Source organism: Chitinasiproducens palmae (genome assembly GCF_900095735.1).
GTDB classification, from domain to species: domain Bacteria; phylum Pseudomonadota; class Gammaproteobacteria; order Burkholderiales; family Burkholderiaceae; genus Chitinasiproducens; species Chitinasiproducens palmae.
This window is the reverse complement of sequence record NZ_FNLO01000002.1, coordinates 244,312-301,982: the sequence shown is the minus strand read 5'-3', so window position 1 is coordinate 301,982 and position 57,671 is coordinate 244,312. Positions and strand designations below refer to the sequence as shown.

The 57,671-nt window shown below is 65.5% G+C and carries 49 protein-coding genes (1 of these 49 running past the window's edge); 19 read left to right on the top strand and 30 right to left on the bottom strand.

Annotated elements, in window-relative coordinates; all coding sequences use genetic code 11:
* A protein-coding gene (locus BLU54_RS04470; RefSeq protein WP_139169487.1) for a hypothetical protein crosses the window boundary here: on the bottom strand, positions 1–242 show its 5' end (the start). 1,261 nt of this gene lie to the left of the window's left edge; only the first 242 of its 1,503 coding nucleotides appear in the window; the start codon lies at positions 240–242; its stop codon lies beyond the left edge, outside the window.
* Positions 243–1,388: 1,146 nt separating this feature from the next.
* Here BLU54_RS04470 and BLU54_RS04465 point away from each other — a divergent pair.
* A complete protein-coding gene (locus tag BLU54_RS04465) occupies positions 1,389–4,994 on the top strand; it encodes a hypothetical protein (protein WP_139169485.1) in 3,606 nt (1,201 codons plus the stop codon).
* 84 nt (positions 4,995–5,078) lie between these two features.
* Here the strand turns inward: BLU54_RS04465 and BLU54_RS04460 are convergent, their stop codons facing one another.
* Genes BLU54_RS04460 through BLU54_RS23600 form a run of 7 tightly spaced genes read right to left on the bottom strand, consistent with a single transcriptional unit; the run spans position 5,079 to position 13,382 of the window.
* On the bottom strand, positions 5,079–5,777 hold the full coding sequence (locus BLU54_RS04460) for a response regulator (protein WP_091905208.1): 699 nt from the start codon (positions 5,775–5,777) through the stop codon (positions 5,079–5,081).
* Positions 5,774–8,572, bottom strand: a complete 2,799-nt coding sequence (locus BLU54_RS04455; RefSeq protein WP_091905205.1) for a sensor histidine kinase — start codon at positions 8,570–8,572, stop codon at positions 5,774–5,776. The genes BLU54_RS04460 and BLU54_RS04455 overlap by 4 nt, the downstream gene beginning before the upstream one ends.
* Complete coding sequence (gene kdpC, locus BLU54_RS04450) at positions 8,569–9,156, bottom strand: potassium-transporting ATPase subunit KdpC (protein WP_091905202.1); 588 nt, start codon at positions 9,154–9,156, stop codon at positions 8,569–8,571. The genes BLU54_RS04455 and kdpC overlap by 4 nt, the downstream gene beginning before the upstream one ends.
* A gap of 43 nt (positions 9,157–9,199) precedes the next feature.
* Positions 9,200–11,287 carry a potassium-transporting ATPase subunit KdpB gene (gene kdpB / locus BLU54_RS04445; protein ID WP_091905996.1) on the bottom strand — a complete coding sequence of 696 codons (2,088 nt, stop codon included), beginning with the start codon at positions 11,285–11,287 and terminating at the stop codon, positions 9,200–9,202.
* Between the two features lie 48 nt (positions 11,288–11,335).
* Positions 11,336–13,144, bottom strand: a complete 1,809-nt coding sequence (gene kdpA / locus BLU54_RS04440; RefSeq protein WP_091905199.1) for a potassium-transporting ATPase subunit KdpA — start codon at positions 13,142–13,144, stop codon at positions 11,336–11,338.
* Complete coding sequence (locus BLU54_RS04435) at positions 13,141–13,233, bottom strand: potassium-transporting ATPase subunit F (RefSeq protein WP_091905196.1); 93 nt, start codon at positions 13,231–13,233, stop codon at positions 13,141–13,143. The genes kdpA and BLU54_RS04435 overlap by 4 nt, the downstream gene beginning before the upstream one ends.
* On the bottom strand, positions 13,230–13,382 hold the full coding sequence (locus tag BLU54_RS23600; protein ID WP_170845017.1) for a hypothetical protein: 153 nt from the start codon (positions 13,380–13,382) through the stop codon (positions 13,230–13,232). Before BLU54_RS23600 ends, BLU54_RS04435 begins: the two co-directional genes overlap by 4 nt.
* A gap of 498 nt (positions 13,383–13,880) precedes the next feature.
* Between BLU54_RS23600 and BLU54_RS04430 the strand changes: the two genes are divergently transcribed.
* Genes BLU54_RS04430 through BLU54_RS04415 form a run of 4 tightly spaced genes read left to right on the top strand, consistent with a single transcriptional unit; the run spans position 13,881 to position 19,043 of the window.
* Entirely contained in the window at positions 13,881–15,386 is a 1,506-nt protein-coding gene (locus BLU54_RS04430; RefSeq protein ID WP_091905194.1) for a DASS family sodium-coupled anion symporter, read from the top strand.
* A 29-nt stretch (positions 15,387–15,415) separates the two neighbouring features.
* The gene (locus tag BLU54_RS04425) at positions 15,416–16,132 is read left to right on the top strand and encodes a 2Fe-2S iron-sulfur cluster-binding protein (RefSeq protein ID WP_139169483.1); all 717 of its coding nucleotides are present in this window, start codon (positions 15,416–15,418) and stop codon (positions 16,130–16,132) included.
* Complete coding sequence (locus BLU54_RS04420) at positions 16,129–17,751, top strand: FAD-binding protein (protein WP_091905191.1); 1,623 nt, start codon at positions 16,129–16,131, stop codon at positions 17,749–17,751. Before BLU54_RS04425 ends, BLU54_RS04420 begins: the two co-directional genes overlap by 4 nt.
* Positions 17,752–17,801: 50 nt before the next feature.
* Positions 17,802–19,043: a complex I 51 kDa subunit family protein gene (locus BLU54_RS04415; protein WP_091905994.1), complete on the top strand. Its 1,242-nt coding sequence runs from the start codon at positions 17,802–17,804 to the stop codon at positions 19,041–19,043.
* A gap of 358 nt (positions 19,044–19,401) precedes the next feature.
* On the opposite strand, the gene BLU54_RS04410 is transcribed toward BLU54_RS04415, so the two are convergent.
* The gene (locus tag BLU54_RS04410) at positions 19,402–21,579 is read right to left on the bottom strand and encodes a FepA family TonB-dependent siderophore receptor (RefSeq protein ID WP_268874491.1); all 2,178 of its coding nucleotides are present in this window, start codon (positions 21,577–21,579) and stop codon (positions 19,402–19,404) included.
* A 1,002-nt stretch (positions 21,580–22,581) separates the two neighbouring features.
* Between BLU54_RS04410 and BLU54_RS04405 the strand changes: the two genes are divergently transcribed.
* Entirely contained in the window at positions 22,582–22,719 is a 138-nt protein-coding gene (locus BLU54_RS04405) for an integrase core domain-containing protein (RefSeq protein WP_268874504.1), read from the top strand.
* A 261-nt stretch (positions 22,720–22,980) separates the two neighbouring features.
* Here BLU54_RS04405 and BLU54_RS23595 read toward each other — a convergent pair whose 3' ends face one another.
* From BLU54_RS23595 to BLU54_RS04370, 7 genes are all read right to left on the bottom strand, one after another.
* A complete protein-coding gene (locus tag BLU54_RS23595; protein ID WP_170845015.1) occupies positions 22,981–23,148 on the bottom strand; it encodes a hypothetical protein in 168 nt (55 codons plus the stop codon).
* A gap of 5 nt (positions 23,149–23,153) precedes the next feature.
* Positions 23,154–23,477: a helix-turn-helix domain-containing protein gene (locus tag BLU54_RS04400; protein WP_456236524.1), complete on the bottom strand. Its 324-nt coding sequence runs from the start codon at positions 23,475–23,477 to the stop codon at positions 23,154–23,156.
* Positions 23,474–23,836, bottom strand: a complete 363-nt coding sequence (locus BLU54_RS04395; protein ID WP_091905182.1) for a type II toxin-antitoxin system RelE/ParE family toxin — start codon at positions 23,834–23,836, stop codon at positions 23,474–23,476. The genes BLU54_RS04400 and BLU54_RS04395 overlap by 4 nt, the downstream gene beginning before the upstream one ends.
* Positions 23,837–23,917: 81 nt before the next feature.
* Positions 23,918–24,139, bottom strand: coding sequence for a FecR/PupR family sigma factor regulator (locus BLU54_RS24505; protein WP_211435308.1), 222 nt, complete (start codon positions 24,137–24,139; stop codon positions 23,918–23,920).
* Positions 24,140–24,205: 66 nt separating this feature from the next.
* Positions 24,206–24,748: a sigma-70 family RNA polymerase sigma factor gene (locus BLU54_RS04385; protein ID WP_170845041.1), complete on the bottom strand. Its 543-nt coding sequence runs from the start codon at positions 24,746–24,748 to the stop codon at positions 24,206–24,208.
* Positions 24,749–25,190: 442 nt separating this feature from the next.
* The gene (locus tag BLU54_RS04375) at positions 25,191–25,937 is read right to left on the bottom strand and encodes a hypothetical protein (RefSeq protein WP_211435300.1); all 747 of its coding nucleotides are present in this window, start codon (positions 25,935–25,937) and stop codon (positions 25,191–25,193) included.
* A gap of 254 nt (positions 25,938–26,191) precedes the next feature.
* Entirely contained in the window at positions 26,192–27,160 is a 969-nt protein-coding gene (locus tag BLU54_RS04370) for a GlxA family transcriptional regulator (RefSeq protein ID WP_268874503.1), read from the bottom strand.
* A gap of 248 nt (positions 27,161–27,408) precedes the next feature.
* On the opposite strand from BLU54_RS04370, the gene BLU54_RS04365 reads away from it, so the two are divergent.
* The gene (locus BLU54_RS04365; protein ID WP_091905169.1) at positions 27,409–28,110 is read left to right on the top strand and encodes a DJ-1/PfpI family protein; all 702 of its coding nucleotides are present in this window, start codon (positions 27,409–27,411) and stop codon (positions 28,108–28,110) included.
* 113 nt (positions 28,111–28,223) lie between these two features.
* Here the strand turns inward: BLU54_RS04365 and BLU54_RS04360 are convergent, their stop codons facing one another.
* Positions 28,224–28,712: a GlcG/HbpS family heme-binding protein gene (locus BLU54_RS04360; RefSeq protein WP_091905167.1), complete on the bottom strand. Its 489-nt coding sequence runs from the start codon at positions 28,710–28,712 to the stop codon at positions 28,224–28,226.
* Positions 28,713–28,837: 125 nt separating this feature from the next.
* On the opposite strand from BLU54_RS04360, the gene BLU54_RS04355 reads away from it, so the two are divergent.
* Positions 28,838–29,719, top strand: coding sequence for a LysR family transcriptional regulator (locus tag BLU54_RS04355; RefSeq protein WP_091905165.1), 882 nt, complete (start codon positions 28,838–28,840; stop codon positions 29,717–29,719).
* 250 nt (positions 29,720–29,969) lie between these two features.
* Here BLU54_RS04355 and BLU54_RS04350 read toward each other — a convergent pair whose 3' ends face one another.
* A complete protein-coding gene (locus tag BLU54_RS04350) occupies positions 29,970–30,899 on the bottom strand; it encodes a LysR substrate-binding domain-containing protein (protein WP_091905992.1) in 930 nt (309 codons plus the stop codon).
* A gap of 162 nt (positions 30,900–31,061) precedes the next feature.
* Here BLU54_RS04350 and BLU54_RS04345 point away from each other — a divergent pair, with 162 nt between their 5' ends.
* Complete coding sequence (locus BLU54_RS04345; protein ID WP_091905163.1) at positions 31,062–31,772, top strand: SDR family NAD(P)-dependent oxidoreductase; 711 nt, start codon at positions 31,062–31,064, stop codon at positions 31,770–31,772.
* A gap of 936 nt (positions 31,773–32,708) precedes the next feature.
* The gene (locus tag BLU54_RS04340; protein WP_091905161.1) at positions 32,709–33,284 is read left to right on the top strand and encodes a polysaccharide deacetylase family protein; all 576 of its coding nucleotides are present in this window, start codon (positions 32,709–32,711) and stop codon (positions 33,282–33,284) included.
* A gap of 34 nt (positions 33,285–33,318) precedes the next feature.
* Here the strand turns inward: BLU54_RS04340 and BLU54_RS04335 are convergent, their stop codons facing one another.
* Positions 33,319–34,323: a phosphotransferase enzyme family protein gene (locus BLU54_RS04335; RefSeq protein WP_091905159.1), complete on the bottom strand. Its 1,005-nt coding sequence runs from the start codon at positions 34,321–34,323 to the stop codon at positions 33,319–33,321.
* Between the two features lie 9 nt (positions 34,324–34,332).
* Between BLU54_RS04335 and BLU54_RS04330 the strand changes: the two genes are divergently transcribed.
* Entirely contained in the window at positions 34,333–35,031 is a 699-nt protein-coding gene (locus tag BLU54_RS04330; RefSeq protein ID WP_091905157.1) for a cephalosporin hydroxylase family protein, read from the top strand.
* Here BLU54_RS04330 and BLU54_RS04325 read toward each other — a convergent pair.
* From BLU54_RS04325 to BLU54_RS04305, 5 genes are read right to left on the bottom strand one after another with little or no spacing between them, the layout of a single operon-like run.
* Positions 34,988–36,193, bottom strand: a complete 1,206-nt coding sequence (locus BLU54_RS04325) for a glycosyltransferase (RefSeq protein WP_091905155.1) — start codon at positions 36,191–36,193, stop codon at positions 34,988–34,990. The genes BLU54_RS04330 and BLU54_RS04325 overlap by 44 nt on opposite strands.
* A gap of 7 nt (positions 36,194–36,200) precedes the next feature.
* Positions 36,201–37,274, bottom strand: coding sequence for an asparagine synthase-related protein (locus BLU54_RS04320; RefSeq protein WP_091905152.1), 1,074 nt, complete (start codon positions 37,272–37,274; stop codon positions 36,201–36,203).
* Positions 37,271–38,143: a GTP 3',8-cyclase MoaA family protein gene (locus BLU54_RS04315; RefSeq protein ID WP_091905991.1), complete on the bottom strand. Its 873-nt coding sequence runs from the start codon at positions 38,141–38,143 to the stop codon at positions 37,271–37,273. The genes BLU54_RS04320 and BLU54_RS04315 overlap by 4 nt, the downstream gene beginning before the upstream one ends.
* A gap of 7 nt (positions 38,144–38,150) precedes the next feature.
* Positions 38,151–39,143, bottom strand: a complete 993-nt coding sequence (locus BLU54_RS04310) for a phosphotransferase enzyme family protein (protein WP_091905149.1) — start codon at positions 39,141–39,143, stop codon at positions 38,151–38,153.
* Complete coding sequence (locus BLU54_RS04305) at positions 39,144–39,893, bottom strand: class I SAM-dependent methyltransferase (protein WP_091905145.1); 750 nt, start codon at positions 39,891–39,893, stop codon at positions 39,144–39,146.
* A gap of 966 nt (positions 39,894–40,859) precedes the next feature.
* Here BLU54_RS04305 and BLU54_RS04300 point away from each other — a divergent pair.
* Positions 40,860–42,155 carry an MFS transporter gene (locus tag BLU54_RS04300; protein ID WP_091905142.1) on the top strand — a complete coding sequence of 432 codons (1,296 nt, stop codon included), beginning with the start codon at positions 40,860–40,862 and terminating at the stop codon, positions 42,153–42,155.
* Positions 42,156–42,168: 13 nt separating this feature from the next.
* Entirely contained in the window at positions 42,169–43,158 is a 990-nt protein-coding gene (locus tag BLU54_RS04295) for an amidohydrolase family protein (protein ID WP_091905139.1), read from the top strand.
* Positions 43,159–43,432: 274 nt separating this feature from the next.
* On the opposite strand, the gene BLU54_RS04290 is transcribed toward BLU54_RS04295, so the two are convergent.
* The 5 genes from BLU54_RS04290 to BLU54_RS04270 form a co-directional block, all read right to left on the bottom strand.
* On the bottom strand, positions 43,433–45,673 hold the full coding sequence (locus BLU54_RS04290) for a TonB-dependent receptor (protein WP_091905135.1): 2,241 nt from the start codon (positions 45,671–45,673) through the stop codon (positions 43,433–43,435).
* Positions 45,674–46,332: 659 nt separating this feature from the next.
* Positions 46,333–47,355 carry a succinylglutamate desuccinylase/aspartoacylase family protein gene (locus BLU54_RS04285; RefSeq protein WP_091905132.1) on the bottom strand — a complete coding sequence of 341 codons (1,023 nt, stop codon included), beginning with the start codon at positions 47,353–47,355 and terminating at the stop codon, positions 46,333–46,335.
* Between the two features lie 8 nt (positions 47,356–47,363).
* Positions 47,364–48,188 carry a transporter substrate-binding domain-containing protein gene (locus tag BLU54_RS04280; protein ID WP_091905129.1) on the bottom strand — a complete coding sequence of 275 codons (825 nt, stop codon included), beginning with the start codon at positions 48,186–48,188 and terminating at the stop codon, positions 47,364–47,366.
* A gap of 653 nt (positions 48,189–48,841) precedes the next feature.
* A complete protein-coding gene (locus BLU54_RS04275; protein WP_091905990.1) occupies positions 48,842–49,480 on the bottom strand; it encodes a LysE family translocator in 639 nt (212 codons plus the stop codon).
* Positions 49,481–49,548: 68 nt separating this feature from the next.
* Entirely contained in the window at positions 49,549–50,574 is a 1,026-nt protein-coding gene (locus BLU54_RS04270) for a zinc-dependent alcohol dehydrogenase family protein (RefSeq protein ID WP_170845014.1), read from the bottom strand.
* A gap of 115 nt (positions 50,575–50,689) precedes the next feature.
* Between BLU54_RS04270 and BLU54_RS04265 the strand changes: the two genes are divergently transcribed.
* A complete protein-coding gene (locus BLU54_RS04265; protein WP_211435299.1) occupies positions 50,690–51,595 on the top strand; it encodes a LysR family transcriptional regulator in 906 nt (301 codons plus the stop codon).
* A gap of 150 nt (positions 51,596–51,745) precedes the next feature.
* On the opposite strand, the gene BLU54_RS04260 is transcribed toward BLU54_RS04265, so the two are convergent.
* Positions 51,746–52,726: a LysR substrate-binding domain-containing protein gene (locus BLU54_RS04260; RefSeq protein WP_091905126.1), complete on the bottom strand. Its 981-nt coding sequence runs from the start codon at positions 52,724–52,726 to the stop codon at positions 51,746–51,748.
* 339 nt (positions 52,727–53,065) lie between these two features.
* Between BLU54_RS04260 and metC the strand changes: the two genes are divergently transcribed.
* The 5 genes from metC to BLU54_RS04235 all read left to right on the top strand — a co-directional run bounded on the left by metC (position 53,066) and on the right by BLU54_RS04235 (position 57,158).
* On the top strand, positions 53,066–54,229 hold the full coding sequence (gene metC / locus BLU54_RS04255) for a cystathionine beta-lyase (protein ID WP_091905123.1): 1,164 nt from the start codon (positions 53,066–53,068) through the stop codon (positions 54,227–54,229).
* 51 nt (positions 54,230–54,280) lie between these two features.
* Complete coding sequence (locus BLU54_RS04250) at positions 54,281–55,117, top strand: ABC transporter substrate-binding protein (RefSeq protein ID WP_235837786.1); 837 nt, start codon at positions 54,281–54,283, stop codon at positions 55,115–55,117.
* Positions 55,118–55,120: 3 nt separating this feature from the next.
* Positions 55,121–55,771, top strand: a complete 651-nt coding sequence (locus tag BLU54_RS04245; protein WP_091905120.1) for an amino acid ABC transporter permease — start codon at positions 55,121–55,123, stop codon at positions 55,769–55,771.
* Complete coding sequence (locus BLU54_RS04240; protein WP_091905117.1) at positions 55,768–56,529, top strand: amino acid ABC transporter ATP-binding protein; 762 nt, start codon at positions 55,768–55,770, stop codon at positions 56,527–56,529. The genes BLU54_RS04245 and BLU54_RS04240 overlap by 4 nt, the downstream gene beginning before the upstream one ends.
* A gap of 212 nt (positions 56,530–56,741) precedes the next feature.
* Positions 56,742–57,158 (top strand): VOC family protein, encoded by a 417-nt coding sequence (locus BLU54_RS04235; RefSeq protein ID WP_091905984.1) that lies wholly within the window; start codon positions 56,742–56,744, stop codon positions 57,156–57,158.
* Positions 57,159–57,671: the final 513 nt, after the last annotated feature.

Below are 57,671 nucleotides of genomic sequence, written 5' to 3'. Positions count from 1 at the left end.
GACATGGCGACGCGTGCGTGAGGTTGAGTTCGGAACGTTGAAGCGCCTGTCATACCGACCGAGCGGCGACGCTGGTACCGGGTGCAGCGCTGTTCGACAGGCTGGCGTTGCGCGTACCGCTCGGCTGCGCTCGGTTGCAATCGGCTCGGAGGCGCAGCGCTGCGGCGGCTCCGGTGCTTGGGCGTGCCGATAAGCGTGCCCATAAGCGTGCCGATAAGCGTGCCGCTTGCGGTTTCAAGCATTGCCCTGCGTTTCGACCTGCCAGTCCCGGACTGGCGAGCATGAGCCGTGCGGTACGCCACCATCGACGCGCAGCCCATCTGACGGCACGGCTGCGCGGGGCATCGGTTGCGGCTCTGACTGCCGCGGCATGTTGCCAATGATAAGCATCAGCCGACGGAATCGAATACCGTAAATCGGTGACGCTTGGGTGCAATCATTCCTGTCTTGCCGGGGCTGCCAAGGCGCCGATGTCGCCGGTGGTTCGAGCATCAAGGTCGCGGAGCGCGAGCGTGCACGACATGCTCGACTCGGTACTGCGCGTGCCGCACCGCATGTCGAAACAGGTTCCGACAGGCGCACCGGTATGCGGACCGGTGCGCGTGTTCGGGCGAGGGCGATCGCTCGAAGGGCGCTTCCTGACCAACGCGCGGTGCACCTTTCATCGCGGCGGCGCTCTATCGCTTATCGCGCGTTGGTGCCGGCTTGCGATGGGCAGGGCGACCTGATCGTGCGATAGCCATGACTGTTCCGGGAGAATCCGCATGCCCCTCGAATCCACTCGCGAGTTGGCCGATCAACGTCGCCGCGTCGGCAAGTTCGCCGCGTTGCACGACACCGCACCCTGTCCCGGCCGCGGCACACGCCGCAGCCGGCGTGGTACTGACGCAGGCGATCGACCGCCCACGCACGCCAACATGTTGCGTGCGGCGATGTTCGGTATGCTGCTTTTGTCGAATGCGGTTCATTCGCGCCCGTTGCCGCCGGCCAGGGCGACACTGGCGGGCGCCACCGGGCGCTCGCACGATGACGGGCCAGGCGACCGCGCTGGCCAAGATACCGCGCGTGCCGTGGCAGGCGTTCGCAGCGCGATATCCCACCCGCCGCTGGCAGCAGCGTATCTCGGCGCGACGGCCGCCGGCGCCACGCGTGCGGTGGTGGCGCGGCCGGACGGCATGCCGTCGGTCTCGGTCGCTGGCGGCGTCGGTGGCGGGGTAAGCCGTGCGCGGACACGCCGGGACGCAGGCGAGGTCGATCGCGGCAGCGTGTGCGCGGCACAGCCACGCTCGCCGCTGAATGCAACGTTGGTTTCGGAGAGCGATGCCAAGCTTGTGACACAGGCATCGCAGTCGGCCTGCGATCACGAGCTCATCATTCGATACGAATGCATGGCTCGTAGCGAAGAACTCGGCGCGTTGCTTGACGAGGCACGTCACATGCGCCGCAGCCGATTGCTGACCAAGTTGCGCGACGATCCGCTGATGACGAATCTGGTCGATGAGATGATGAAGCGCTTGCGCGGGGCGGGCGACGCCGGGCCCGCGCCGACGCTCGAGGTCAGCGAGCGCGTCGAGTCAGTGGCCGACCAATTGATCGCGCATTCCTGGGCGCGCTTTCTGAGGCACACCTTCCTGAGCGAACCGGCCGCCGCCGAACGGTACACGACGCCGGTTGCCGCGCTCGACGCGGTCGCGCGATGGGCGAACTGCGAGCCGGTCGCATGCGTGCTGGCGCAACTACCGATGGACGACGGGCAGAGCCGGATCGTCTACGCGGCCGCGTTGCTGCAGCAGATCGCCCGCACGGGCAGTCTCTATTGCAGCGATCGAAGGGCCGGTATCGGGGTCGACGACAGCCAACTGGCGCTGGTGCCGTTCGAGAAGTGGGTCGAGCGCTTCCAGGAACGTTACCGGGATTCGTGGCGATACGCCGACCGCGTGCTCGCGCTGGCCGGCAACCCTTTCCCGCGTCTACCGGGTGACGACCGCATCCGTTTCGACGGCACGTGTTTCCGAGGCGCGACCGGTCTGAAGTATGACGAAGACGCGCGCACCCTCGACGAAGCGGCCACGTACTATCCCGGCACAACCTGCAGCGCGCTCAACCCGTCCCGCGAAATCGTCGACCGCAAGCATCACATCGGCACGCTGGCGCATTCCCTTGACAGCGTGCTTGCGCTGCTTGCGTCGAACAACCCTGGCGTGCTGTCGGCGGATACCAACCCGGCGCGCGTGAACGCGCTCCGCGCAGCAATCAGCGGGCGGAGTCCGGATCACGAAGGTCGCGACATCCACCCGGGTTGGCTGGCCGCGCTCCACCTCGCCTATTCGGACGGGCTCGAACCGCTCTCGCTGCCGCAGGTTCGGCAGTTATGGAGCGACACGTTGTTTCCGAAAGTATGGCCACTGCTGCGCCTGCACATGGCCAGTCCGTCGACACGGTCTAGCTGGCTTGACGCGGCGCTCGCCCGGTTGCCACCGATGCGCGAGGCGCTTTCCGACCACGCCCTCGTGCAGTGGGTGACGTTCCTGCGTGACGATGTGCCCGAGCAACTGGCACTGGCACAGGCCGCGCCGGACGGCGAACGCGACCAGGCCGAGATCGACCGGTTGCAGCGCTGGTGCGTGGCAGGAGATCGCCATTCCTTTTCGTTCTACACCACACCGTCGGCGCACTTCGACCTCATTGCGACGAACTTCGATGAACGCCTCCAGGCGTTGTTGCCGCTCGACACGCTGTGGACGCTTCAGGAGGCGATGAATGCGTCGGCGCGCGGCGATGCCGCTGCGTTCCGAAATCTGACGGCATGGCTCGACGTGCCATGGCAGGACGCGGCAGCGGACCTGCGCCTGCGGCGCGCGGAACAGGATGATCGGGCGGACTTGCAGCGGCAAGCCAATCGTTTCCGCGATGCAGTGCTCGCGCAACCCAGCCTGCTAGCCCGCGCGCGCGAAAGCCTGCGCGAGGAGGGCGGCCGCTTCCGCAAGCCTGGCAACGTGGCGACACGCGCGCACATCCTGGCATCCACCGCGAAGCCGCCAGCAACCGCGGGCGGTCCGGTCCTGACGCCTGGCACGCTGCTCGGGCTGTTGCCGATCGTCGGCGCGCTGCCGTCGTTGTACGACGACTACAAGCAGCGCGATCTGGCTGGCGCACTGATTGACGGCGGTTTTTTGCTGCTCTCCGTGGCGGATATGTATGGCGTGACCTTTGAGAAATGTTTCACCAATGAGGTGAAGGCGGCGTTGCGCGGCAGCGGCGCGATCCTGGCCGACAGTGAGATTCGCGAATCGGTCGTCGCTGCGGAGCAGTCCGCGAAACGCCTCCGGCGCGTCGGCGCGGTGTATCGCGAATTGGACGAACAGTCCCCCACCGGCATCAGGCGCGACACCGTTGTTGCGCACGAGCCGGCGACCGATCGCCTGCAGCGCATCGAACTCGAGACGCTGCAAACCTCGCCACCGGCGCTGCACGACCGCTTTACCGTACGCGCGACCAGCGGCTGGCTCAACGGGCTGGCTCATTTCGACGACGCGGCGGCTGTGGCCGAAGCACGCTTCGACGATTTCTTTGCGTTGGAGCAGGGCACGTCGTCCGAACATGCCGAGATGCTGCGCGCGATGTTCGCTGAAGCGCGAGATAGCAGTCCAAGTTTCCGGCGTTTGTTGGCGGCCGCGCACAGGCAGGCCTGGGTCGTCTCCGTCAACGAGAAAAGCCGCTTCCAGGCGATCTTTGCCGAGGACAGTGCGCTGGAGGAAAACCGCATCACGCTGGGCTTGCGCCCGGATCTTGCAAATGTGCAGTACATGAGCGTCGCGGGGCCGCAAGCGATGCGCTATCGCCGTGCGGTGCTGCACGAGTGGGTGCACGGTCTCACCGGACTGCGCGACACGCCAGTGCAGACTGCGTGCGTCCAGCAGGAGGTGGAGGTCCGCCGCATGAGCGCCGAACTCGACGCCACGGCGACGGAGGTCGCCCCAGGCGCGAGCACGCTGCTTCAGCGGCGGGTCGAACAGGGACGACGCAATCTGGAGGCGGCGCAACAGGCGTTGGATGCCACCTACGAGGAAATGGCTGGCCAGCGCGGGCCGGTCGTCTACATCACCGATCGGATTCTGCAGGAGTGTGGCGACGGCTCGCCCGAACGCACCATGTATCTCGCGGGTCCCGTGGGGGACGCGACCCGTCAGGCAGTGATGGCCAGGCGGCGAGACCCGGCGCTTGCGCAACTGCATACCGAAAATGACCGCCTCGACCGCGTCTGGGTAAGCGGCCTCAAAGTCGATGCGCAGACCAGAATGGCACTCGGCAGGAAAGTCGGCGACAGTGCAGTGGTGAAGGCATGGCAGCAGTTGGTGACCGCCAGCACCGCGAACCCACCGGGCGAACATGCGCTGTCGACCTGGCTAAGCCGATTTCCACCGCGTTTCACCACGTCCGCCTTGCTGGAAAGCACGGCGCTGGGGATCCTCGAAGGCGCGACGGAACGATCGCAGACCTTCCGCATGCTCCTCAGTGCGTGGTGCCATTCGACCCGCACCTGTCGCCCTTGGACGTTCGTGAAGCGCACCGAGCTGGTGCCGGGCGAAGGCGCCGGCCTGGCCGACCGGGGCGGACGTCGCATGTCGCTGCCGGTGGACTACGGCCATCGCATGATCGACCTCGGCACGCATCGGTTCATTGCCACCTCGCTGGGCATGCAACGCATCACCAGCGTGCGAGCCGTGATATCCGGCGTGGTCGATCTGATGCTGTACGACCTCAACGTGCTCGGGCCGGCCACTGGCGTGGCGGAAGGCCGCTCGCTCGGTGCCGCGCTCGAGCAGCACATCCTCGATGAAGTGGGACCGTCGGAGCCCCTGCGGATCAATGGCGCGTTGTACGCGGAGGCGGAATGGCCCAGCGACATCGATCAGCGAATCAGCGCAATGCGGCGCGTGGCCTTGCTGGAGGATGCGATGATCCGGCAAGGGGCGCGCGAACCGTCGCGATGAGGCGCGTCATGCCGCTGCGGTGGCCAGGTGGCCGCCCTGGCTTCGTGTGGCTAACGGTGCACCGTCGGTGACGCAGCCGGCGAGTCAAGCGGCGCCGGCCAGCCGATAACCGACCGCGGTCTCCGTGACGATGTGTTCAGGACACGTGGGATCGCGTTCGAGCTTCTGACGTAGACGCGCCGCGTAGATTCGCAGGTAGTGGTGGTCCTCGACATGCGACGGCCCCCATACCTCGCGCATCAGCTGACGGTGCGTCAGCACCCGGCCGCTTTCCCGCGCAAGGACGGCCAGCAGCCGGTACTCGACGGGCGTCAGGTGCACTGCCTCGCCGTTGCGGCTGACCTGCTGCAGCGAGAGGTCGACGATCACTTCGCCGAAGCGCACCAACGGCGATGCACTCTGGCTCGACTGATTGCGCCGCCGCAGATGCGCGCGGACGCGCGCGAGCAGCTCTGGCACGCCGAACGGTTTGGTCAGGTAGTCGTCGGCGCCCGCATCGAGGGCCGCGACCTTCTCCGGCTCTTGGCTGCGCGCGGACAGCACGACAATCGGCAGGCCGGTCCAGGCACGGAGTTCCTTGATGACGGTCAGACCGTCGATATCCGGCAGGCCCAGGTCGACGATGACGAGATCCGGACGACGGGTGCCGGCATTGGTCACCCCCGCCCGCCCTGTGTCGGCAAGGTGCACGGCGAATCCCGCTTGCTCCAGCGAACTGGCGACGAAACGCGCGATGTGTACGTCGTCCTCGACCACGAGAATTCGGTTGCGAGGTTCGCTCATGCCAGTTCTCCTTCGATGGCGGGCGCCATCGGCGGTACCGACGCCACCGGGAGGGTCAGCCAGAACATCGCGCCGGCGACGCTGCCATCGGCGCGTTCGCGATTGCACGCGCCGATCCGGCCGCCATGCGCTTCCACGATCGCCCGGCAGATCGCCAGGCCGAGGCCGATGCCGGGGATGGCCGATTCGGCCTGGCCGCGAGCAAACTTCTCGAAGAGACGCGCGGCGCCGGATGTGTCTCGGTCAGGCGGGCTCATCGTGCTCGCCGTGCCCGGCGCCGACTGCGCGTCGCCAGCGACCGGCAACCCCGGGCCGTCGTCGGCGAGCGTCACCCTGACCTCGTCGCCCGTCGTGGTCTCTTGCCGGGCGGCATTGATTTGGAGCGTGGCGCCGTCCGGCGTGTACTTCGCGAAATTTTCGAACAGATTGGCGAACACGCGTTCCAACAGTACCGCGTCAAGGCGCAATAGTGGCAGATCGTGCGGCAGACTGACCCGGACCGCGCGCTTGCCCAACTGACGACGCCCGGCGCGCAGCGCGGTGCCGATGATCTCATCGAGCAGCACCCACTGCCGGTTGGCGCGCAGGTCGCCCGCTTGCAGGCGGGCCATGTCCAGTAGATTGGTGACGATCCCGTTCATGCGTTCGGCTTCATCCCGAATCGCGTCGGTCAACGCGACGCGCGCGTGTGCGTCCCCGGTCTGCACCGACCCGGCCAACATCGTCGCCAGACCGACGATGGCGGTGAGCGGCGTGCGCAGATCGTGCGAGACGGCCGAGAGCACCGTGTTGCGCAGTCGCTCCGATTCCATGCTGACCAGTGCGTCGCGGGCAATCGCCGAGTAGTGCACGCGTTCCAGCGCGAGCGCGATCTGGGCGGCGAAGGTGTCGAGCATGCGCTTCTGCTCCGGCACCGCGAGCAGATCGCTGGACCGCAATTGCAGCGCGAGCACACCGCGGGTGCGCATGGGGGCCTTCAGCGGGATGTAGCGCATGACGCTGGCCGGCAGCGTGTCGGTGCCCTGGCCGGCCGGCTTTTCCTGGTCATAGACCCATTGCGCGATGTCGACGTCCAGCGCGTCGGGCGGCGGTGCCCACGCCCGCACGCCCGGCTCCGCGAGGTCGAGTGTCTGCCGGATCCGGTCGCTGCCGTCCGGCAGCAGTATCAAGGCGCGCGCCGCGAACACTTCGGCGACGTGCCGGATGCCGACCGCGACGATCTGCTCGGTTTCCAGCGCGGCGCCCAGTTCGCCGGACAACGCGTAGAGCGCCGCGCTGCGCTTCTCTCGCTCGCGCGCGAAACGCGCCTCGGCCTGGAGGTTCGCGGTCAGGTGGCTGATCAACAGCGACGTCGCGAGCAGCACGACGAAAGTCAGCAGGTATTGCGTGTCGGCGATGGTGAACGACAGGCGTGGTGGCACGAAGAAGAAATCGAATGCCGCCACGCCCAGCAGGGATTGCAGGATGCCGGGGCCGCGCCCGAGCCGCGCGGCGCTGAACACCACGCCGAGCAGGTAGAGCATGACCAGGTTGGACAGATCGAAGTGCGCTTCGACGACGCTTGCCAGCGCGGTGACCGCGGCCCAGACGCCGCACGCCCAGAGGTAGGCGCGTACACCGGAGCGCGGTTTCGGCAGTGCAGGGGGCGGCGCGGCGATGCTGGCGCGCGTCATTTCGCGAGGCCGTACGATCGTCACGTCGAGCCCATCGGTCCCACCCGCGAGTCGTTGCTCGAAAGCTCGTCGCCAGGGATGGCGGCGGGATGCCCCCACCACGAGCCGGTTGACATTGCGTGCCTTCGCATAGTCGAGCAGCGTGGCGACGGCGTCTACGCCGGCCAGAGTGACGCTCTCGGCGCCCATTTCGCCGGCGAGCTTGAGCGCGGCAAGCGGCTGAGCGCGTGCTGCATCGGCGCGCCGCTCCTGGCGCGGTGTCTGAACGTGCACGGCGAGCCAGTCGCAGCGCAGGCCCGCGGCCAGCCGTGCCGCCGAACGCACCAGTGCATTGCCGTTGGCGCCTGGGCCGATGCAAACCATCACGCGATCGTGCGCCTGCCAGACACGGTCGATGCCCCGATCCGCTCGATATTCGCGCATTTGCGCGTCGACCCGGTCCGCGGTACGGCGCAGCGCCAGCTCGCGCAGTGCGATCAGATTGCCGGGCCGGAAGAAGTGCTGCATCGCACGTTCGGCCTGCGCCGGCACGTAGACCTTGCCGTGGCGGAACCGCTCGAGCAGCTCTTCGACCGGCAGGTCCACCAGCGCAATCTCGTCGGCCTGCTCGAAGATGCGGTCGGGCACGGTCTCGTTGACGCGAATCTGCGTGATGCCGCCGACGACATCGTTCAGGCTTTCGAGATGCTGGACGTTCAGCGTGGCGTACACGTCGATGCCAGCGTCGAGTAATTCTTCAACGTCCTGCCAGCGCTTGCGATGACGCGAGTTGGCGACATTGCTGTGCGCCAGTTCATCGATCAGGGCCAGAGCCGGGCGTCGCGCGAGGACCGCATCGAGATCGAGCTCGCCGGAGCTGCCGCCGTCCTGCGCGGCAAGCCGGCGCGGCATGCATTCGAGTCCGGCCAGCAGGGCCGCCGTCTCGGCGCGTCCGTGCGTCTCGACGATGCCGGCCACCACGTCGGTGCCTTCCCGCTGCCGCTGTCGGGCGGCCTGCAGCATCGCGTAGGTCTTGCCGACGCCTGCCGACGCGCCAAAGAACAGCTTCAGCTTGCCGCGACGGCGACGTGCTTCATTGCGTTGCAGCAGATCGAGCAGTTGGTCGGGATCCGGACGGTTCATCGCGGGCTGACGGCGGCGTCCAGTTCGAGATTCAGCTTGAGCACGTTGACGCCGGCCTCGCCAAAGAGACCGAGCCACGGCTTGCGCGTGTTTCTTTCTATCATCTCGTCGACGGTCTCGCGCGACAGGTGGCGGGCAGCGGCCACGCGCGCCGTTTGATAGCGGGCGGCGGCCGGCGAAATTTCGGGATCGAGTCCGCTCGCCGACGCGGTGACCAGATCGACCGGGACCGGCGCGGACGCCGCGGCACCGCCGCTGTCTCGCAGCGCCGCGATGCGCGCCTCGGCGACATGGGTCAGTGCCGGATTGGTCGGGCCGAGGTTGGAGCCGCTCGATCCCTGTGCATTGTAGGGCATGGGCGCGGTGGCCGATGGACGGCCCCAGAAATAGCCCGGCGCGTCGAAGGACTGGCCGATCAGGGCCGAGCCGACCGCCTGCCCGTCGGCGCGGCGCAGCAGGCTGCCGTTGGCCTGCGAGGGAAAGGCGAGTTGCGCGATGGCCGTGACCAGCGCCGGGTAGGCGGCGCCGGTGAGCAGCAGGAGCGCGGCGAAGACGACGCACACCGGACGAATGATTGATCGCATGGCGAACCTCTGGAATATCGGGAGACGGCGGATTCGGCGGCCCTTATGCAAGGCCGCACGCACTCAGCAGCAGGTCGATCAACTTGATGCCGGCGAACGGCACGAGCAGACCGCCCAGGCCGTAGATCAGCAGGTTGCGACGCAACAGACCCGCTGCGTCGAGGACCCGGTAAGGGATGCCGCGCAGCGCCAGCGGAATCAACAGCACGATGATCAACGCATTGAAGATCACCGCGGACAGGATGGCCGAAGCCGGCGTGGCCAGGTGCATCACGTTGAGCGCGTTCAGCGCCGGGTAGGTCGTTGCAAAGGCGGCCGGCACGATTGCGAAGTACTTCGCGACGTCATTGGCGATGGAGAACGTGGTGAGCGAGCCGCGCGTCATCAGCATTTGCTTGCCGATCTCGACGATCTCGATGAGCTTGGTCGGATTCGAGTCCAGGTCGACCATGTTGCCCGCCTCCTTCGCGGCCTGCGTGCCGGTGTTCATCGCCACCGCGACATCGGCCTGTGCTAGCGCCGGGGCATCGTTCGTGCCATCGCCGGTCATCGCCACCAGACGTCCCTCGGACTGCTGCGCGCGGATCGTCGCCAGCTTGGTTTCCGGCGTCGCTTCGGCGAGGAAGTCATCGACCCCGGCTTCGGCTGCGATCGCCGCCGCGGTGAGCCGGTTGTCGCCGGTCACCATCACCGTGCGTATGCCCATCCTGCGCAATTCGGCGAAGCGCTCGCGGATCCCGTGTTTGACGACGTCCTTGAGCTCGATCACACCCAGGACGCGCGTCGAGGCGTCGACGGTCTCGGCGACCACCAAGGGTGTGCTGCCGCGCCGTGCCACCTCGTCGACCGTCTGCTGCACCGGTTCCGGAAAGCGTCCGCCGCGCGACAGCACATGCTGTCTCACCGCATCGGCGGCGCCCTTGCGGATCTGACGGTCGGCAAGATCGACACCGCTCATCCGCGTATGCGCGGAAAACGGGATGAACGCGCCCGCGGCGCCGACCGCGCGGGCGGGTTCGAGCGGGCCCTGCGCATTGGCAAGCGTGACGATGCTGCGCCCTTCGGGCGTCTCGTCGGCCAGCGACGCAAGGCGGGCCGCTGCGGCGAGCTGTGCGGCGTCGATGCCGGGTGCGGCAAGCAGGGCGCTGGCCTGCCGGTTGCCGAGCGTGATGGTACCGGTCTTGTCGAGCAGCAGCACGTCGACGTCGCCCGCCGCTTCGATCGCGCGGCCGGAAGTGGCAATCACATTGGCTGCCATCATGCGGCTCATGCCGGCGACGCCAATTGCCGACAGCAGGCCGCCGATGGTGGTGGGAATCAGGCAAACCAGCAGCGCGATCAACGCAGTGATCGACACCACCTCGCCCGGCATGCCGAGCGCGTGGGCGGCGTACACCGAGAATTCGGAGAACGGGCGCAGCGTCGCGGTGGCCAGCAGCATCACGATGGTGAGCGCCACCAGCAGAATCGTCAGCGCGATTTCGTTCGGTGTCTTCTGGCGCTTCGCGCCTTCGACCATCGCGATCATCCGGTCGAGAAAGGCTTCGCCGGGGTTCACCGTGACCTCGACCACGATCCAGTCCGACAGCACGCGCGTACCACCGGTGACCGATGAGAAGTCGCCGCCGGCGGCGCGCACGACCGGGGCGGACTCGCCGGTGATCGCGGATTCGTCGACGGATGCGATGCCGTCGCGCACCTCGCCATCCGCCGGCACCACATCCCCGGCCTCGATCAGCACAAGATGACCGCGCCGCAGCGCCGTGGCCGTCGTGACCTCGATTGCGGGACGACCGGCGGGCGCCGTGCGCCAGTCCGAACCGGTCAGGCGCTTGGCCATCACGTCGCGCTTTGCCTGGCGCAACGAAGCGGCCTGTGCCTTCGCGCGTCCCTCGGCAAGCGCCTCGGCGAAATTCGCGAACAGCACGGTGAACCATAGCCACAGGGCGACCGCGAGGATGAATCCCGCCGGGGCCTCGGCCTGGCCACGCAGCGCCGCGACCCACAGCACCGTGCAGAGGATGCTGCCGACGTAGACGCAGAACATCACTGGATTGCGCAACTGGTGGCGGGGCGCGAGCTTGCGCACGGCCGCGGCGGCAGCCGGTCCGAGCAAGGTGCGATCGAACATGGCGCCGGCCGGCCGGCGCTGCGTTGCAGACATTTTGTTTCCCATGACTCAATGGCTCCGGAACGCTGCCGAAAGATGTTCGACGACGGGGCCGAGCGCGAGCGCCGGTACGTAGGTGAGGGCGCCGACCAGCAACACGGTGCCAAGCAGCAGGACCACGAAGAGCGGTCCGTGCGTGGGCAGCGTGCCGGCGTGCGCGGCAATGCGCTTCTTCGCCGCCAGCGAGCCGGCGATCGCCAGCACCGGCACGATGGTCGCGAAACGCCCGAACCACATTGCGATGCCGAGCAGGATGTTGTAGAACGACGAGCTGACCGTCAGGCCGGCAAATGCACTGCCGTTGTTGTTCGCAGCTGAACTGAATGCGTAGAGGATTTCCGAGAAGCCGTGTGGCCCGGGGTTCAGCACGCCGGCGCGGCCGGCGGCGGCGAGACTGGCCAACGAGGTGCCGACCAGCACGAGCAGGGGCGTGATCAGCACGACCAACGCGACCATCTTCATTTCGAACGACTCGATCTTCTTGCCGAGATATTCCGGGGTGCGCCCGATCATCAGTCCGGCAACGAACACGGCGAGTATTGCGAAGACCAACATGCCGTACAACCCCGAGCCGACGCCGCCGAAGATCACTTCGCCCAGTTGCATCAGGAGCATCGGCACGAGGCCGCCGAGCGGCGTGAGTGAATCGTGCATCGCGTTGACCGCACCGCAGGACGCGGCCGTGGTCGCCACCGAGAACAACCCCGACTGCGCAATGCCGAAGCGCGTCTCCTTACCTTCCATGTTGCCGCCGGCTTGCAGCGGGGTGGCCGACTGATCGACGTGCAGGGCGGCGAGCGCGGGGTTGCCGGCTTGTTCGGCCGCGATCTCGCCGGCGACCGCCACCACGAAAGCCAGGGTCATCGCGGCGAGGATCGCGCGGCCCTGGCGGCGATCGGCGATCACACGCCCGAACACCAGGCAGAGCGCGGCGGGGATCACGAGCATCGCCAGCATTTGCAGCATGTTGCTGAGCGGCGTCGGATTCTCGAACGGATGCGCCGAATTGGCGTTGAAGAAGCCACCGCCGTTGGTGCCCAGCATCTTGATCGCTTCCTGCGAGGCCACCGGGCCCATTGCGATGGTCTGCTCGGTGAGCGATGTGGCGACGGTCAGCGGCTGGCCCGCCGCGTCGTTCAACGGCTGGCCTGCGGCATCCATCTTCGGCGCGTCGTAGCGCGTCGTCTGTAGCGTCGCCACGGTCTGATACGGCTTGAAGTTCTGGATCGTGCCCTGGCTGACGAAGCCGACCGCCAGTACCACCGCCAACGGCGCCAGGACATAGGCGGTGGCGCGCGTGAGATCGACCCAGGCATTGCCGATGGTCGCCGCGCTGCGTCGGGCAAAGCCGCGGCTCAGCGCCATCACGACCGCGATGCCGGTGGCCGCGGACAGGAAGTTCTGCACGCCGAACCCGAGCATCTGTGTCAGATAGCTCATCGTTTGCTCGCCCGCATAGTCCTGCCAGTTCGTGTTCGCGACGAAGCTGATGGCAGTATTGAAGGCCGTATCGGCGCTCGGCGCGCGCAGGCCCTGCGGGTTGCCGGGCAGCCAACCCTGCAGCCGAATCAGCGCATAGAGGAACAGCGTGCCGAGCGCATTGAAGGCGAGGATTGCAACGGCGTACTGCCGCCAGCCCATTTCCCGGTTCGCATCGACGCCGGCCAGGCGGTACAGGCTGCATTCGGGCCATCGGCACCAGCGCACCACCCGTGCGTTGCCGTCCATCACCCTGGCGATGTAACGCGACAGCGGCACGGCGAGAAGCAGCAGCGCCGCGACGAAAAGCGCGGCCTGCAGCGCAGATTGGAGAGTCATTCGAGGTGCTCCGCGTTCAGGAGGGCATAGATCAGGTACGCCAGGATCAGCGCGGTCGTACCGCCCGCCAGCCATAGCATCCAGTTCATGGGCGCCTCGTCTCGGCCGTCACGCGTGGTGTGACGGGCGCCGCGGCGACGCCGACCTGCCGGATTCGGCTCAGGCGCACGCACAGTCGAATCAGTGCGGCGATGAGACCTGTGCAGGCAACAATGCCTGCGACGTACACCACGTCCATGGAAGCTCCTGTGTCGATCGGTGATGGCGCCGAGCTTAGGGGAGCGCGCGTAAAAATCGCGTAAATACTGGTGGCGGGGGCCGGTCGGCAGGTAGGCGATCGGCTGGCGGGTATCGACGGGTACCGACGGGTACTGACAGATACCGACGGATACCGACGGGTACCGACGGGTACGGCGGCGTCGGCCGGCCGTCACGCTCAGTTGCCGGTCCAGGTCGCGACGCGCCGTCGACGGCAGCAAAGGCGGCTTTGCGCACCGATGCGCGCGCTTTGGCCGCGCCACGAAAGCGCATGAGTTTGCGCTTTGTCACGGGCTTGCCAGCGAAGACGCAGTAAGCTTCGCCTTATTCTTTTCAGGAAAACGCGGGTGTCGGCCGCTGTGGCCGCGCGGCGCGGCATCGCTGTCGCCCAGACTTGTCCGCACCGGCCGGCACGCGCCGGCCACGGCGACGCAGCACCGGCAACCCGCCTGCCTGACTCACATCAACGGAAACTGCGATGATCGGACGGCTCAACGCCATCTTCAAATACTTCCAGGACCACGTGCCGTTCCGGCTGCTGCCGGCGGCGGTCACCACGGTGTTCCTGCTGGTCATGCTGCTGCTGCCCGTGCCGGCTGGCCTGACCCCCAAGGCGTGGGCGTTGCTGGCGATCTTCCTGACCACGATCGTGGCGATCATCCTGAAGGTGATGCCGATCGGCGTGATGGCGATGATGGCGATGACCATCGTGGCGCTTTCCCAGGTCACCGCCACGTCGTCCAAGGCGGCGATCGCCGATGCACTGTCAAGTCTCGCCAATCCGCTGATCTGGCTGATCGTGGTCGCGGTGCTGGTCTCGCGCGGGCTGAAGAAAACGGGACTCGGCAAGCGCATCGGCTTGCTCTTCATCTCGTTGCTGGGCCGCAAGACGATCGGCATCGGCTATGGCTTGACCGTCTGCGAACTCGTGCTCGCGCCGTTCACACCGAGCAATACGGCGCGCGGCGGCGGCATCGTACATCCGATCATGCGCTCGATCGCCAGCGCCTTCGGTTCCGATCCGGCGCAGGGCACCGAACGCAAGATGGGCACCTACCTGTCGCTCGTCAACATGCATGCGAACACGATCACGTCGGGCATGTTCATCACCGCGACGGCGCCCAACCCGCTGGTCGTCGACTACGTGGCGCGCGTCACGAAGCAGAGCTTCCATCTTTCGTGGACCACCTGGGCGCTCTGCATGCTGCTGCCAGGACTGGCCTGTCTGCTGCTGATGCCACTGCTGCTTGCCGTGCTGGCGCCGCCCGAAGTGAAGGCCACGCCCGGCGCGATCGACTATGCCCGCGCCGAGTTGAAGGCGATGGGCCCGGTGTCCGGCAGCGAGAAGGTCATGATCGGCACCTTCGCGATCCTGCTGCTGCTGTGGGCCAATGTGCCGGCGATGCTGTTCGGTCCAGCCTTGACGCTCGATCCGACCGTCGTCGCGTTCCTCGGCCTGTTCATTCTGATCATCACCGGCACGATCGACTGGGACGACGTGTTGTCCGAGAAGAGCGCATGGGATACCTTGATCTGGTTCGGCGCGCTGGTCATGATGGCCGAACAATTGAACAAGACCGGCGTGATCAAGTGGTTCTCCGACATGCTGCAGAGCGGCATCGCGTCCGCTGGCATGAGCTGGCAGTGGGCCGCCGCGCTGCTGGTCCTGCTCTTCGTGTTCTCGCATTATTTCTTCGCGAGCACGACCGCGCACATCAGCGCGATGTTGCTGGCCTTCCTGACCGTCGGTGTCGCGCTGGTACCGCCCGAGTATCTGATGCCCTTCCTGCTGATGATGGCGGCGGGCTCCACCATCATGATGACGCTGACGCATTACGCCACCGGCACGTCGCCGATCATCTTCGGCAGCGGCTACGTGCCGTTGGGGACCTGGTGGCGGGTGGGCTTCATCATGTGTGTCATCGAGCTGGCGATTTATGCAACGCTCGGCGTCATGTGGTGGAAGGTGCTGGGGTACTGGTGAGTCCTGCCGGGTCTACAGGAGTCGTTGCCATGATCGATGAGCACACGCGGTCCGACGAGATCGGCTTCACCTTCGACGGGCATGCCGTGCGGACGAAGCCCGGCGTCTCGCTGTTGCAGGCGTGGCTGGGCGCCGGACTGCCGCTGACCGAGAACGTCGGCTGCATGGGGCAGGGCGTGTGCGGCGCGTGCCGAGTGCTGGTGCGGCGCGTCGGCGAGCGTCTGGCGGGCACGGCACTGGCCTGCGAGACGACAGCCGAGGCAGGCATGCAGGTGGCATTCGTCGACCATTTCCCGGCCCGTCGCCCGCACGCGTATGACCTGCATGCGCTGACCGACAGCTGGACGGCCATCGAGCAGATCGACGCGGTGTTCCCCGAAGCCAAGCATTGCCGCCACTGCAGCGGATGCGACCGCGCGTGCCCGAAGGGCATCGAGGTGCAGCGCATGGTCAACCTTGCCGCGGGCGGTCAGGCGGACGCGGCGGCGGCGCTCTTCGATCATTGCGTGCTGTGCAATCTTTGCGTGGCCGCTTGCCCGGAGCATATCGATCCGGCCCATCTCGGGCAGTTCGTGCGGCGGATGACTGCGGCGTCGACGCTGCGGCCGTCGGACCTGGTGACGCGCCTGCATGAGATCGCGGCGGGCACGCAAGTCATCGATTTCGACGCGGCAGGCGCAAATCCGCCGGTGTCTGCTGCCGGAGCCGACGGCGCAGTCGCCGACACGCGCGGAGGCGCCCGATGACAACGCCGGGCATTCCATATCAGCAGGCACTGCGCGCCTGGCACGCGGCCACGCCGGCGACCGCGCGTCCGCTGAACCTGCCGGCGCAGGCACTGCTTGCCGACTTTCACCCGGACCGCCAGCCAGGCGCCATGGTCTCGCTGCGTGTCGGCGCCAGTGCCGGACAGCAGTGCCCGGCTAGCCTGGCGGCGTTGCTCGAAGCCGACTCATTGCTTGAGGATGTCGACATTGCCGGCGCGCCGGTTCAAGATGCCGACGTCCTGATCATCGGCGGGGGCGGGGCGGGATGCGTCGCTGCGTTGACCGCGGCGCGCGCCGGCGCGCGTGTGCTGCTGGCAACCAAGCTGCGCCTGGGCGACAGCAACACGGTGATGGCCGAGGGCGGCATTCAGGCTGCCGTCGGCGCCGACGACAGCCTGCAGCGGCATTTCGAGGATACGCTTCGAAGCGGCCATTTCGTTGGCGACAAGTCGCTGGTCGCCGCGCTGGTCTCCGACGGGCCAGACGCCATCCGGTGGTTGATCCAGGAGGGCATGAGTTTCGATCTGGCTGGCGACGGTCAACGCATGGGGGGCACGCTGCTGCGCAAGAAGCCGGGCGGCGCGACGGCGGCGCGCCTGCTCTCGTATCGTGATTTCACGGGTCTGGAGTTGATGCGCGCATTGCGGGAGGCGGTGCTGCTGCAGCCCGGGATCACCGTGCTGGATCGGCATCCCGCGCTGGAGCTGCTGAGCGATGGTCGCGGGCGATGCGCGGGCGCGGTGCTGCACGATCTGGCACGCGGCCGATCCGTGCTCGCTCGCGCCGGCGCGACCGTGATGGCCACCGGCGGTGCGGGGCGCCTGCATCTGGGCGGGTTCCCGACTTCGAACCACTACGGCGCCACGGCCGACGGGCTGGTGCTGGCCTATCGGCTGGGCGCGCCGCTGCGCGAGATCGACAGTTTCCAGTTCCATCCCACCGGCATCGCGTGGCCTGCGCACATGGAAGGCGCACTGGTCAGCGAAGCGGCCCGTTCGTCGGGCGCTTTCCTGGTGAATGGCCGGGGTGAACGCTTCGTGGACGAACTGCAGCCGCGCGACATCGTCGCTGCTGCCATTCTTCGCGAAATCCGCGAGGGGCGCGGCGTCGAGCGGGATGGCCAGGCCGGGGTCTTTCTCGATACACCGACACTTGAACAAAGCCGACCAGGCGTGCTGCAGAGCGGGCTGGTGACGCTGCGCCATCTGGCCCATCGGGCCGGTTTCGATCCGGCGGTGGTACCGTTCTTGGTACGCCCCACGCTGCATTATCAAAACGGTGGGGTGGTCATGGATGTCGACGGGCGCACGCCGGTGCCAGGTCTACTGTGCGCCGGCGAGGTGGCCGGCGGCATTCATGGACGGAATCGCATGATGGGCAATGCGTTGCTCGAACTCGTCGTATTCGGCCGCCGCGCAGGCGCCACGGCCGCGGCGCACGCACGCGGGTGTGCGCCGCGCATGGTCGGCCTGACGCATCTCGCCGACTGGCGACGTGCGTTGATCGCGGCGGGCTTGCCCGTTGCGCGCAAGGCGCCGATGATCTTTCCCGCCTACGGCAATTTCGATATCGTCAGCGACCGGGAGCGTGCCGCATGAACCGGACGCTTCCGTCTTCGCTCGACGCCACCGACGCCACCGATGCGCCGATGCGCGTGCTCACCAGCGCGGCTGCCCAGGCCGGTCCCGAATTACCGGCCTGGCTGCAAGCCGGCGGTGGTCTCGGTCTGCAACGCGCGCTGCAGGCGCCCGATCGCATCATCGAGGTCTTGCGGGATGCCGGCCTGCGGGGGCTCGGCGGTGCCGGCTTTCCGACTCATCTGAAGTGGCATGCGGTGGCGGCGCTTGCGCCGCTGGCCGGGCAAGGCAAGTGGCTGATCTGCAACGGCAACGAGGACGAGCCAGGCACCTTCAAGGACCGATACCTGCTGAGCCGCACGCCGCATCAGGTGATCGAGGGTGCGCTGATCGGGGCACTGGCCGTGGCGGCGAATCACGTCGTTCTCTATGTGAATCCAGGACAGCCCGAGGCGGTGACGTCGGTCAGCGAGGCCGTGCAGGCGTGGTCCGGTCATCCGCTGCTCGCGCAGGTGGCCGAAGCCGTTGGCACGCCCGTGGAACTGCATGTGATACCAGGTTCGGGCTTGTATGTCGGCGGCGAGGAGACGGCCGCGGTCGCCAGCGTGATGGGCGGTTTTCCGTTTCCGTCGCTCAAGCCGCCGTTTCCGGCCGAGGCGGGCGTGCACGGTGCGCCGACGCTGATCAACAATACCGAGACGTTCGCGCATGTGCCGCACATCCTTCGGCACGGCGCGGCGTGGTATCGCACGCTGGGCCGTGGCGCGGCCGCGGGCACCAAGCTCTATTCCCTGTCAGGCGACGTCATGCGCCCTGGCTTGCACGAGCTGCCGATGGGCGTCACGTTGCGCGAGCTGATCTTCATCCATGGGGGCGGCATGCTGGGTAGCCGCCCGTTCAAGGCGGTGTTCACCGGGGGGCCATCGAACACGCTGTTGACCGCCGCTGATCTGGACGTCGCGCTCGACTTCGACAGCGTGCGCGAACGTGGCTCGCGTCTCGGCACGGGCGCAATGATCGTGGTGGGTGAGGGCACGAGCGTGCTGCGCAAGACGGCCGAGTATGTTGCATTCTTCGCCGACAATTCCTGCGGGCAATGCTCGTCGTGCAAGATCGGCACGCATCAGGTCTCGCGCATTCTCGACCGCATCGATGGCGGCGCCGGCCGGCAGAGCGACTTGAAAGCACTTGAAAACCTTGCACGACTGTTGCCCGGCTCCGGGCGTTGCGGCCTTGTCGACGGCGCGGCGACCGTGCTGGCGAGTTCGCTCAGCACTTTCCGTCACGAGTATGAGCGTGCGTTGAACCGCTGAGCGGGCCCGCGCGTGGCCTCTTGCTTACCGGTTGCCGATTGCCGGCTTGCGTCGGTGCAGGCGGTACAGCCAGGCCCGCCCTCGGATAGCCGGTCGGACCACCGGTGCGCGATCCGACAGCGATCCGGCGCCGGCGGCCTGTCGTGGTCGCCTATCTCGATTGCCCGAGGTGGTTGCTGAGGGTGTTGGCTTGAGGTGGCTGCTCGAGGTGGCTGCTTGAGGTGGCTGCTTGAGGTGGCTGCTTGAGGTGGCTGCTTGAGGTGGCCGCTTGAGGTGGCCGCTTGAGGGGCAGCTTGTGGTGATTGCCGACCGCTTGCTCAGCGCTCCGTCGGCGCTGCCGGCCGGCGGAGCGCGCCGTTCAGAATCCCGCCGACAGCGTCACATAGAAGAAACGGCCGGGCTCATTGTAGGTGTACGCGCCGGCGCTGCTGCTGTTCGACTGTCTATACAGCACCCGGTTGAAAAGGTTGCCGACGCCGATGCCCAACCGATAGTTCTTGCGGAATGCGTAGCTCGCACGCACGCCAAAAATCGCATATGAGCCGATCGACTGCAGTGCGGCTCCGCTGGCCGCCTCGCCCTTCGAGGTCAGCGTGCGGGAGTGCTGGCGTCCGTACAGCGTAGCGGTCGCCAGCAGCGTCAGTTGCTGAATCGGTCGCCATTCGATCGCGCTGTTCAGCGTGTATTTCGGAATGATGCTGAGTGGCTGATTGGTGTTCTTGTTGTTGTTGCTGAACATCCAGGTCACGTTGTTGGTCCATTTGAGCGTCTTTCCTTTGTCGCCCAGAAGCGGCACGTCGAAGTTCCCCTCCAGTCCGTGGATCAAGGCGGGACCGCTGTTGTTCCATTTGAACAGCCGGTACTGGCTTTGATTCGACGCGGTCTGGTCGTACATGTCAGCGGCGATCTTGTTCTGGTAATCGTTTCGGAAGTACGTAAGGCTCGCATCCCAGCCACTGAAATTGTTCCAGGCAATGCCGATTTCCTTGTTCACGCTGATCTCGGGTCGGAGATTCGGATTGCCCTGGATGTAGCAAGGGCCGGAGACGCCGACCGGGCAGCCGTTGCCGCGCGTCACATACCAATAGTAGGGATCGCTCTGGTACAGGTTGGGCGCCTTGAACGCGCGCGCGATGCCCGCACGCAGCGTGAACTGCGGTGAAATATCGTAGGTGGCGTTAAGGCTGGGGCTGAAATTGTTGCCGAATCTGTTTAGGTGATCGAAACGAAGGCCGGGTGTCAAAATCAGCCGACGCGTGAGTTCGATGTTATTTTCCAGATAGAGCGCCGCGTCGGCCGAGCTGGTGCTGGTTTCGACGGCACGGCTGCCATCGGGCTGTGGCTGCGCGACGAGGTTCGGATCGTCGAGGTGCTGGTAGCGGTATTCAAAACCGCTGGTGAGTACCTGGCTGATGCCGCCCAGACGTATCGGCGTGTGCAGTTCTCCATTGACGAAGTAGCTCCGCAGCTGTGACGCCACCGTTGCCATCGGCATCTGGCATGCACCTTCGACGCCGCCTGCCATGCCCTTCTTGCAGTCGGCGTTGGTGGTGCCTTCGTATTGGAACGACAGTCTCGAATCGCCCAGCGCGCCCCAGTCACCGGTGTGCGTCAGGGAGGCGGTCCGCCGATAGGTCCGGCGTACCTCGGCGCCCTGTTGCGGCATGTCAGCGAGCGCTTCACCGTTGGAGCCTGGCCCCACCGGATATTCTCCCGTATAGATGTTGCCTTGACGACCGAAGCCGGCGTCGAACTCCAGCGTCTGATCGGGCGTGAGCTGCCAACGCAACAGTCCGTTGATGTCCTTGTTGCGCATGCCTTCGCGGCCAGCTGCGCCTCGGCCCAGCGCGTGCGCGGCATTGATGTCCGGGGAGTCGGCGTCGGTCTTTGCAACGTTGCCATAGACCCGGAATGACAGCTTGTCGCCGATCGGCCCGGCGAGATTGACGCCGAGGCGCTGCGTGCCACCCTCGGCACTGTCTTCCGGCACGCTGTAGTAGCTGGTAAGCGAGCCGGAAAGACGATCCGTGGTCTTCTTCGTGACGATATTGATCACGCCACCCGCCGCGCCTGACCCATACCGCGCGGCTGCAGGGCCGCGGATGACCTCGATATGATCGACCGCGTCGGCTGGCACCCAGTTGGTGTCGCCGTGCGTGTCGCGCTCACCGCTGCGTCGCATCATTTGCGAATCGCGTGAATTGACCGGTTTGCCATCCACCAGCACCAGGGTGTTTTCAGGCCCCATGCCGCGCAGATCGATCTGTCGCTGGTTGCCGTAGGCGCCGGACGAGCCGGCGCCGGTCAGGTTGACCCCCGGCATCGTGCGGATCAGTTCGGCGAGGTCGTTCGCAGGGGGGCGGTCTTCGATGTCCTGGCGTGTAATCAGGGACGCGCCAAGCGACTGCTTGAGTTCGGTTTCGGCGGTTCCCAGCACGCGAACCTCGGCAAGGCTGCCTTCGTCCACGACGGATGTTTGTTCGATCGTGAAGGAGCCGTCAGCGTTATGCCTGGCGCGCAGACCTTGATCCCGCACCAGCCGCTCCAGCCCGTCTTGAACGGTATAGTCTCCCGATAAGCCGGGGCTTTGGCGGTCACCGACAAGGCTCGGCGGAACGTGCAAGGCCAGGCCTGCAGCGGCCGCGAAGCGTGCCAGGACGCGGTCCAATCGCCCGCCGGGAATTTGGTAGGTTTGCGTCTGTGTAGGCGTGGCGCTCGCTTCGCCCACGCCTTGAGCGTATGCCCCGGGCGGAAGCAAGGCGAGGGACCCGATGAACAACGCACAGGCGAGCCTGGTCGAGCGGATCGGCGGCAGCTTCGGACGTGCCGCGCTTGTCCTCGCTTCCCGACAGCGCGCGTGGGACGAGGCGGTTGCAGCGTCGCTCGTTCGAGCAACGCCTTCAGTGCACAACAAGTGGTTCAACTTCACGGCACAACTCCTTCGGATACGGGGACTTCCACCGTGTATTCCGAACGAGCGCGCAAAACCCGCAATGCGCGGCCCAAGAAAATGTGATTGAACCTTTCGTACGAGTCAGGCGCAGCGTGGCACCGAATGACAGAATGTGCAGTCGCGACCTTCACGCGCCGGTGGTCAGCGCCGGTCGTCAGCGCGGGTCGTCAGCGCGGGTCGCCACAGCTTCGTAAGTAGAACGGAGCAGTGCAAACAGTCAGGGAGCGAAGACGGCCAGTGGGGCAGCGGCGGCGCACATGCACAGTCATTCATGGCCGGAACGCCGCGGCGCGATGCAAGGCTGAGCACGGTTGCGGCTACCGATCTAACACTCACGCCACCCCGGTGTCGACCACCGCAGCGTGCTGGCCCGCCAGGGCTGTGGGCGGACGCGAAGTTCCGCGAAACAGCCCGGGACATTCCGAATCGCGACCCGAGGCTGCCGATGTCGAGCACGGCGCCCCGCGGCGAGAGGACGACACCTGCGGTGGTCGTGCTTTCAGGGATGCGCTGAGCATGACGCCGAAACAGCGGCTCGTGACAGCAGCATAGACTCTACTTCCCACTCGCGCTACAAGCGGGGGTATTACCCGGCATCCCTTCGAGACCATCCAACATGCCAGCCGCGCGATCGGCGGCTGGATACGCTTTTATAACGGCCGGCGCCCGCATCAGGCGCTAGGCATGAAGCCTCCGGCCGAGGCATACGCTTTAGCTGCATAACCTGAGCAGGTTCTGCTGGGTCAATACACCGACGGCGGAACGCCGGGATGCACCATTTGGAGAGGGGAAGATCACGCCGGGAATTGTCGTGACACTGACACGACAGTCGATTTTCACGGCAGAAGAAAAATTCGCCGGGCATTGTCTGCCGAATTGGCCCAGCCACAAGCCAGCTCGGCGCGGGCGAATTTCCGAGACACTGTCTAGGAAATTCAGACGGGCAGCTTGCGAGCCCGCTACTGGTCGCCGGGATGTCTACGATTAAGGGAACTGCCGCTCCGGAATTCTCGTATCAGTGATACGAGAATCAAAAGGCTTCGATAGCGTCAGCATTGCGGTGAACTCCTGCATCGTCTCCTGATCATTCGCGCTGGCTTCATGCAACGCAGCCATATCGTCCAACAAGGATTCTATGATCGGGCTTTTCATGGAAGTCAGACAGCGACAGTGATGCCCGGCGCGTACTCGCGCCGCGCAGGCTGCACTACGATTTCCACATGCTGATCCAGCGACACCAGCGCCTGCATCAAACGCTCCAGCGAAATGTTCCGGAGCTTGTAGCGACGAACCTGAGACACCTTAGGCTGGGTCATGCCCGTGATGTGGGCCGCTTCGGTCTGGCTCAGGTCGCGCTGGTCGATTAGCGCGTTGAGCTTGAGTGCGAGCGCCGCCTTCGCGGACAGTTCTTCCGCATCGTCGAAACCGAGATCCAGCAGCACGTTGTCGGTCCCTTGAGGGGTATCTTTGCGACTCATCATGTTCTCCTGTTCGCCGCGTAGCGGGCCAGCACTGCCTTCAACCGTTTCTCGATCAACTCCACGTCCGGCTGCGGCGTGGCGATGCCGGACTTGGACTTCTTCTGGAACGCATGCAGCACATGCACCGCGTCCCCGACCTTCACTGTGTAAACCGCACGGAAAGTGTCGCCTCGATGGTCTTCCACCAGTTCGTACACCCCAGAACCCAGCCCCTTCCAGGGCTTAGCCGAATCGGGCGTGCCGCCCAACTGGACGACGAATAACGACACGCCCATGTCCTTCTGCACGGGGACGGGGAACGCCTTGAAGTCCTTCTTCGATGAGCCTTCCCAGTACAGGGGCTTGCTTCTCTCTGTCATAATTATATCCGTTCGGATATAGATGGCAACCGCCTGAATTGTCGCGACAGCGTTGCGACAGTTGGGCTGGCGAGATCAGTATCAGGATGCCGCCGCACCAACGGCGCGGCGCCGCGGGACGTGAAAGCTCGCAGGCCGGTCATATCGCCATTTCCTCCGAACGGCGGGCGTCGTCTGAGCCAGCTGCTCACTCAGCCCCTGCAGCCGCCGCCAGGCACGCTCGTGGTCGGCGTGTGCGTCGCGCCAGCGACGGCACGCGGCGCGATCGCGGTCCGTCGTGTCGTCCGACCAGAGACGCGCCATCCAGAGGCTCGCGTGTTCGACAATGTCCGGATCGATCGAGGCTTTCTGTCGCATTGCGTTGGTGAGTCAGCTGCCATGGGTTGCCTGCGTCGAACCGTACCGCGCGTCATAGCAGGCGCGCAGGGCGGTGGCGACGTATTTTTCGACAGACGATACGGAGACCGCCAGTCGCGCTGCGATATCGCGATAACTCAGGCCGTCGAGCCTGCTGAGCAGCAGGGCCGCTCGCGTGCCGGCGGGAAGCTGCTGCAATGCGCGATCGATGGCCACTACGGTCTCGATGATCGCCGCCCGGGTTTCCTCGCAAGGAATCTGTCGCGGCGCGAGTGCGGCTAGCGTATCGAGATAAGCGGATTCGATCTCGCGCCGACGATGTAGATCAACGGCGAGGCACTTGGCGACATGCGCGAGATATGGGCGGGCACTGTCCGTGTCGGGGGTGCGTCCGGTTGCCAGCAATCGTAGATAGGTATCGTGCGCGAGGTCGGCCGCGTCGCACGTATTGCCGAGCCGCTTTCGCAGAAAGTTGATCAGCCAGCCGTGATGGGCGCGATAGAGATGGTCCAGGGCACCGTTGCTTGATGCAGTCCCGCATGCGGTGCTCGGCAGTGTCGCAGTTTCCAAGACAAGCCTTTTTCGTAATGCAAATCATTACCGTTTATAGCATTGGAAGATGTCGCTGCCAACGTTGAGACGTTGTGTCGATGCGGACTTCATTGACAACTGGCGCAAGCCGCGGCATCCGCCGCGCGCTTCTGCGCTGACGGGATTTTTCGACAACAAAGACGCGAGGGCGGGCAACGAAGGGCCTTGGCGCCAACGGTATCGACTCGATTCGACTCACGGTGCGGTCCGCGCGATCCGCAGTCTCAAAGCTCGACTTTAATGGAAAGGCACAAGAGAAACTGTCAACGTTTCTGAAGCCGATAAGCGTGCACGGAAAATTGCGGCTTTCGCCATCGTCAGGCGCTGCGGCATGCATGTGAGGGCTTTACTCGCCACGGATGCTTCCAGGCCGGCTTGATCGAACGATCGGCATGACGCGCTCGATTCAGCCCCGCGTGATGTAAAACCAATGCGGTGCCAGGCGACGTTGCTCGAGTGTCCGTTCGATGGCGGGTGTGTCGTCGGTAGGCAAATAAAGGAAGGCGTTGCCCCACGGCGTGCCGCCCGGCATCCGCTCGTCCAGAGCAATCCCGCCTCTGCCGATGCGATCGAAGCCTGACAGTGAGAGTGCATCGAGCGTCGCGCGCAGCGCGTGATAGCGCGCGACCGGCACTTGCAGCCGGTGCAATAGGTCGTCCTCATATACGGTCGGCTGCGGCGTGTCGGGAGCATCCGGCGCGTCCGGGGCGACGCGCCGACGATAGCGGGTCACCAATTGCTCATTGATGAAGCGGTAGCTGTCGAACCGCTGGATGTCGTTGATGGGCGCCGCCACCGCCTCATCGTGGCCAAGCTGGAGTGACGTGATGGTCGGCACCGCGTCGATCTGGGTGACGAGTGCGTCGAGGCGCGAGCGATTCAACCAGAAGTAGCCAAGCGTGGTCCCGAATGCGAGCCACAGCACAGCGCCCAACGCTGCCGACGCGATGGTGGTGGCCAGCCATCGCCGCCGCGTGGAACCAGCAAACGTCGCGACGGACGCGATCGCTGTGCCGGCCCCGACCACGGCGATTGTCGGCAGGTAAGCCGCAACGCCGCCGACAAAGGCTGCGCTGGCAATGCCGCCGATCGCCAGCGTGAGCCACCGTGTCGTGCCGCTGCGCATCTGTTGCCGGTGCCTTTGTCGTCTCATGTGGATATCGTTCGTTGCGGTCCGCCTGCAAGCTGGATGCGACGGACCGCCGTCAGGGCTGCCGCGAGCGTGTCATGGATTCATCGCCGCCGCCGGGTTGCCATGCCGACGTCTTGTGATGCCGGCTCCTGATTGCAAGGTGTCGCGCCCGCCAGCTTGGTGAGACGCATACTGACGCGACAGTGCGACCATCGGTGCGCCGATTTCGGTATCGATGGCGAGCGCTCGGGTTTTGCCGCACCGGAATCATCTGCTCACGTTGCAGTGCCGAACCGCTCCCTGTAGTCGCTTGGACTGACGCCGTGCAGCTTTGCGAACGCGCGCCGCATCGTTTCCTCCGAACCGAAGCCGCAGCGTGCCGCGATGCGCTTGATGGGCAGACGTGTCTCGGCGAGCATTTGACGCGAGGCTTCCACACGCAAGCGCTCCACCGCGCTCGCCGGTGTCATGCCGGTCGCCTCGCGATAACGCCGCAGGAACGTGCGCTCGCTCATGCCAGCCCGGTCAGCCAGACGCGGCAGCGACAGGTCTTCCGCGAGGTGCTCGGCCAGCCAGTCGTGCAACGACGCGAAGCGCTCGTCCGCCGCTTGCAGCGCCAACAATGCGCTGAACTGCGCTTGTCCGCCAGGACGTTTCAGGAACACCACGAGGCTGCGGGCGACCTCCAGCGCAATGGCGCGGCCGAGGTCTTCCTCGACCATCGCGAGCGCGAGATCAATGCCCGCGGTGACGCCGGCCGAAGTCCAGATGGCACCGTCGCGCACGAAGATCGGGTCGGTCTCTACCCGGACCAGAGGGAAGCGACGCGCCAGCTCATCACAGTGGCGCCAGTGCGTGACCGCCCGTTTTCCATCAAGCAGCCCGGTCGCAGCGAGCAGAAATGCACCGGTACAGACCGAAGCGACGCGCCGCGCGCGGCTCGCCCGAGTGCGCACCCAGTCGCGCAATGTTTCGTCCCGCGCGGCCTCCATGACGCCGCGGCCGCCCGCGACGATCAGCGTATCTGGCGGTCCGACGGTCGTGTCCGCCGCTGCGACGGCGAACGCAATGCCAGATGTCGCGACGACCTGCGCCGCTCCCGGCGCAATGACCTGCACGTCGTAAGCCGTTTGCCCGAGCGCCGCCGCGACCAGTTCGTTAGCGGCGGTGAATACCTGGCCTGGTCCGGCGATGTCCAACATCTGGACGTCCGGGAAGGCCACCAACTCGACGCGCCTGCAGATGGCGGCTGTCGCTGCTTCGGCTGGGCGCGACGTGCGGCTTCGCCCATGCGGCTTTGCGACCGAACGCGCGCGCGGTGTACGTTCGGCCGAATGCGTTGGCGACGGCTGCCGTGGCGGCTCGGGCTGCAAGGTCGGTGCCGGAAGCTGTGGCGGAACTTGTGGCGGAATCCGTGGCTTGAGTGTCGGCATCGCCACACGCTAACGCACTACAGTGTCGATGTCGAGCACACCCACCCGGAGCCATGCCCATGTCACAGAACGCACCGCTCGTCATCGGATCGCTCGCATTCGATGGCATTGACCAGATCGACCTGACAGGCCCGTTCGAAGTTCTGTCGCGCCTGCCCGGCGCGACGCACCGTATCTACGCGCGTTCGACCGATCCGGTTCGAGATGTTCACGGATTGCGCATCGTCCCTGATGCGACGCTGGATGATGCGCCTCGACTGGACGTGCTCCATGTGCCAGGTGGACCCGGACAGGAGGCACTGATGCACGACGAGGTCGTGCTTCAGTGGTTGCGGCAGCAGTCGGCGGGGGCGCGGCGGGTATTGTCGGTCTGTACCGGCGCGCTCGTGCTTGGCGCAGCGGGTCTGCTGCGTGGTCGCCGCGCCACTACCCACTGGAACTCCTTCCACCTGCTGCCGTGCTTTGGTGCGGAGGCGGTGGATCAGCGCGTGGTCGTCGACGGCAAATGGATCTTCGCGGCGGGCGTCACTGCCGGGATCGACGGCGCATTGCGCCTGGCGGCGGATATGCTCGGCGATACCGTCGCGCAATCGATTCAACTCGGCATGGCCTACGCGCCGGAGCCGCCATTCGACAGCGGCACGCCGGCCACCGCACCCGCGTCCGTACTGGCGGCAGCGCGCGCGGCAGCGGCGGAGCTCACCGCCCGCCGCGAGGCAACTGCCCGTACTGTTGCCGCGCGGCTAGGGATCGGCAGCTAAGGGCCTGGCCTCGCGTCCGCGCGTGAGCGGGGCGCAGTGCGGCCGGCGCGTTCACACGGCGCGGCGGCCCGGACGGCGCCGCCGCGCCGTGTACGGCATTGCGCTGCGGATGCCTATTTGAGGGCGGCCGCGCCGGCTTCCGCGATCGCCTCGTCGTGTTGCGGGGTGTCGGCGGAGACACCGATCGCCCCGACGATTCGGCCGTCATTCACGATCGGCACACCGCCTCGCATCAGCACGAAGCCCTGTGCGGTGATCGCGGCGGGGCGCGGCCCGTTGATTGCGTCCTCCAGAGCGCCGCTAGGGCGCCGGAACAGGGCGGCAGTGCGCGCTTTGCCGGGCGCAAGCTCGACGCCCGCCGGGACCGACGCGTCATCCATGCGCAGCAGCACGATCGGCGAACCGGCGCTATCGACAACGGCGATGACGCAGGGCCATCCCGAGGCCTGGGCTTTCGCTTGCGCGGCCGCCGCGACGCGCTGTGCCGCGGCAAGCGTCAGTACCGGTTGGGTGGGCAGTTCGACGGCACCCGCCGACGCCGCGCTGGCACAGAGCGCAGTTGCGAGTGTGAACGTGGCAAGGGCGTGTGGGAAGCGAGGCATTTCAGGACTCCAGGAGTGGCTTTCTAAACCGTCGATTAGAGCAGTCGCGATAATTCGGTTCAATAAAGCTAGCTGATGAGATAATTCGGAAAAACCGAATTTCGAAGCATGACTCTCTGGTCCTCATGGAACTGCGTCACCTACGCTCATTCATTGTGGTGGCGGAAACGCTCCACTTTGGCCAGTCTGCGGAGCGGATCGGCGTATCGCCCCCAACGCTGACAGCGCAGATCCAGGAACTGGAACGCGCGCTGCAGGCGAGGCTGTTCAACCGGACCAAGCGTTCGGTGGCGCTGACGCCGGCCGGCGAGGCCTTCCTGGCCGAGGCGCGCGCCACGCTGGAGCAGCTCGATCGCGCCGTTCACGTCGGAAGGCGGGCCGGACGCGGCCAGGTCGGCCGCGTCGAGATCGGGTATGTCGGCTCCGCCGTGTTTTCAGGCGCGCTCCAGGATCAAGTCCGCCGATTCCGAACGCAATGGCCGGACGTGATGGTGAACACAAATGAATTCCCAAATGAAAAGCTGCCAACCCTGATCGAGGAAGGAAGGGTGGATGTCGCGTTCATCCGCAGCCCGGTGGCCCATCCGCCGTCGCTCGCGAGTCACATCGTGGCAAGGGATCGCTTTTGTGTCGCGTTGTCCGTCGACCACCCGCTGGCGATGCATGCCGGCAAGATCCGACCCGCTGCGCTTGCCGAGGAGTCGTTCGTTGTTCCCGAACAAGTGCTGGGCTTGCAGGAGGTGGCGCGGCGGGGTGCCTTCACGCCGGCCGTCGTCTCCACGCCGGGTACCCTGGTGGCGGTGTTGGCGCAGGTTGCATTAGGCGTCGGCGTCGCGATCGTCCCCAGCGTTCTGATCAAATCGGTCAAGCTGCCCGACGTGGTCTTCAATGAGCTCGCCGGTCCGATCATTCATTCGGAGGTGGCGGCGCTTTACCGAAAGCACGAGCGATCCCAGACCGTGCGTCACCTGATCGATCAGGTCGTCGCGTCCGCGCCCAGGCGGTGAAAGTGGTGAGGGCGCCGAAGGCCGGGAGCGCAGGGCGCACCGGCTGATCAAGCCGCTCCTGCCCACTGCCGCCTCGGATAGCTCGGCGAAGGTTCTGGACGGAGCGCGCCGCATCGACGCGTCCGAGAAGCGCGACCGCTGATGCCAGGTACGGCGAGCGCCCGGCCCGCCGTACCAAGCCGGGCCGACGCGTCTCTCTCGCCCCATGCGCGCCACGCGCCTGTTCGTTTCCGCTTGCTGGTGACTCGCATCACGTTTGCGGCAGCGTTTCCTGGCAGAGGGCAAGCAATTCGCCACGCAGCCAGCGCTGCGCCGGATCGCGGTCAAGCCGGGGATGCCAGATCGCGCAGACGTTGAATGCCGGGACTGCCAGCGGCAGTTCGAACCACTGCACGCCGTTCCGTGTGCCGTAACCGGGCACGAAGCCGTTGTCCACACAGGAATGCGGGACCACGGCCAGCAGATCGGATTGCCGTACGATTTGGAGCGCGTTCGTGTACGCGGGCACGATGATCTGGATTCGGCGCACGCCGCCGAGCGCGGCCAGCGCGCCGTCAGCAGCGTTTTCAATGGCGCCGGATCGCGAGACCAGAACGTGGCCATGCGCGAGAAATTGTTCCGGGCCAATATGGGACAACGCGGTCAACGGGTGACCACTGCGGCACACGCCGACGTAACGGTCCCGGAACAGTGCCCGGGCGCGCAATTCCGGAGCCGACGTGTTGAGCACGCCTATTTCGAGATCGAGCGCCCCTTGACGCAGCGGCTCGACATTCCAGTCCGGTTTGGGCGCGAAGCGCAGACACACGCGCGGCGCGGTCTGGGCGAGCCGCCTGAGCAGGATTGCGGAGACCAGTTCGATGAAGCCTTCGCCCGCACGAATGGTGAAGGTCCGTTCGAGCCGGGCCAGGTCGAGGGCGTGTCGCGCCGGTGCCAGCGCCGCCTGCGCCTCGCGGGTCAGAGCCGGCAAGCGCTCGCCAAGTTCCATCGCATAGGGTGTCAGCACCAACGCGCGCCCCGCCTGTATCAACAGCGGGTCGCCGGTGCTTCGACGCAGGCGAGCCAGCGTTCGGCTCATCGCCGACACGCTGAGGCCCGTCCGGCGGGCCGCACCGGTCACGCTGCGCTCGGCGAGCAGTGCATCCAGTGCGGGTAGGAGATTGAGGTCGACGCTTGGCATGTCTTCAGCATAACGGCAAACGGTGCGATCCAGGGCGAACCGGCCGAGAACCCGGCCGCTACCCAGGGCGCGCGATGCAACGCTCGATTGCAGCCAGCGCGTCTGGCGCAAGGCATCGCGCGGTTGGAAAATGGCTCGATCGCACGGCTCACGAGACACCCCATGTCCGCAATCCAAACTGCAGCGCCCACGATCCTGCTGATCGGCGCCTCGCGAGGCCTGGGCCTGGCCATCGCCGAGCGTTTCGTCCTTAAAGGGTGGAACGTCGTCGGTACCGTCCGCGGGCATGCGCACACCGGCCTGCACGATCTCGCGGCTCGGCATCCGGCTCGAGTCGCAATCGAATCGCTGGACATCACCAGACCGCAGGAGCTCCTGTCGCTGCGCGAGCGTCTGTCGGACAGGCGTTTCGAGATACTGTTCGTCAACGCCGGTACGACCAACCCGGACCCGACGCAGGCGATTGGCGCCGTCTCGACGGACGATTTCGTGAACCTGATGGTCACGAATGCGCTCAGCCCGATGCGGGTGGTCGAGAAACTCGTCGGTCTCGTACGCCCCGCGGGCTTGATCGGCGTGATGTCATCGGGGCAAGGCAGCATCGCGAACAACACGCGCGGGCAGCGCGAGCTCTACCGTGGCAGCAAGGCGGCGCTCAACCAGTTCATGCGCAGCTTCGCCGCGCGCCATGCAGAAACGCCGCTTGCAATGCTGGTGATGGCGCCGGGGTGGGTCAGAACCGAACTAGGTGGAGAGGACGCGCCCCTGTCCATCGATGACAGCATTCCTAGCCTGGTCGATGTCATGCTGGGCAAGCAAGGTCGGCCGGGCCTCGAATACCTGGATTATCTGGGCCGGACCGTTCCCTGGTGAGACACGGGCTGCCCGGCGTGGCGGCCCGCTTCGTCGATTGCACGGGCAGGGGCTGCGCTCGGACGCGTGATGACTTGCGTCCTACCGGCCTGCTGTGTGTCGTTCCGGCTTCAGCGCAGCAAGGATTCGCGGTGCCTGCGCTGTCTCGAGCGCAGCGTGCCGGCCGTCCCGTGCTGTTCGCCGGCGTCAGAAACGATCTTTGGCGCAACGGTGTCGTCCCTGTCGTCGTTCGGAAGATCACGACGCAACGGATGCTGTTCCGGATTGGCGCAGGAGCCCGGGAGCGTCGGTATGCGTGCTCGGGCGTCAGCCGGATCAGCGGAAGAGGGAATCACACGGCGCGAATCGCGAGATATGGTACGGCTGTTGTCCGATGCGGACCGGCGCGGCCACCGGCCGGCTCGACGAAATGGACGCTCGCCAGTGCTGACCGGGCGCCGCAAACGTTGGTCGCCCACCGGTGCGATGGCTGGCGTCGCATGTCGGCGGTGGCCGCGAAAAGAATCGTGCAGACCGAGTGTCGATGTTGGGCGCGTGATGGATCGGTTCGGTCCGATCGGACCGGCATCCGGACTGCTTGCCGCAACCGCGCTCGCAATGGACCGCAACCGTCCGGCCGGTGTCACGGAAATTGCAGCACCGGCGAGCGGACCGCCCTGCTGCAACGTGACGTAGCGCGCGCCCGTCGCCGGTGCTGTCCTGAATCCAGCCGGGCCGTCGACGAGAGGTTGTGAAGGGTGCGTTTCGCGCTGCCCGGGCGACGTACAGGCACTTCTCGCCCGATTCCGTATGGCTATGTGACAATGCTTTGGATTGCGCTGCGCGCGAAACGGACCAGGCGACGCCAAAAGCCGGTGCGTTGACGACAATCGCGTTGAGATGGACACGCAGCCTCAGCCCGCCGCGCCGGAGAGCCTACCGCACGATTGCCAAACCATGCCGATCACCCTCACTTTCGATGATGGTCCGGGCCCGTCGACGCCGGCTTTGCTAGACGTGTTGGGAGCGGCATCGCAACGCGCGACGTTTTTCGTGCTCGGCAGCCACCTGTCGACATCGCTCGCCATGGCGGTGCGGATCGTTCGGGAAGGGCACTGTCTCGGTAATCACACCTTCGGCCATGCGCGGGCCGGCGGCATATCGAACCAAGCACTGATCGACGAGATCGCAACGACGGATCGGCTTATCCATCGCGCCTATCGGCACGCCGGCGTGGTCGCGCCGGACATACTACCGCTGCGCTTGCCTTATGGTGTTTCGCCAGCTGATCCGCGTGTCGATGTGCTGGCCGGCTTGCGGCGCAAGCATACCGGGTGGACGTTCATGCTTGACGACTGGCGGCGGCCGCCGCCATCACCGAGCGCATTGGCGGAAGCGATGCGCAGACATGCTGAGGTCTGTGCGGAACGTGGACGGGACCCCATGTTCTGTCTGCATGACGGTTCCCGGTACGCGGAGGCGCGGCCAAATACAGTGGAAGCCGTACGTCTGTTCCTGAACCAGAGCCGCTGACGCGAGGGCGGCTCATTGGCGCATTAGTCGTGCGTTAGTCGTGCGGTAGTCGCGCATTATTCGTGCATGAGTCGCGGCCTGGCGCGATGGCGAGCAGGTGGCGCCAGCCCGCCAGGAAACCGATGCCCGGTCCGGGCGTCCACAACTCGTGTTGCGCCGCCTCGAGATGGATCAGCGTCTGTTCCGCGCAGAACAAGGTCAACAATGCGCCGCGTCTGTTACGTAGCCACGGCGGCGCGGTGCCGTGGCGCAACGTCGCGTAGGCCTGCGCGCCCGCGTCCCAGCGCCGTTTATCGAAAACGAAGGCGTCATCGCGGCTCGCGTCGCGCGACAGCGCAAACGCTGCAAACGCCGCTTCGAGCCAATGGCTGCCTTGTCCGACATCGTCGAAGTCGATGACGCCATTTACCCTGCCATCGCGATAGAGCAGATTGCCGGCGTGGTAGTCGCCATGCACCCAGTGTACCGGGCCCCATATCCACCCGGTCGCGTCGGCCAGCGCCGCACGAATACGGTCGATGACTGTGTCATAAGCGGCGGACAGGGTCGCCGCCAGCATGGGAGCCGGCCGCGCGGCCACGCGCGAAAAGCGGCGCTGCAGCCAGTCGACAGGCGACGCCGCGTTCGCTGGTATGCTCTCCATGGCCGCATGCAATCGCGCAAGGGTGCGCATCGCATCAAGCACGCCGGCGTCGCGGTCCTCCGGCAAGCCGGGCTGGCCGGCAATGTGTTCGAAAACGTGCAGTCGTCTGCCGTCGCCCGTTTGCGTCTCCGGCTGCCCTGACAGGGTCGGCCTTCGCTTCGCCAGCGCATGCGGGAATGGGCCCGCGCCAAGCGCGGACAGGATGGCCGCCTCGCGGTGCGCCTGTTCAATCGGCTTGCCGGGCCACGAGACGCGCAGTACGACGGTGTCCGACGCGCATCGAACGAGGAAGCTTCTGTTTGTATGGCCCGACGAGAGGACCTGCATGCCGGCCGGACGCAGCCCCCAGTGCCGATCGAGCAGCGGGACTAGCGTTTCAACATCATTCGGGAGCATCGCATCGACATGACTGAGCGGATATCGGCCCGCATGCGGGATCTCAATATTGAATGGCTGAGCCGGGCGGCCGAGTTCGAGCATCTGTTCCAGACGCGCTGGCTAGGGGAACGCTTCTTCCATCTGCCCGGCGACATGATGGCACTGCAGGAGTTGATCTGGCGCGAGCGTCCCGACCGCATCATACAGACAGGCATTGCGGCTGGTGGTGGCGTCGTGTTTTCGGCCTCCATGCTGGAACTCGTGGGCGGCACCTCACGCGTCGTCGCGATCGAGCCGAGACTTCGAGCGGATGTTCGCGCTCGGCTGCTGTCGCATCGGCTCGCGCATCGAATGCGTCTGGTCGAAGGCGCGTCATGCACAGCCGAGACACTCGAACAGGTGCGAGCCGACATTCGGGAAGCAGGCGAGGGCGCACGCGTGATGGCCATCCTCGATCTCAATCATACGCATGACCATGTGCTGGCGGAACTCCAGGCGTATTCAGGCTTCGTCACGCCGGGCAACTACGTGATCGTAATGGATACGATCATGGAATACCTCCCTGAGTCGACCTTCGTCGGCAAGCCCTATGGCAAAGGCAACAACCCAGCCACTGCCGCAGCGGCCTTCCTGGCAGCGGATCCGCGATTCGAAGTGGATCAGGCGATCGAGGATCGTGTGATCATGACGCTGTCGCCGGACGGCTTTCTGAAGCGAGTGCGCTGATCATCCTTGCCGCCTCGGCCGAGCCGTCGCGCGCATAACTGGCACGGATCGCCGCCATGCGCGCTTGCAGCGCGCGCGAGTGCAACACCTGTTCCACCGCGCGGCTCAGGTCGCTGACACCGATGGTTTCAAGATCGATCCGATGTCCAGCGCCAGCCTTTTCGACGAAGTAGGCCGAATGGAACTGGTCGTTGCAGAATGGCGAGATCAGCATCGGGACGCCGCAGGCGAGGGCTTCCATCACCGAGTTGGCGCCGCCGTGGGTGATCAGTGCAGCGGCGCGGCGGAGCATGGCGAGCTGCGGCGCATAGCGCACTACCACCACGCGCGGGTCGTCGGTGGGCAAGAGGTCGGTGTCGACCAGCTCCCCGACCGACAGCACCAGTTGTGCCGCAGTCGGCCGGACCGCGTCGATGACTTTCTGAAACAGCACCGGGTGATAGTAAAGCTGGCTGCCGAGCGACATGTAGACGAGCGGCGCGTCGCCATCGAGGCGATCCCACGGAAATGCCATCTCGTCGCCGCGCGGGCCGTGCGGCATCGCGGGCCCCACCAGTTGCACATCGCCCGGCGGCGGACCCACTAGCGCCTCGGTCGCGAAGGCGATGGTGAGATGCGGCGAGAGGACGTCGCAGCCATTGAACCGGGCTGTCAAGCCGTGCGCCGTGAACAGACGCTCGCGCGCCGGTGCGAGCCATCGCACCGTCCTCAGCAGTGCCGAGTCCAGATCGTCGGGCAACACGGGATTCAAGGAGTTGGACAGCGCGACCCAGGGCAGGCCTTCGCGGGCCGCGGCGATCGCCGCCGCATACAACAACGGATCGATCACGACGATGTCTGGCCGCCACTCGCGCACGACGTTGCGGATCACGTCGACCTGCGCGGGCGCCAGGTCGATCAGCAAGGTGCGGATCCAGTGCCGTAGCCAGGCCGCATCGCGGATGTTCGCCGCGAAGCTTGCGCCGCGCGACAGGTCGTGACGTTCCGGCACTTCGCGTGGCCCAAGAAAGGTGAATCCACCGGCACCGTCCAGTTGCGCAGTGATGTCGGCTGGGGCGTAGAAGGCAACCTCGAAACCGGCGCTGCGCAGACATTGCGCGGTGCCGATGCAGGGATTGATGTGTCCCTTCTCGGGCACGACGCAGAACAGGATGCGTGTCATGTGCGAATCATTCTGATGATTGCGCCGCACCCAGGCCGTCGAGCACCAGATGCAGCGTGGTCCACAATACCTTGTCGCGATCCGTATCGAAGCTCGGCGTCGGCATGCCCAACGCCCGGGCCATCGCATTCAAGCAGTCGCGATCGGCGAGCCCGGAAAGGTCCATCGGCGGTGCGAGCCGGCCCTGTTTCGGTCCGCTTACCAGGCGGTCCGGCAGTGCCAGGCGCCGGCCAATATCGCGCAGGCATTGCTTGTCGGGATCGGGCGGCAGACTGGCCAGGTGGGCGACGACGGCGGCGTCGAGGAATGGTGGATGCAGATCAACGGACACCGCGTCGAACAAGGCGCGGCACAGCGGAAGGTAATTCGCGGAGCGGTCGCGTCGCATGACCTGATCCGCGCCGTCACCCGTCACGGCCGTCTGTATGCCATCCGCCGCCATGGCCTCGGCCAGCAGGCGTTTCGCGACTGGATGCAGGTTGAACAGCGGTTCCTCGACCGTCACCACCGTGCGTCGCAGCGCGGCGACGAAATCGGCTTCGCTCGCATGCACGATCTTCACGTGGGCGTCGAAGCGCGCCGCAAGCGACAGCGCGGGCTCGCGTTCGCAATAGTCCGGCATGCCGGTTGCCAGGATGTAGCAGACCACATCGCGATGCGCGCCGAGGTCCCGCAGCAAGGCTAGCAGCAGTGCCGAGTCAAGGCCGCCGCTCAATGCCAGCGCGACGCGCTTGCCGCCATCCAGCGCACGTTGCAGGGAAGCGCGCAGGACCGTTGGCAAATCCGCAGGTTGCACGTGCATGGGCGCGGCTTGCACGGTCAGCCTGTTCGGCCGGCTCGGCTGACGAAGCAGCGCGTGCCCGGTCGGCACCGCACGCACCTCCCGCAGCACGGTACGGCCAGGGCGGCGAGCGTCGCTCAGATAACCTGCGATCGCGCACCGATCGATCTCGTCGGACGGTTGTCCACCAGCCTGCCGGACTGCCGCCAGTACACCCGCGATACTCGGCGCGTAGACTCCGCTGGCGGGGTGATAGTGAAGGCGCTCGAAACCGAACGGGTCGCGCGTGCCGACGATCATCGATAGCGCGCCTGCAACGCCGCGACTTCGGCGCGTTTCAGGATGCGATGCGCACGCACCGGCGCGCTGCCACCGTGGCAATGCAAGCAGGCTTCGAGCGGCGTTTCGCGCGAAAGGTAGGCCAGCATCGCGTCGAGCAAGCCAGCCTCGTCGCGCAGCGGCAAGCCGTCGGATTGGAAGTCCTTCTCGCCGTTGAACAGCGTGTGGAAGTGGGCGGGGCGGGTGCAGGTGTAGAACATGCCATCTCGAATCATGTGGCAGCGCTCGCGGATCCAGCAGTCGTGAAAGACGCGTTGTGCTTCATCACGATCTGCCAGCGCTTGCGCTCGATCCATGAGCGTGAACGTGTCTTGCACTTTCCAGTTCAGGCGAACGCCGAAGCGCGCCGCCTGGCGCTCGATGTGGGCGACGAGGTCCGGCGTGAGGCGCGGCTTCGGATACCGAGAGATGGTCAGCGCGTCCACTGCCTGCCAGAATGCGTCCGGCATGTCGCCCAGCTTGAGACCGTTCGTGGTAAGGGAGGTGACGGGCGCGATGCCGGTCGCGCGCACACGTTCGATGATCTCGACCAGCGCTGGATGGAGCAGGGGTTCGCCACCGACCAGCTTGAACACCCGCGGCTGCAAGACGGTGGCGGCCCGGCGCAGGTCCGCCTCGATCGGCGCTGGCTCGGCGTACCACTCCGGCAACAGCGGCGACAGCGAGCAGCACTCGGCGCAGGTCAGATTGCAATGATCGACGATATGCGCCTCCAGCGATCGCGTCTGGATCCGACCGCCTTCAATGCGGTAGTTGCGCTCCATCGGCGGCGGAAAGACATGTCGCTGCGGCTCGGGGACAGTCGTGTTCGGGGCGGGATCGAGAGTCATGTTCACGTCAGGCGCAGCCGTCCATGCAGCGGTAGAAGAAGTCGATCAGACGCGCACGCGCATCGACCATCACCGACGCCATCGCCACGGCGCCGGCCAGATGCGATGCAAAGCGATTGGGGTCGTCGAACCAGCCGCGCACCACCCACAGCTTGATCGCGTGTTGCAGGCACGCGGCATCGACCGCCCAAGCGATGTTCTCGCGCCGCACGGCCCGCACCGCGCGATAGGCCTGCACGAAGGCCGCCGCCAGTCGCGGCGCTTCGAGCGGCAGGTGATTCAGGCAGCGAACCAGTTCGTACTCGCGTGGCGCGCCGATCGCCGCTTCCCAGTCGAGAATGATCGGCGGCAACGTGCCGGGAAACAGATAATTGAACTGGTTGTAGTCGTTGTGTATCGCCCGTTGCGGATCGTCCAGCGGGAATGCCTCGATACTACCCCGATAATGCTGCTCGATCATGCGCAGGCTCAGCTCAACGTAGCGACGCAGATGCGCTGCATCATCGCGCGAGCCCGCGCGCTGCGCGGCCTGCTGCAAGGCGCCACGGACCTGATTTACGTCGATCGCACCCAGTCGCATGCGCAGCGTGTCCATCGACGGCGCGTTGAAACGATCGAGACTGAGATGCAGCGCCGCGAGGCTGGCGCCCAGCGCGCGCCATGCTTCCGGATCGAACCTGTCGTAGGTCTTGAATTCGCCGCGCTCCCAGCGTGTCAGCATCGCGTGGAAGCCGCGCCCGGCGAAGAGCGGCGCGCCCGTGGCGGTCCGCAGCAGCGTCTGAACGCGAAAGCGCGGGTCGGGATGGTTCCGCAGGTGCGAAAGCAAGGCGGCCTCCTTGCTGGCCCGAGTCAGATGCTCGGATGCGTAGCCCTTCATCGCCACGTCGCCCTGGTCGCTCGCGATCAACCATACCCGCTCGCTGACTCGCCGCGGCGCACCGTGCACCACAAGGCCGTAGGCCCGGCAGGTCGACTCGAACGCATCGCCGGATAGCACCATTCAGATGCGCTCGGCGGGGCCGTGACGAAATGGATGGCCAGTCAGGAACGTGTTCTGCCCGATGTAGCGCAGCTTGTACATTGCCGGACGAAACAGGACGGACGCATCGTTGCTGTCGATACCAAGCCGCGGGTACAGGTCGGCTCTCACAAAGAACGCGTTGTTGCCCATGTCGTCGCAACACACCAGCTCATAACCCTTGCTTTTACCCAGCCGGACGAGCGATGCGAGGCTCGCGCCATAGTAGGTCGATCCGTCCCATTCGTGAGCGGGATTGAAGCACATCACCCAGCGCTCGGGCGGCGCGTAATAGGGGTTGTACTCGATGACGACGATCCGCGGCGCGAACGCGCGAAGACCGCGCCAGAGCCAATAATCGTTGCCGTCGACATCGATCGAAAGCAGGTCGAACGCTTCGGGGACCCCGGCATCGGCGAGCAGCCGATCGATGGTATCGGGCTGAACCCGATCGTGGTGCAAGCGAACGTGTTCCGCGCCAGCATAGTGATCCACAAGCTTGCCGAAGCGGTAGTCGCTGGCCTCGACCAAAACGCCGCCCCAGCCTTGTTCGCGCAGCAAGAGCGCGGTGTTGCTGTTGCGCAGACCATCGCTTGCGCCAATGTCGACGCAGAAGCGGTGCGTCGGTGCGATGCGCTCCATCAGTCGCGCCAGGATGCCTTCCTCGGTCCCCTGTGCGTACAGGCTCTGCGCAAGGCGGGACAGGTCGAGCGGTGGGGGAGAGTCCTGCATGCAGGGACGATTGAACGAGTGGACCTCGGTAATGTATCAAAGTTGTCCGTGTCGCGAAATCGCCGCCCGGCACGTTTCCATCTGAGCTGGCGCTCGGCACGGGACGCAGGGCAGGCGCGAACGAGGGCCTCGCCCGGACGGCCACCTGCGTTGCATCCGGCGCCGGTCGAGACGCCGCGCGTGTTCGTCCACGACCGCCGACGCAGTGCGAACGGCCTGGCAGGGCCGCGCTGGTCGCCGCCGGTCGCCGCCGGTCCCGGTTCCGACCGGTGCTTTCCCCGAATGCTCGGCGGTGGATTGCGGCGGTCGACAACCCTGCACTGCCCGTGTCGGACGGGGCGCCAATCTGCCGATCCGCCGCCCGTGTTCGCAGAATGCGAAACCTGAGACGCCGAATAAGTGATGGCCTGCCGCCTCGAACACCCGTAAGGTAGGCGGAGCCTATACCCGGAAATTTGCGCGAGTCAGTCGTGGCAAACGAGTCTGTCACAGCCGGTCGGGGCCGACGCAGTACCGCCGAGGCGTCGACGCAAGCCGATCGGGTTGCGATCTCTGTGCCGCCGATCCGCTCGGCTGGCCTCGGGGAGGACGGTGCCCGATGTCATGCCTCGCACGGGCGCTGAGTGTGCAAGGCGGGTCCGCAAACGCCGTCGTGCCATGACGGTCAATTGCCGACGATGACGGACGGCAAGGGACGGGAAGGGACGGGAAGGGACGAGAAGAAACCTAACCGGCGACGTTGCACGGTTTGAAACGGCGTCCGGTTCGGCGCCTGACTGCTCGCTGATCGAAGGTGTCTGAGGCGGGCGCCCCACAGGGCCACAGGGCCACAGGGCCACAGACCCGCCGCGCCAGATAGGGCGAGGTGGCGGACATGCGGACATGCGAGCAAGTCCCGTGTCGGCTCGTTGTGCTCGCCGCTCGACTACGTCGCGGCGAAAAAGAACAATCAAACAGGAGACTCCAATGAAAGCTGGATCGAGACAGGAAGTGGCGGGAGCCGGCGTCAGGCTGGCGACGTTTTCGGGCAAATCAATACGTTGGTACGTGTTCGCGGGCATCTTCGCGATCGTGGTCATCAACTTCATCGACCGGACCGCGTTGTCGATAGCCATGCCTTCGATCGCAAAGGAATTCGGCCTAAGTCCGGTGATGCAGGGGCTGATTCTCAGTGGCTTCTTCTGGAGCTACGCGCTGATGCAGATTCCGGGCGGCTGGCTGCTCGACCGTTTCGGTGCGCGGGCGACCGTGACCGCGTCAACCGTTGGCTGGGGCCTGTTCCAGACGCTCGCAGCGTTCGCAACCGGCGGGATCTCACTGCTGCTTTGCCGGATCGGCCTGGGCGCATTCGAGTCGCCGCTTTTTCCGGCCGGTGCCAAGCTGAGCGCTGCCTGGCTGCCGCCGCAGGAGCGTGGGCGCGGCGCGGTGATCATGGACTGCGGCGCGCCGCTCGGCGCGGCGATCGGCGGCGCCGTCATTGCCGGCCTGATCACGCTCTTCGATTCCTGGCGAATCGCCTTCGTGGTGGCCGGCGTCGCGACAGTGCTGTTCGGTTTCGCCGCTTGGCGTTATCTGCGTGACACCCCCGCACAGCACAAGACGATTTCGCCCGAAGAGCTGGCGTTCATCGAAGGAACGCCGTTGCACGGCACGCCGGCGCAAGCGCGCGAAGCCGAGCCGAAAATCAACCGTCGCAGCGTCGCGGCGATCTTGATCGGCCGGATGAGTTGGGCGATGATCAATTTCGGGATGCTGACCTGGGGCCCGAGTTATCTCGCTCAGGCGAGACACCTGAACCTCCGCGAACTCGGCGGCGCGACATTCATCATGTTCGGCGCGGGCATGCTCGGCTCGCTGTGCAGCGGATTCCTTGCGGACATGCTGCAGCGCCAGGGTGTCCGGCGCTCGGTGGCGTACAAAAGCCTGCTCGGCATCAGCGGCATCGGTTTGGCCCTGGCCTTCTGGGCGCTGACGCGCGTCTCGGACGTGGTGGGCGCCGTGGCGCTGTTGACCGCCACGCAGTTTTTCCTTTGGTTCGGCAGCCTGTACTGGAGCCTGCCGGCGCTACTGGCGCCGAAGGAGCGCGTAGGCCTAGTCGGCAGCCTGATGAATTTCGCGGGCAGCGCGAGCGGGATCGCCATTCCGATCATCGCGGGATTCATTCTGCAGGCAACCGGCACCTACGAAGCGGTCATCCTGTTCTTCTCGGCTTGCGCCGCGGTCTACGTGCTGGCCACGATGACGATTTCCCTGAGAAACTGAGTTCGCCGATTCCATGAGCACGCGCCCGGACACTGCAAATCCTCCCGTCTACGATGGCCCGATCATCGATGCTCACCAGCATTTCTGGGAGCCGGACAAGAACGACTACCCGTGGCTTGCGCCGGGAACGTTGATCCCGTTTCGGTACGGCAACTACGAGGCGATCAAGGGAGCCTATCTGCCCGCCGATCTGCTGCGGGATGCAGGGCACCACAAGATCGTCGGCACCGTGTACATGGAAGCCGAATGGGCTCCGGACGACGCCTTGGGCGAGACGCGCTACATCCACGATCTCGCGCACCGTACCGGCTTTCCGAATGCGATGATCGCGCAGGCGTGGCTCGATCATCCGGATGCGCACGAGGCGCTGCGGCAGCAAGCGCAATTTCCGCTCGTGCGCAGCGTCAGACACAAGCCGGGCGGCGCGGGTTCGCCGGAGGCGGCGAGGTCGACCAAGTCGCTGATGGTGAACGATGCGTGGCGGCGTGGCTATTCGGCACTGGCGGGGCTCGGGCTTCACTTCGATCTACAGGCGGCGTGGTGGCATCTGGGCGAAGCGCGCCGCCTGGCCGACGATTTCCCCGACACGAAGATCATCCTGAATCACACGGGCCTGCCCTCCGATCGCTCCGAAGCCGGTCTGGCCGGGTGGGCGGCGGCAATGCGGGAACTGGCCGACGCGCCCAACGTCTTCGTGAAGATTTCGGGACTTGGCTTGCCGGACCGGCCGTGGCGTATCGACGAGAATGCCTGGATCATTCGCGAGACGATCGCGATCTTCGGCGTCGAACGGGCGATGTTCGCCAGCAATTTTCCGGTGGACAGTCTGTGCGGTTCCTACGCGACGATCTTCGACGGATTCAAGACTGCAACCCGTGACATGACGCCGGTAGAACAGCAGCGCCTGTTCTTCTCGAACGCGCAAGCGATCTACCGGCCGCGCCTGCCTGCATCGATAGGGGGCAGCGTTCACCCAGCAGTGGCTGCCCCGCTCGGAGGATAGGTCGCAGGGTTTGCGATGCATGCGATGCAGGCGGTGCGTTGCAGTGTCGGGCGCACGTGAGCCGTCCACGCGAATCAGACGGCGGGCGGCGCCTCACCCGGCGGGCCGCCCGCGATCTCTCGAAGGTGCATGCATGTCAGCCGGCTCGGCGGACCATGCGCTTGGCCCGTGTGCTTGGCTGCGTGCTTGCATCATGTGAGCGCCGGCAGGGGCCGGTCGCTAGCGAACAAGCCACTACCAAACCGTCGGCATGGCGGGCTCGCCACACCGTCGCTCAGAAGTCGATCTGGGCGGACAGCAGCACGGTGCGCGGCGCCGACTCCATCAGATAAACACTCTGCGCCACCCAATAACGCTTGCCGAACACGTTCTCGAGGTTCGCGCGAAACACGACATTCTTTCGCATGATTTGAGTGCTGTAGCGCAAACCGATGTCATAGCGGGTCCAAGCGGGGATCCGTAGCTTGTTCGCGGCGTCGAGATATTCCGCGCTGGTGTGGATGATGCGTCCGTTCACGCCAAGACCCTGCACCCAGGGCACGCTCCAGTCCGCACCGAGGTTGAACGTGTAGTTCGGGACGCCGGCCGGACGGTTGTCGTCGTTGGTGCCGCCGACCGTGCCCTGCAACTTTGCGTCGTAGAGGGTGGTGCTGGCCAGCAGGCGCAGGCCCGGCACCGCTTCGCCGAATGCATTGAGTTCGAGACCACGGACGCGTGTATTGCCGCTGAGTCGGTAGACATTGTCGGCGCCGAGCACCCCGTTGGGCTGGGTCAGCTGGAACACCGAGGCGGACGTCATCACGCGTCCCCAATCGACTTTCACCCCGGCCTCGTACTGCTTCGACTTGTACGGCGCAAACACTTCGTTGGCATTGTTGGCCGTGGTCGGTGCGGTCGGGCCCTGCGACAGGCCCGAGGTGAAGTTGCCGTAGACGGAGACGTTTCTGAGCGGTTTGATGACGATACCCGCCAGCGGCGATACCGCGGAACTGTCATACGTGCTGCTGCGCACCCCCGTGGTGGGCGAGTACGCGTCGATCGCGATGGTCTGGTTGCGCAGCCCGGCCATGATCAGGAGGCGGTCGTCCCAGAATGACAGCGTGTCGATTACCTGTTCGCTGTTCAGCCGAACGTGCTGCGAGCGGCCCCAGCCCACGCGTTCGGGCATCGTGGGCAAGGGCTGCGGATTGTAGAGGTTCGAAGGGTTGGCGGTGGACGACAGCGCGTAGGCGTAGCCGATGTCTTCATTGAGCGACGTGAAGCCAGCCACCAGGGTGTGCCGCACGCCGAAGGTATCGAAGTGGAAGCGCGCGCCCGTGTCGATGGTGCGCGTGCGGTTGTACGCGTCGTAGTAGCCGTTCCTGATCGTGAAGTCGCCGGCCGTGTTCAGTGCGGTGGCGGTTCTCGGGAACGACTCGGTTGCCATGCCGTAGTGCACGCCGGCCGCCCCGTACACGGTCACGAAATCGTTGATGTCATACTCGAGCCGCGTAGCGGTGGCCGCATCGCGGAACTTGAACTTCGCGCCAGGATAGAGGCTCTGCCAGGGCGAAGGCGGATTCGGGATCGACGTGACACTGGTGCCGCTGATCTGCGAGCGGAACTCGTTCGTGTTTTCGACGATGTCGTAGGAGTCGAGCGACCAGCGCAGCTTGCGGCCCCGATAATCGAGATTGATGGAGCCGTTGCCCTGCAACTGATTGCCGTGCGCGACAGTGGCCTGCCCATCGTTGAACAGTCCGTTGACGCGTATGCCCCATTGCCCTTCGTCGCCGAAGCGACGGCCGACGTCGGCTTGCACGCCGAATTGCGCGCGCGACTGATAGGTCGCGGTGACGCGTGTCAGCGGTTGATCGTCGGCGTGCTTGGGTACGATGTTGATCGCGCCGCCGATGCTGGCCGACGGACCGACGCCGTACATCAGTGCGCCCGGACCCTGCAGGACCTCGACGCGTTCGAGCAGGTTGACGGGCATCCGGCTCGACGATACCAGCCCGTAAAGCCCGTTGTACGACACGTCCGCCGCATTCACGGAGAAACCGCGAATCTGGAAGGAGTCCTGAAAGCCACCTGCGGTGCTGACCGAGCGCACGGAAGCATTGTTGGTGACGACATCGGCAAGCGAGCGAGCCTGCGTGTCTCTCATCAACTGTTCGGTGTAGTTTGTCGTGTTGAACGGCTGGTCCATGACGTCGGCGACACCCAGCACGCCGAGACCGCCCGCGCGCGTCACCTGACCGCCGGCATACGGGGCAGGTTTGCCGTCGTCGACGGCGGTGGCCTGGACGCTGATGGTCGGAAGCGTGTCGGAAGGTGTGCTGGATTGCCCTTCACTCGCATCGCGGCGTGTGGGCGTGGCGGATGGGTCTGCCGTCTGCGCGCTGTTTGCGATCGAAGCGCCGTCGATCGCGGGGGGCTGCTGCGCGTGCGCCGCGCCGTTGATGGCGCCGAGGGCAGCGACGCCGAGCACCAGGCGTTGAACTGCAAGTGCAATGGCCGTACGTTTGGGAAACATTTACGTTGAATACCGACTGAGTATGAACAGGCGTCTCGGCGCAAGCCGATACGACAGGGTGCCGGAGGGCCAGTCCGGACCATATGCATATGCGAATCATTCTCAATTGTAACACTTTGTTTGATTCGTCAACAATAGATGTCGTCCCCATAAGGCTTTTCTAACGGGCTGCTGTCGCGGACGCGATACGAAGCAGCGCGCTGTTTTCGCATTGCGAGCATCGCTGATGCGTGGGACACGCTGCTCTTGCAGCGGGAAGGCGCCGGGTCATTGCGGACTGCCTCGCCCGATTGTCGACGTAGCATTGGACGGCTCTGCGCGTGTGGTGCCGAACGCTGCCCCTCCGGCGTCGATCGACCGGTTGCTCAGGATGAGTCGATGCGAGGGTTCGCCTCGGCAGAGTGATCGGGGTGATGGAGCGGCACCGTCGGTGACGGGCGCATGAACGGCGCATTTGCGAGCTATATGTGCGACGTATATGTGTGACGTACACGCAACGAGTGGGGCCGATGCGCGGCGGCACCGGCGCTCGCACGTACGTGGCAGGGACTTTGGCTTGCGGCGACGGCGCGCGGCCCGGCATGCGAGCCGCGCCATCGCGCTCGCTGCACCTGATGTCCGGCGCGCTGTGCGATCGGACGGGCGCGAGGCGCGCAGCGCTACAGCATCGAGCGCCTTTGATCCGCCATCTGGAACAGGCAGTCGCCGCGTTGAACCTGCGCCAGCGCGCGCTTGCACACGACTTCGCCGTCGCACGGAAACTCGACGGCAACCGGTTCGCGCAGTGGCTCGTCTGGAAAATGAATCAGCGCGGCCGGCTCGCCTGCCTTAACTATCGCGCCCAGCTCGGCTAGCGGCTCCCAGACTCCGGCGGTATCCGCGTAGACGTAATGCTTGATCCGGTCGATGCCCAGCAGGCGCGGTTCGTGGGGCGGCTTGGCGGGCACCAGGGCGCCGTGTAAAACGCCGGTGTAGCCGAGCAGGTGCAGCAGTCCTTGCCTGCCTTCGTCCACCAGCTTGCGGTTGACGGCGCCGCCGCCGCCAAGCTCGGTCAGAAAACAGATTGCGCCCTGTCGCCGCGCGGCGGCCGTGATGTTGACCCGGTTCGGCGTGTACAGGAACGCCTTGGCCAGGCCGAACGCGCGGAGGAGGCCGACGACCCGTGTCTCTTCTTCGGCATCGCGAGGCTCCAGCCCCATCATGTTCGCGCCGTCGTAGAGCAGCGAGCTACCGCCTGAATGCAGATCCGTCATGTAATCCGCGCGCGCGAGCAACTCCGACTCGACGTAATGCGCAATGATCTGCGACGGCGTGCCCGACGGATCGCCCGGATAGAGCCGGTTCAGATTGCCGTCGTCCAGCGGGGACGTGCGCAAGCCTGCTTGGGCGGCCGGATAGTTCAGCATCGGCAGCACGATAATCTGACCGGACACCATGTCTGCGGTTACTTCGCGTGCCAGGCGCGCCGCGATGATCTGCCCTTCGTATTCGTCACCGTGCGTGCCGCCGCTGACGACGAACACCGGGCCGGCGCCGTTCCTGATCGACACGATGGGGATGGGTATCCAGCCATAAGCCGAGCGGTGTGCGGAATGCGGCAAGCGCAGATAGCCGGCGTGTTTGCCGTCTTCGTCGAGATCGATGTCGCAGCGGATCGGATTGGGAAGGGCGGTAGCGCTCATCGATTGACTCACCAGTTCTCGGTCGCTTTCTGCATATCGCCCACCACATCGTAATCGGCGCCGAGGTACTGTCTGCCGAGTCGTTGTAGTGTGCCGTCCGCGATCATCGACTGGATCGCCCGGTCCATTGCTTCTCGCAGCGAGGTCGCACCTTTCTGCACCACCGCCGCGCCGAGCGAATAAGTCACCGGTTCGCCGACGGTCTTGATGGGCAGATGATTGTTGTCGCGCATGCGGCTGCCGAGAAAGCTCGAGTCGATGACCGCGTCGATCCGTCCGTTGGCAAGATCGTTGTAGACGTAGCCGCTGCCTTCGTAGGTCTTGATTTCGGACTTCGGCAGGTTACGGCGTGCCCACAACTCGTTCGTCGTGCCGGAGTTGGCGCCGACGCGCTTGCCGCTGAGATCGGCCGCGGACCGGATGTCGTTGGTGCGGGTATTGACCCAGATTCGGAACGCCTGCACGCTGTATGGCACGGTGAAGTCGGCCTTGGTGGCCCGCGCCGGGGTCCGCGCCAGACTGTTCACGACCGCATCGTATTTGTGCGTCGCCAGGCTCTCGATGAAGTTCGCAAACTTGTCGGCGACAAATTCGACCCGCTGGACGCCGATCCGTCGGAAAATCTCCTTCGCGACCGCGACGTCGTAACCGTCGGGCAGATTGCTGTCGGTAAGATAGCTCCAGGGCGGGCTGGTCTCGGTTACGGCCACACGGACGGTGCCCGCGGCCTTCAGGCGCGCCAACGAGTCTTCCGCGCTTGCCGGGTGTGCTGCGCCGAGTGTCGTTGCGCACAGCAGGGCGGTACGCAATAGTCGGAAGAGACGGATTTGCATGTCGTCGAAGGTGCGCGAATTGCCATAAGGGCGGGCCGTTGAGCTCAGGTCGTGAGACGTCGTTCGACGCTGCCCGAGCCATCATCGATGCTTGTCGTTTGCCGCGGAAAGCGCCTGCCGCGAAGGGTGCGACCACGCGTCCCACGACGCCGGCCACTGTGGGCCTCGCGGCAAAAGTTGCATCGCGTGCTCGGTCAGGCATGAGGCCGAGTATAGAGACCGCGGCGCGGACCTCCGCATCGGAAATAATTAGCTCGATAAACGCACGTTATGCCCCGAGCGTTGCGCCCGGCTGCGGGAAAGGTAGCCGTCCGGACTCGCGGGGAAGGTCGCCAGACAGGTCATCGGCGTGGCGGCCGACGCGCGACGCGCCCGGCCGAGGACGCGGTGCATCGCTGACTGATGGTGACGCTTCGCTGCTGCTTGGTGGACGGGCGGACGGGCGGACGGGCGGACCGGGGGATTGCCGGGCCGCCCGTCCTCATATCCGTGCGGTGCGCAGGAGCGTGCCTGCGCTCGACGCTGCGAGGTGTACGGCTATTGCACCGGTTGCCGGCCCCGACTGTGATTCGCGTCGAGGAGCGACGCGGCAGTGGGCCGCAGAGCCGGCGCAGCCAATTGCACGCCGACGGTGGCCGTGCTCGATCGCGCGCCTACATGCCTATCTTGTTTGCGGTCACGATCAGCCTTATGCCGAGCATGCCAATCGCGCCCGCGGCCAGACGATCGATCGACGACTTCAAGCGCAGATACAGTTCGCGCGGGCGACGCCCCGAAAAGCAGACCGCCACCAATGTGTACCAGCCGGCCTCGATTGCGAACACGCAGGGCGGCAATGCGAGACAGGCCCAGAGCGGTGGATGCGGCGGCAGCAGGGCGGCGAAGATGCTGCCGTAGACGATCGCCGTTTTGGGGTTGCTCAGCTGCGTCGACACGCCAAGCCAGAAAGACTTGCGCGCGTTGCCGCCGCCCGCGGTGGTGTGGCTGTCGACGGCGAAGGGCTGCGAAGCACCCCGCCAGATGCGAGACGCCAGATAGACCAGATAGATGCCGCCAGCCATCTTCAGGGCAATGTACAGCCATCCGACCGCCGACAGCAGCGTGTACAGGCCGGCCAGCGCAATGCAGCTGAAGAACACGCCGCCCATCCCCATTCCCAGTGCCGTTGCGATGCCGTCGCGACGCGACAGTCCAATCGCATTTCGCGCCACCACCACGAAGCTGGGGCCCGGGCTCATCGCGCCAAGCAGGGTGGCGGCGAGGATGCTTGCAACGGCGGCGGTCGGCGTCATCGGGTAGCGCTCAGGATGGGTTGCCTGGATAGTACGCGGAATTGCTTGCGCCGTTGCGCGCGGCATGGCTAAGCGCTCACCTGGACGACAATCTTCCCAAACGCGCCCTGATCGAGCCGAGCCAACGCAGCGGGCAGTGCGTCGAACGAGAAGACCGAGTCGATGACGGGCGCAATGCCGGTTTGTTCCACCGCCCGCACGAAACGTTCAAGGGCGCGCCGACTGCCGGTGCCGATGCCGTGGATCGTTACATCCTTGAGCATCAGCGGCATGGCGGGCGCACTCATCTCGAAGCCGGCAAGCGCACCGATCTGGCAGATATGGCCGCCGACCGCGGCGGCTTGCACCGACCTGGCGAGATGCGCGCCGCCTACCACTTCCAGCACGTGATCCGCGCCGCGATCGTCGGTGAGGCGATACAACTCGTCAAGCCAGTCTGCTCGGTCGCGCTCGATGTAGTGGTCCGCACCCAGCGCCCTGACCCGTGCCTCATGCTCGGCGCGGCCGGACACGATCGCCATGGCGCCGCTGGCTTTGGCGATCTGCAAACCGAAAATCGCGACGCCACCGGTCGACGGGATTAGCACCGTGTCGCCTGTCTTGATGCGGGCGCGTTCGACGAGGGCGAACCAGGCGGTCAGGCCGGCGCACGGTAGCGTGCAGGCCTGCAGGGCGCTGAGCGAAGCCGGTGCGCGAACGCACCATTCCTCTGACAGAACGACGTATTCGGCCAGCACGCCCGGATAGTAGCCGCCCAATGTACGATAGGCCGGTTCGCGCGCGGTACCCGGCCGCACGCCGTCGATCCAGTCCGGCGTGAAGGTCGAAATGACGCGCGCGCCGGGTCCGAAACGCGTCGTGGCCGGGCCGACGCTGATCACTTCCCCTGCGAGGTCCGAGCCCGGCGTGAATGGGAAGCGGAGCGGCAGCCCCCGACCGCTTTCCAGAACCATCTTGTCGCGGTAGTTCAGGGCCACCGCATCGACGCGCACCAATACCTCGCGCGGGCCCGGGGTCGGCACCACGACCTGCCGACATGTCAGTTGTTCGCGGCCGACGCCGTCGCTCGCCCAGCGCATCATCGTTTCGTTCACGCTTCCTCCATGCGTCCGATCCAGAGGCCGCACGGGTTGCGCGGTCGCCTGGTGACCCATGATGGGGGAGCGGGCGATGTATGATAAGGCGCTACGATCGGGACGGGCTGTTGCAGTGGAGATAACAAAAGTCGACGCCACGCAGTATGCTCGCCTGGCGGCGTTCCTTGCTGTATTCGAACAGCGGAGCTTCCGCGGGGCTGCCACGCGGCTCGGCACGTCGGCTTCCACCCTCAGTCGCATGGTGCGGCTGCTGGAGCAGGATGTCGGCACGCGGCTGCTGAACCGCACCACCCGCAGCGTGGCGCCGACACAGGCAGGCGAGGCGTTGTACATGCGTGTCAGTGCCTCGGTCATCGACATCGAACATGCGATCCGGGACGCCGGCTTACACCGGACGCTGCCGCGCGGTGTCGTGCGCATCAACCTGCCGCGGCTGGCGGCCGGGCAGGCGATACTGCCGCGCCTTGCCGCCTTCGCGGTGGCCTATCCAGACATCCGTCTCGATCTCGTCATCGATGACCTGCTGAGCGACGTCGTTCGTGACGGCTTCGATGCCGGCATCCGCTCGGGCGCGCTGGTGGATCGCGACATGATCGCGGTTCGGATGACGCCCGATCTCACCACGACGGTCGTCGGATCGCCGGCTTACTTTTCGGGCAGGACGCTGCCGAATGCGCCGGACGACTTGCACGTGCACATGTGCATCAACTACCGGTGGAAGGAAACGGGTGTGTCGCCGCCGTGGCGCTTCAGAGGACCCGGTGGCCCGATAGCGATCAAGGTATCGGCAGCGGTCAGCGTCAACGACAGCAATCTGGTGCTGGCTGCCGCGCTTGCCGGCGTGGGCCTGGCGCAACTACCAGGCAGTGCCGTCGCATCGCACCTGGAGCGCGGAGAACTCATCGGCGTACTGCAGCCGTGGTGCGATTCGATCCCCGGTTTCTTTCTGTACTATCCGTCGCGCACTCATCTGTCCGCCGCCTTCCGCGCCTTCATCGACTTTTTCAAGGCACGCTGATTTGCGATGGGGCGCTGCGATGGGGCACAGCGAGGGGGGGCTGAGATGGGTGCTGCGCCGGAGTGATGCGGCTTCGCCGAAAGGGCGGCACAACGCGCGAGCGGCGCGGCCGACCGCTGCGGCGTCGCGCGCGCGGCGCCGCCCAGGCCATCAAGCGCTCTTGGCCGGCTTGCGCCGTGAGCGAGGCTGGCCAACCGACGCTTGCGTCAACGGCACCCACTTGCCGATCAGGTCTTCAAGCCGGTTCTGGTCTTGCGCCAAGACGAGGCGCATATGACGCAGGAACTGCTTCACGTTCTCCGCGAGCGGCGTGCCCGGGCGGAACACCAACATGCCGGTGAAGGCGGTGGCGATTTCCACCGGTTTGATGACCAAGCCCCGGGTCACGAAGTCGAGCGCCACCATCGGATGGGCAAGGCCGACACCGACGCCCGCCAACGCCAGTTCGCATACCGTGTGCGAGTAGGGTGTTTCGATCAACGGTTTGAGCGGCAGCGCGAGGGCGCTCAGTTCCGACTCCAGGCGCGCGCGTGTGCTGTCTTCCGGGTTCAAAGCGATGAAGCGGGCCGCAGCCAGGTCGGCCGGTTTGATCGATCGCCGTCTCGCTAATGGGTGGTCGGCATTCATCACGGCAACGCCCGGCATCGACACGAACGCCGAGTGTTCCAGGCCTGTCATCGGCATCTCGTCCGACATCAAGCCGAAGTCGACCTGGCCGGCCGATACCTTCTCGTGCACCTCGCGCGAACTCATCACTTGCAGCGATATCTGCACATTGCGCGAGGGCGCGTCGAACGACGCGACGACACGCGGCAAGAAGCCATTGCCGAGCGCGGGCATCGATGCGATTGCGAGTCGGCCCAGGCCGTAGGAGCGCAGGCTGCGAATGCGGTGCTCGATGACTTCGAAGCCGACGAAGTAGCGGTCTACGTCGCGCATCAGTGCAACCGCCTCCTGGGTTGGTACCAAGCGGCTACGCAGGCGTTCGAACAGCTTGAAGTCCGCCATTGCCTCCAGACGTCTGATTGCCTGACTGACCGCTGGTTGTGAGATGTTCAGCAGCACGGCGGCCTTCGCCGTGCTGCCGGCGTTCATCACCGCCCGGAAAACCTCGATGTCGCGCACGCCCATATAACCCCAGCTTAACCGCTCGATAAGCACGATCTTGCGTCATCGAATCCGCGATGTAAACGCGCGTTGGCGCGTTGGCGTGTTGGCGTGTTGGCGCCTCGGCGCCACTGCCAATGGCAGACCCGCACCGCGCATGCCGCCAAGGCTTCCAGCAAGCGCTACATGTCGGGGCAGCGCCGGCGATCTTCAGGCGTCGCGGTCCGCCCGCGCCGCTACCAGGCGTGAAGCCGCGCTGCTGAGTCGGCGATAACCGTTACTTATAGACTGAATTATTTCCGAGGCCGCGTTCGTTGCGCGCATCCCTATACTCGCCTGCACTGCCTGCCAACGAACAATGCTATGCAACAGAATCCCGATCGCATCCGCCTTTCGGAACAGCCGTTCCGCAGTCTTTCTCCGGCCGTGCAACGTGCGTCCACCGTCGTCTTCGACTCCCTCGCCGATTTCGCGCGACGCAAGGAACGCCAACCGGACGGTTTCAGCTACGGCATCACTGGCACACCGATCGCGCGCGAGCTGGAGTCGCGCGTCGCGGCGCTGGAGGGCGGCGGTCATTGCATCGTGACGCCGTCGGGCGCGTCGGCACTTTTTCTGACGATCATGGGCTTCGTGCGTGGCGGCGATCATCTACTCGTGTCGGCGTCCTGCTATGGCTCGTTGAAGACCTTCGCGACGAAATGGCTGGCCGAATTCGGTGTCGACGTCGAGTTGTTCGCCCCGGAGAGCGGCGCGGAGATCGAGGCCATGCTACGCCCGAACACCCGCATGATCTGCCTCGAAGCACCAGGCACGGTGACGATGGAAATGGCCGACATTCCCGCGGTGGTGGAGGTGGCCCGGCGGCGCGGTGTATTGACGATGATGGATAACACCTGGGCCAGTCCACTCGCCTTCCGCCCGCTGGACGTCGGCGTCGACTTCAGCATCGAGGCGGCGACGAAATATTTCGGCGGCCACTCGGACCTGCTGGCCGGCACGGTCAGCATGCGCGACTTTGCCCACTATGCGACGCTGCGCGAAACGCAGAGCATCCTCGGGCAACAGACGAGCCCCGACGATTGTTTCCTGATTCTCCGGGGGCTGGAGACATTCAAGCTGCGCTTCGAAGCACAGGCGGCTTCCGCACTGCGCGTCGCGTCATGGCTGAACGCCCACCCGGCAGTCGACGAGGTATTGTTTCCCGCCCTGCCTGGCAGCCGGGGCCACGCGATCTGGCAGCGCGATTTCCGCGGCCACGGGTGCCTGCTCTCGATCGTTCTGCAGCCCGCACCGGAGGCGGCGTTCGAAGCCTTTTTCGATACGTTGCGCATGTTCGTGATCGGCGCGAGTTGGGGCGGTGTGCACAGCCTCGCCGCTTACTACCCCGCACCGCTACAGCGCGATCGCGCGTTCCCATTGACCGACCGCGCCATCGTTCGGCTGTCCATCGGCCTGGAGGATTGCGATGCGCTGATCGCGGACCTTGACACGGCCTTGCAGGCCTTCGACCGCACGCGCGCGTGACACCGCGCCATCGTGGTTATTTCTCAAATCGACGAACAGACGGAGTGTTCCATGCTGAAGCAGCCATTCCTTTCGACCCGTGCCATGCGCGCCGCTGTAGTGGCGCTCGGCGCGTTCGCTTTCTCGTTCGGCGCCGCGCATGCCGATGCGGCCGACAGCCTGAGCCAGATCCGCAGCAGCGGCACCATCCGCATCGCCAATACGCAGAGCAGCCCACCGTGGAGCATGCTGGGCGCGGATAACCGCCCCGAAGGGTATGACGTCGCCGTTGCGCAGGAACTGGCGAAACGCTTGCAGGTGCCGAAGGTCGTGTTCGTCGCCGATTCGTTCAAGAATTTTGTCGAAGGTCTCAAAACCGGCAAGTACGATCTCGTGATGAACGACCTCACACCCACGCCCGAGCGCGAAAAACAAGTGGATTTCGGCGCGCCGTACGGGGTCGAGCAGTTCCGCATCTTCGTGCGCAACGACAGCCGCATTGCGTCGCGGGCGGACCTGAAGGGCAAGCGCGTGGGCGTGTCGACGGGCTCGAGCAACGAGTCGTGGGCCAAGGCGCATCTGACGGATTCAAGCATCCGCAGCTATGACAATGGTGCGTTGATCTTCAACGATCTCGGCGTCGGACGCCTCGACGCGGTGATCATCTCGCACTTCGGCGGCATGAAGTACGCAAACGTGAATCACTTGCCGGTGAAGGAGGTCGGCGAGCCGCTGACCTATCAGCTTTCCGCGCCGGCAATGGCCAAGGGCCAGCCCGAACTCAGGCGTGCCGTCAACGATGCGATCGCGAGCATGCTTGCCGACGGCACCATCGCGCGCTTGTCGCAGCGCTGGGTCGGCAACGACTACGACATGGTCGGCAGCATCGCCGCCGCCCAAAAGGAGTAAGCGATGTTCGATTTGCTTGCGCGGGCCTGGCCCCTGCTTGACGCCGCGATTCCGGTGACGATCCTGCTCGGCTTGAGCGCGTTCATCCTGGGTTCGTCGCTGGGCATGTTGATCGCGCTCGCCCGACTGTCGGCGATCGCGCCGCTGCGGTGGCTCGGCTTCGCCTACGTGTCGGTGTTCCGCGGTACGCCACTGCTCGTCCAATTGCTGCTGGTGTATTTCGGCTTGCCACGCTACGGCATTGCGCTTGATCCGATTCCGGCCTCCATCGTGGCGTTGACACTGTTCTCCGCCGCTTATCTCAGCGAAAACTTCCGGGCCGGCATTGCCGCGGTCGACAGCGGGCAGTGGGAAGCGGCGCGTTCGCTAGGCATGGGCTATTGGCGCGCGATGCGGCGGGTGATCCTGCCCCAGGGCTTGCGCATTGCAGTGCCGCCGGTGGGAAGCCGTCTGATTGCGTTGATGAAGGACACGTCGTTGGCATCGACCATCACGGTGGTGGAAATGACGCGGGTTGCCGAGGAAGTCGGCGCGACGACCTTCCGGTACATGGAAATGTTTCTTATCGTCGGCATTCTCTACTGGCTCATCAACCAGACGCTGACGCTGATCCAGAGCGCGGTCGAAATGCGACTGTCGAGGCACTTCAGATGACACCCTCCACCAATATCACGGTCAGCGCAAAGTCGATCAGGAAGTCCTTCGGAAGCAGCGTGATTCTGAACGGGATCGACCTCGAGGTTCACAAGGGCGAGGTGGTGGTGATCATGGGTCCGTCTGGCTCGGGCAAGACGACGCTGCTGCGTTCGATGAACTTCCTTGAGATGCCGGACGGCGGCACGATCGAGATTTGCGGTAGCCGGGTCGATTGTGCCGAACGCGCGGATCGCAATCAGCGCCGTCGCATCCGCGACATGCGCCAGAAGAGCGCGATGGTGTTTCAGTCCTTCAACCTGTTTCCTCACATGACCGCGCTGGGCAATGTAATGGAGGGGCCGATCAGCGTGCGGGGCATGCCGCGCGCCGAAGCCGAAACGTTGGGCAGACGACTGCTCGGCCGCGTGCACCTCTCGGAAAAGGCCGACGCGTACCCCGCCAAGCTGTCGGGCGGCCAAAAGCAGCGGGTCGCGATCGCGCGGGCGCTGGCCATGGCGCCCGAGGTCATCCTGTTCGACGAACCCACCTCTGCGCTCGATCCTGCATTACGCGATGATGTCCTCGAGACGATGCGCGAACTTGCGGCGGAGGGCATGACCATGCTGATCGTCACGCACGAGGTCAGGTTCGCTCAGGACGTTGCCGATCGCATCGTCTTCATGCAAGACGGCGTGGTCGTCGTAGACGCTCCGCCGGCCCAATTCTTCGGCGACAATCCTGCGCCTCAGGTCGCGCGCTTCCTCGCGAGGCTGTAGCGGGCGGCAGCACGGCCGTGGCGGCAGTGCGGTCGATGCGCATGCGGGGGTCACACGAGACTTCCCCGCGCGCGGATTGTCGCAACAGCAGTCCGAACAGCAGCCGCAACGGCAGCCGCAACGGCAGTCGCAGTCGCAGTCGCTGGGCGTTATGCGGCCAATCGAGTGGATAATGAATGCGCCCCGCTCGACAGCGCAAGAAGGACATTTCGATGCAACTTCTGGATCACGTCTCAATTGGTGTTCCCGACTTCGCGGCCGCCCGCCGTTTCTACGATGCCGTGATGGCCGCGCTTGGCGCCGCGAAGGTCTACGACTTGCCCGACGCACTCGGTTACGGTGAGCGTTGCAGTGCGACCGATCCGATATCGACCTGCCTTGCGGTCTACCTCGACGCGGACCCGATCGACGAAAGCAAACGCCATTGGTGTTTCAAGGCCGTGTCTCGCGCTGAGGTAGATGCATTCTTTGATGCGGGCCTTGCAGCAGGCGGAAAGGCCGACGGTGCCCCTGGGCTGCGCCCACGCTATCACCCGCACTACTACGCGGCGTTTCTGCGCGATCCGGCCGGCAACCGTGTGGAGGCGGTGTGTCACGCTGCACCGCCTGGAAGCGGCGCGCTGGACTGAGTAGGACGGACGGGTTGGTGCTGCGGTCGCGGAGCCAGGCCTGAGTGCCTTCAAGCGCACACTGCGAGCGGCAGCCACCGCATGCAAGCCGTATCCAACTACTACTGCCGCTGCAAAGGCCGGCATGCAGCCAAGCGACTTGCATGCAAGGCGACGCGCAGCCACCTCCTGCGCGTGAGCAGGCGCACGCTTGCGACCGCAAGCACGCCGCCGCTACCGTACCGGAGTGGCGGCACCGCCCAATGGCGCCTAAACGCTGCTGAAAGCGAGCATCGTCCGTGGCGCACTGTCGTGTTACACGCGCAATCTGCTGGGTGCCCGATGTGCGATGTGCATTCGCCGCGATGCGATGCGTGCCAATCCGCCCATATCCAACACGTCTCTTCGAGACAGCTGACCTGCAACCCAACCATCTGTTTCAACCGTAACGTCCAATCCCCATCCAGAAACAATCCGGTAATCGCTGGCCGGTAGTCTTCGCCTGCGGTCGGGTGAAGGCGAAATGAAATGTGC

Excerpts from the sequence above, each read along its gene's own strand:
- BLU54_RS04375 (WP_211435300.1), bottom strand. The coding sequence starts at position 25,937 with ATGAGACGACAAAGGCACCGGCAACAGATGCGCAGCGGCACGACACGG.
- BLU54_RS04465 (WP_139169485.1), top strand. The coding sequence starts at position 1,389 with ATGGCTCGTAGCGAAGAACTCGGCGCGTTGCTTGACGAGGCACGTCAC.
- BLU54_RS04320 (WP_091905152.1), bottom strand. The coding sequence starts at position 37,274 with ATGATCGTCGGCACGCGCGACCCGTTCGGTTTCGAGCGCCTTCACTAT.
- BLU54_RS04460 (WP_091905208.1), bottom strand. The coding sequence starts at position 5,777 with ATGAGCGAACCTCGCAACCGAATTCTCGTGGTCGAGGACGACGTACAC.
- kdpC (WP_091905202.1), bottom strand. The coding sequence starts at position 9,156 with ATGCGATCAATCATTCGTCCGGTGTGCGTCGTCTTCGCCGCGCTCCTG.
- BLU54_RS24505 (WP_211435308.1), bottom strand. The coding sequence starts at position 24,139 with ATGGCGCGTCTCTGGTCGGACGACACGACGGACCGCGATCGCGCCGCG.
- BLU54_RS04430 (WP_091905194.1), top strand. The coding sequence starts at position 13,881 with ATGATCGGACGGCTCAACGCCATCTTCAAATACTTCCAGGACCACGTG.
- kdpB (WP_091905996.1), bottom strand. The coding sequence starts at position 11,287 with ATGTTCGATCGCACCTTGCTCGGACCGGCTGCCGCCGCGGCCGTGCGC.
- BLU54_RS04365 (WP_091905169.1), top strand. The coding sequence starts at position 27,409 with ATGTCACAGAACGCACCGCTCGTCATCGGATCGCTCGCATTCGATGGC.
- BLU54_RS04260 (WP_091905126.1), bottom strand. The coding sequence starts at position 52,726 with ATGGGCGTGCGCGACATCGAGGTTTTCCGGGCGGTGATGAACGCCGGC.
- BLU54_RS04290 (WP_091905135.1), bottom strand. The coding sequence starts at position 45,673 with ATGTTTCCCAAACGTACGGCCATTGCACTTGCAGTTCAACGCCTGGTG.
- kdpA (WP_091905199.1), bottom strand. The coding sequence starts at position 13,144 with ATGACTCTCCAATCTGCGCTGCAGGCCGCGCTTTTCGTCGCGGCGCTG.
- BLU54_RS04245 (WP_091905120.1), top strand. The coding sequence starts at position 55,121 with ATGTTCGATTTGCTTGCGCGGGCCTGGCCCCTGCTTGACGCCGCGATT.
- BLU54_RS04395 (WP_091905182.1), bottom strand. The coding sequence starts at position 23,836 with ATGACAGAGAGAAGCAAGCCCCTGTACTGGGAAGGCTCATCGAAGAAG.
- BLU54_RS04315 (WP_091905991.1), bottom strand. The coding sequence starts at position 38,143 with ATGACTCTCGATCCCGCCCCGAACACGACTGTCCCCGAGCCGCAGCGA.
- BLU54_RS04335 (WP_091905159.1), bottom strand. The coding sequence starts at position 34,323 with ATGCTCCCGAATGATGTTGAAACGCTAGTCCCGCTGCTCGATCGGCAC.
- BLU54_RS04300 (WP_091905142.1), top strand. The coding sequence starts at position 40,860 with ATGAAAGCTGGATCGAGACAGGAAGTGGCGGGAGCCGGCGTCAGGCTG.
- BLU54_RS04340 (WP_091905161.1), top strand. The coding sequence starts at position 32,709 with ATGCCGATCACCCTCACTTTCGATGATGGTCCGGGCCCGTCGACGCCG.
- BLU54_RS04235 (WP_091905984.1), top strand. The coding sequence starts at position 56,742 with ATGCAACTTCTGGATCACGTCTCAATTGGTGTTCCCGACTTCGCGGCC.
- BLU54_RS04345 (WP_091905163.1), top strand. The coding sequence starts at position 31,062 with ATGTCCGCAATCCAAACTGCAGCGCCCACGATCCTGCTGATCGGCGCC.
- BLU54_RS04330 (WP_091905157.1), top strand. The coding sequence starts at position 34,333 with ATGACTGAGCGGATATCGGCCCGCATGCGGGATCTCAATATTGAATGG.
- BLU54_RS04455 (WP_091905205.1), bottom strand. The coding sequence starts at position 8,572 with ATGAACCGTCCGGATCCCGACCAACTGCTCGATCTGCTGCAACGCAAT.
- BLU54_RS04275 (WP_091905990.1), bottom strand. The coding sequence starts at position 49,480 with ATGACGCCGACCGCCGCCGTTGCAAGCATCCTCGCCGCCACCCTGCTT.
- BLU54_RS04240 (WP_091905117.1), top strand. The coding sequence starts at position 55,768 with ATGACACCCTCCACCAATATCACGGTCAGCGCAAAGTCGATCAGGAAG.
- BLU54_RS04285 (WP_091905132.1), bottom strand. The coding sequence starts at position 47,355 with ATGAGCGCTACCGCCCTTCCCAATCCGATCCGCTGCGACATCGATCTC.
- BLU54_RS23600 (WP_170845017.1), bottom strand. The coding sequence starts at position 13,382 with ATGGACGTGGTGTACGTCGCAGGCATTGTTGCCTGCACAGGTCTCATC.
- BLU54_RS04250 (WP_235837786.1), top strand. The coding sequence starts at position 54,281 with ATGCTGAAGCAGCCATTCCTTTCGACCCGTGCCATGCGCGCCGCTGTA.
- BLU54_RS04305 (WP_091905145.1), bottom strand. The coding sequence starts at position 39,893 with ATGCAGGACTCTCCCCCACCGCTCGACCTGTCCCGCCTTGCGCAGAGC.
- metC (WP_091905123.1), top strand. The coding sequence starts at position 53,066 with ATGCAACAGAATCCCGATCGCATCCGCCTTTCGGAACAGCCGTTCCGC.
- BLU54_RS23595 (WP_170845015.1), bottom strand. The coding sequence starts at position 23,148 with ATGAAAAGCCCGATCATAGAATCCTTGTTGGACGATATGGCTGCGTTG.
- BLU54_RS04280 (WP_091905129.1), bottom strand. The coding sequence starts at position 48,188 with ATGCAAATCCGTCTCTTCCGACTATTGCGTACCGCCCTGCTGTGCGCA.
- BLU54_RS04310 (WP_091905149.1), bottom strand. The coding sequence starts at position 39,143 with ATGGTGCTATCCGGCGATGCGTTCGAGTCGACCTGCCGGGCCTACGGC.
- BLU54_RS04295 (WP_091905139.1), top strand. The coding sequence starts at position 42,169 with ATGAGCACGCGCCCGGACACTGCAAATCCTCCCGTCTACGATGGCCCG.
- BLU54_RS04400 (WP_456236524.1), bottom strand. The coding sequence starts at position 23,477 with ATGATGAGTCGCAAAGATACCCCTCAAGGGACCGACAACGTGCTGCTG.
- BLU54_RS04420 (WP_091905191.1), top strand. The coding sequence starts at position 16,129 with ATGACAACGCCGGGCATTCCATATCAGCAGGCACTGCGCGCCTGGCAC.
- BLU54_RS04415 (WP_091905994.1), top strand. The coding sequence starts at position 17,802 with ATGCGCGTGCTCACCAGCGCGGCTGCCCAGGCCGGTCCCGAATTACCG.
- BLU54_RS04435 (WP_091905196.1), bottom strand. The coding sequence starts at position 13,233 with ATGAACTGGATGCTATGGCTGGCGGGCGGTACGACCGCGCTGATCCTG.
- BLU54_RS04325 (WP_091905155.1), bottom strand. The coding sequence starts at position 36,193 with ATGACACGCATCCTGTTCTGCGTCGTGCCCGAGAAGGGACACATCAAT.
- BLU54_RS04425 (WP_139169483.1), top strand. The coding sequence starts at position 15,416 with ATGATCGATGAGCACACGCGGTCCGACGAGATCGGCTTCACCTTCGAC.
- BLU54_RS04355 (WP_091905165.1), top strand. The coding sequence starts at position 28,838 with ATGGAACTGCGTCACCTACGCTCATTCATTGTGGTGGCGGAAACGCTC.
- BLU54_RS04350 (WP_091905992.1), bottom strand. The coding sequence starts at position 30,899 with ATGCCAAGCGTCGACCTCAATCTCCTACCCGCACTGGATGCACTGCTC.
- BLU54_RS04360 (WP_091905167.1), bottom strand. The coding sequence starts at position 28,712 with ATGCCTCGCTTCCCACACGCCCTTGCCACGTTCACACTCGCAACTGCG.